Source organism: Ruegeria sp. CG11 (assembly GCF_056537245.1).
In genome coordinates, this window is record NZ_JBQFRE010000006.1 from 1 (window position 1) to 55,052 (window position 55,052).

Sequence of the window (55,052 nt, forward strand, 5' to 3'; positions counted from 1 at the left end):
AATGCCTGACCTTCCAGTGGTTCGGCGAGCTGTTTCAGGATCAGCGTATCCTGAACGGCATCAAGAACTCGCTGATCATCGGGGCCGGGACGGTTGTTCTGTCGGTGGCGATGGGTCTGGCGGGCGCTCTGATGCTGACGCAGATCTGGCCCAAGCTGCGGGCGACCTACTACACGGTCATTATCGCGCCGATCCTGATCCCGGGCGTGGTTCTGGGTATCTCGACGCTGGTGTTCTGGGACCGGATCAACCGGATGCTGGGACTGGGTGCGGACAGTTTTCTGTCCAACGGCATCTTCCTGACGGTGATCGGCCAATCCACCTTTATCGCCAGCTATTGCATGCTGGTGTTGGTGGCGCGGCTGCAGCGTTATGACGTAGCCCTAACCGAGGCCGCACTGGACCTCGGCGCGTCTCATGCGCAGGCGTTCCGGAAGATTCTGTTGCCCTTCATGCGTCCGGCGATTGCCTCGGCGGCGGTGCTGGCGTTCCTCGCTTCGTTCGAGAACTACAACACCACCACCTTCACCTTTGGTGAATACCCGACGCTGACCATCGAACTGGCGCAAAAGGTGCGCTACGGCATCACGCCGTCGATCTCGGCCTTGGCCTTCATCATCGTGGCGTTGACCGTGTTCTTTGCCCTGCTGAACGAGGCCAAGCTGAAACGGCAGGAGCTGGTTGCCGCCGCGCGCAAGAATGCCACGGTCGAGGAGTTGGCGGGCAAGATCAAACTGCCCAGCTTCTTCTCTGGCAATATGGCAGCGGTTCTTGTGGTTGTATTCGCAGTGGCCACCATCACCGTTATCGGCACCGCGACGGCTTACAACCCGGCGCAATGTATCGCCGACGTGCGTGAGCAAAAGCAATTGGAGGCCCAGCAGCGCATCGACGAACTGCGCAAGCAGCGCGAAGAACAGCGCAGACTGCGTGAAGAGGAACGCAAACAGCGCTTCGAAGGCGTGTTTGAGCCCGGTGATCTACAACCCGGATCAACCGAGGAGGAAGCAGAGCCAGACACCGGCACCAATAACTCTGGTTTTGGTAACGTGTTTGCACCGAATACCTTGGGTGGTGACAGCGATGAGGGCGAAGCGGAACCCGAAACGCCGCCTGCCGGCAATGGCGGCTTCGGTGGGGCTTTTGATCCCAACAGCCTGCAAAGCGATGACTAGGTGTCACGCCTGACAGAAACCCACGCGCCCGGAGAGTTATCCCTCTTCGGGCGCGTGTTTTTTCAGGATCAGCACGTCGCAGGCAGCAATCTCATGCCCGTTCCATGACACGGGAGCAGAGGTGTAGTTGATCAGGAAAACGTGCTGTTCGGTCTCGCGCTGCCGCAATCCTGCGGGCAGGGGATGTAGGGTCAGTCCGACCTTTTGCGCCGCCATTGAGATCACCCGATCCCAAAGGACCTCATCCGGGAAGCCGGACAGATACCAGACCCCGTTTTCACCCTTCAGGGCGGAAGTCCCGTCGGTGTAGGTCAGCAGGTCCGGGTCGCTACCGGACAGGCGATCGATCCAGTGCTGAGCCGCGCCGCCGCCAACGACCTCGCGGCGCACGTTCGGGGGCAGGGTTTCGACGAGGTCGACCTCGCAATCCAGTCCGGACAGGCCGGGGCGCGCTTTCGGAATCTGGAAGTCGCGTGTGATGGCACCGCTGCGGGGGCCATAAAGTGTCAAGTCACCCAAGTGCTGTTGTGCCTTTTCGTCCAAAGTGGCCAGCCCGGGGGCGAGGATCAGTTTGTACCCAGCCTTGGGCGTTTCGGGCGCCGAGAGGATATCCACCGATAACCCGGCCCGCCGCAAGGCCCGATAAGCCGAGAAGACCAGCCGGAAATAGTTGAACCCGGCCCCTTGCGGCTGTGTGGTCCACGCCCAGTCCGAGGCGTAGTCGAACAGGATGGCCGCGTCTGCCTGTGTCTGGGTGACTGCGCCCAGCTTTGCCAGATCATCGGCTGTCTGGCGGGCCTCGGCTAAGGCCGGGGCGGGGGCGTTGTTCGGGGTCAGTAGCCCTGCGTGCATTTGTTCCTGTCCGAACGGGGCCTGCCGCCAGCGGAAGTAACTGACCACCTCGGCCCCATGCGCCACCGCCTCAAGCGACCACAGGCGCACCATGCCGGGTAGGGGGGCGGGATTATAAGGCGCCCAGTTCACTGGACCGGGCTGTTGCTCCATCACCCACCAGCGGCCACGCCCAACAGCGCGGTAGAGGTCGTGGTGAAAGGCCTGCATGTCCGGGTCGCCCTGCTGCAGAAACGTGGTTTTGTGCGCCTCGTCAGCCTCAAGCCGGTCGGACAGGAACCCGATCGGGTAACTGTCCCATGTGGCGATATCCAGATCCTCACCGACCTTGAAATGGTCGAAATCCAGTATCCGCCCCATATAGTTGTGCAGCAGCGACGCATCGGTCAGCGGCCGCAACACATCCACTTGCGCTTTGTTGAACACCGCCACCTGATCCGAGCTGAAGCGGCGAAAGGCCAGAACGTGGGCGGGGTTTGGCTCTGTCACGGTCAGGCTGGGCAGGTCGATCTGATCAAAGCTGTCGTATTCCATTGCCCAGAACACATTGCCCCATGCCGCGTTCAGCACTTCAACCGAGCCATACTGATCCGCAAGCCACCGCCGAAACGCCTGCAAGGCCGGTTGGCTGTAACTGACGGTGGTCTCGTGGCAGCCATATTCGTTGTCGATCTGCCACGCGGCGATATGCGGGTTGCTTCCGTAACGGTCCCCCATGGTCCGCGCGATGCGGGTGCACTCCTCGATAAAGCCCTGATGGCTAAAGCAATAATGCCTGCGCGACCCGAATTTGCGCGGTTGCCCCTGAGCATCCACGGCCAGCATGTCAGGGTGTTTGTCCAACATCCAACGAGGAGGCGTCGCCGTGGGCGTACCCAGCACCACCTTGAGCCCCGCAGCCCCCAGCACATCAATCGCGCGATCCAGCCATTCGAACTGCAAATCGCCGGGGCTTGGCTCCATCCGGCTCCAGGCAAATTCGCCGATCCGCACCCATGTCAGGCCGGTTTCCACCATGCGGGCGGCGTCCTCGGCCCACATCTCTTCGGGCCAGTGTTCGGGATAGTAGCAAACGCCAAGTTCGGGCTTCATAGAAGGACTCTGTGTTCGGCCTGTCCCTTGCCCGCGCCGGAGGCGGCAAAGGTCATGCCATTGGTTGGGTGTTTGGCCAATGTCTCTGCATCCAGCCCTTCGCGGGCGGTGGTGCAGAACAGCGTGGTCAGATCATCGCCGCCAAAGGCGGGGCACGAGGTATGCGCCGCCTCAAACGTGACCGCCGTCAGGAACTGGCCCGCAGCGGTATAGGCCGCCACGCGGCTTGCGCCCCATTGGGCGATCCAGATATTGCCGTCAGCGTCAACCACCGCGCCGTCGGGATTCAGCCCATCGACGCGCAGATCGAGGAAGACCGTGCTTTCGCCCTCGGGCCAGCCGGTTTCCGGGTTCAACGACCAGCGCATGACTTGTTTTGTGACCGTATCCGCGTAATAGGCGCAGGACCCATCCGGGGCGAAACAGATCGCATTCGAGATCGTGACGTTTGGCACCAATTGCCGCAACTCGCCCTGCCAGTACCGATAAACCGCACCTGCGCCGGGTTCGGCATTTTTTCCCATCGTGCCAATCCAGAACCCGCCCCACGGGTCCGCGCGCCCGTCATTGGAACGGGTGATCGGGTTGTCCGCCTCAAGCGGGGAGATCAGTTCTTTCTGCCCGGACTTCAGGCTGAACCGCCATAGCCCGGTTTCAGAGGCGATCAACAGCGTGTCCCTGTCGACCCAGCCCGCGGCCGAGACATGTTCGTCGAACTGCCAACTTTGCTGTTCGCCGTTTTCCCGTGTCATCAGGCGTTTGCCGAGGATATCGAACCAGAAAAGCTGTTGCCGCTCGGGGTGCCAAAGCGGCCCCTCGCCCAGCTCGCAGGGGCGGTCGTCGTAGACGATGCTCATCCGGCGGCCTTATCATAGGCGGCCACGATCCGCGCGGCGAGGTCCGCGATCTCAGAGATGGCCATGCCGGGCTTGAACAGTGCCGATCCTATGCCGAACCCATCGGCGCTGGCCTTGATCCACTGGTCGAAATTCTCGGGCCCGGCGCCGCCGACGGCATAGATCAGCGTGCCCTTGGGCAGCACTGCGCGCAAGGCGGACAGCCCCGCCGGACCGGCCAGAGCTCCGGGAAAGAGTTTCAGGCCAGAGGCTCCGGCCTTGAGGGCCGCAAATGCCTCGGTCGGGGTGAAAATGCCGGGCCAACTTTCCAGACCCAGTTGATGGGTGTGCGAGATAACCTGCGCGTCGCAGTTCGGCGACACGATCAGCCTGCCGCCGACCTTGGCCACCGCGTCCACTTGATCCGTCGTCAGAACGGTGCCTGCTCCGATCAGGGCGCGGTCGCCGAATTCCGCGGCCATAATACTGATCGACTCCAGCGGATCGGGTGAGTTCAATGGCACTTCGATCTTGTCGATCCCGGCGTCGATCAGGGCCTGCCCGGTGGCAGCTGCATCAGATGGGCGCAGACCGCGCAGAATGGCGATAATGGGACGGCTCATGCGGTTTGCCTCGTCAGGTTTCGGGCCTGCAGCAGGCCAGCCAGTGTGCATTGCGTGCTGTTGGCGGTTTCGACAAACGCGCCCTGTTGTTGCAGGGCCTTGGCGTAGATGTCTGAGAGTCCCTCAGCCCCGATGATCGCCAGTTGCTGCCCCAGCCAATAGGGGCGGGTCGCGGCCAATTCTGCACCGATCAGAAAGCCTGAAAGCTGCGCGCGGGTAACGCCGCCATCCTGACCCTGCAACAGATCGGCGGCGCGCAGGCCAAACAGTCGCGCGGCCAGTTGTTCGGGTTTGGACAACGTGTCCGCTGCAGCTTCGGCAAAGGCGGCATCGTCCCACCCCTGACCGACCGAGTGTTTCAGCACCGATTGACCGGCCAGCAGATCGAACATCTCTCCGGTCATGAAGGTGCGAAAGCTGACGACCTCTCCGGCGCTGACCTGCACCCATTTGGTGTGGGTTCCGGGCAAACAAATCACACCGTCCCAGTTCTGATGCGAGGCCAGAAACCCGGCGATCTGGGTTTCTTCGCCGCGCATGACATCGGGTGGCGCAACTTGTTTCAAACCCGGCACGACGAAGGCGCGAATGCGGGGGTCAGTGCCGGGAACACGAATCGGGGCAACCGGCGTCGGCTCACAGGGAACGGCGGAATAGGGGGCTTCGACCCAGCCCTGCCGAGCGCCGACCATTCCACAGGCGATCACGTCCAGCGGGGCATCGTTTAGCCAGCCTTCGATCAGTTCAAACAGCGCGGGTTCGAAACCGCTTTTGTCCACCCGCGCCATGCCTTTGTCCGACTGCGCCTGGTCCAGCACCGCATCACCCTGCATCGCCCAGGCCCGCAGATGCGAGGTTCCCCAATCGACAGCAATCCATTCTGTATTCATGGCTTTACCCCGTTACGACAACGCCGCCATCGACGGCCATACATTGCCCGGTCATCGCGCGGCTGGCGTCTGAGGCCAGAAACAAGGTCGGCGCAATCATGTCTTCAGGCGTCAGGTGTTCTTTCAGGCATTGGCGATCCATATGCGCGGCCAGATCCTCGGGCGTGGCCCACATATCCAATTGTTTCTGCGTCAGAACCCAGCCCGGAGCCAGCGCATTGACCCGGATGTTCTGCGGCCCCAACTCGCGCGCCAAGGACCGCGTCATGCCCGTGATCCCGGCATTTGAGGTGGTGTAGATCGGATAGCCCGCATTGCCCATCATGTAGCTGATCGAGCTGAAGTTGATGATCGCGCCCCCGTTTGTCATTTGCCGAGCGGCCTCCTGGCAGGCGAAGTAATAGGCCTTGAGGTTCACCTCGATCATCCAATCCCAGAACTCGGTGGTGGTTTCTTCCAGCGAGTGGCGTTTGTCGTTGGCCGCGTTGTTGACCAGCACATTCAACGGCCCATGCGCCTCGGCGGCTTTTTGCATGGTGGCGTGCAACAACTCGGTATCGGTCATGTCGCCCTGCATGAACAGGGGCGCACGCCCGTGTTTGTCGCGCATTTCTTCGACGAAACCGCTGGCGTCAGAACGGCCAATGAACGCGACATTGGCACCTTGCGCCATGAAACCATCCGTCAAGGCAGCGCCTACACCGGACCCACCGCCGGTGATATAGACCGAGGCTCCGTTGAGATCGTGGAAAGTGGCTGGTTGATCCATCAGTGGCTCTCTCTGGTCACAAGACGGGTGTCCTTGCCGACAAGAAAATCAAGGTCGGCGCCCTGATCGGCTTGCAGCACGTGGTCGATATAGAGTTTCGCGTAACCGCGCGTGTAGTGCGGGTCGTCCGGTTGCCACGCGGCGCGGCGAGCGTCCAGTTCCTTTTCATTCACCAGCAGCTCCAGCTCACCCTTGCTGGCCGACACGCGAATACGGTCTCCGGTTTTGACCAGTGCCAGCGTGCCGCCTGCCTGCGCTTCGGGGCTGACATGGAGGATGACGGTGCCATAGGCGGTGCCGGACATACGCGCGTCCGAGATACGGATCATGTCGCGGACGCCTTCCTTCACCAGCTTGGCCGGGATCGGCATGTTGCCGACCTCGGGCATCCCCGGATAGCCCTTGGGGCCGCAGCCCTTGAGCACAAGAATGGTCTCGGGCGTGACCGGCAGGTCGTCGCGGTCGATATTGGCTTTCAGGTCTTCGATATTTTCGAAAACGTAAGCCTCTGCCTCGGTTTCCAACAATTCATCCGTTGCCGCCGAGGGTTTAACGATGGCGCCGTTCGGGGCCAGATTGCCTTTCAGAACCCGCAGGCCCGCAGCAGGTTTTACCGGATCGTTGAAGGGGCGGATGACGTCGGTGTTGAAACACTCGGCCCCTTCGTAATGGGCCGAGATGTCCTTGTTCAGAACGGTCTTGGCGGGGCGCAGGAAAGATTTGAGTTCATTCAGAACGACCGGCACGCCGCCTGCATAGCAGAAATCTTCCATCAGGTATTTGCCCGAAGGCATACAATTCACCAACAATGGAATTTCCGAGCCGATTTCAAAATCCTTGAGCGTCAGGTCCACGCCCACGCGACCCGCCAGCGCCAGAAGGTGAACCACCGCATTGGTTGACCCACCCACGGCGGCGTTGGTCAGGATGGCATTTTCGAACGCCTCTTTGGTCAGGATATCCGACGGTTTCAGGTCTTCGTCCACCATCTCGACAATCCGCTTGCCGGTCAGATGCGCCAGCGCCATGCGGCGGGCGTCAACAGCGGGCAGGGCGGCGTTTGTAGGCAGGCTCATGCCCATCGCCTCGACCAGCGAGGCCATTGTGCTGGCCGTGCCCATCGTCATGCAGACACCTGCGCTGCGGGACATGCCGGATTCGGCGTTCATGAAGTCCTGCAGGGTCATCTCCCCGGCGCGGACGGCCTCTGAGAATTTCCACACATCCGTGCCCGAACCGATATCCTGCCCGCGATATTTCCCATTCAGCATCGGGCCGGAGCTGACAACGATGGACGGCAGATCGACCGAGGCTGCGCCCATCAACTGACCCGGCGTGGTCTTGTCACACCCACCCAGCAGAACGACGCCATCGATGCCATAGGCGCGGATCGACTCTTCGACATCCATGGCCAGCAGGTTGCGGAACAGCATGGCGGTGGGCTTCATCTGGGTCTCGCCCAGTGACATGACCGGGAACTCGACCGGGAAGCCTCCGGCCTCCCACACCCCGCGTTTCACGCCCTCGGCCAGATCGCGCAGACCCGAATTGCAGGGGGTGAGTTCCGACCAAGTGTTGCAGATGCCAATAATGGGGCGTCCGTCAAAGGCGTGATCGGGAAAACCCTGGTTCTTCATCCACGAGCGGTGAATAAACCCGTCCTTGTCGAGCTTTCCATACCAATGCTGTGAACGGCGTTTCTTGGTCATTCGCGGAGCCCTTTCAAGCGGCTTTGGCGGGCTGGCACCAGTCAGGCAGCCAGTCTGAATGTGCGGTAAGAAGGTCTGTCACCAGATTACGGATCTGGCGCAGGTCCAACTCGGCGGCGGTGTGCGGGTCCATCATGGCGGCGTGATAGATGTATTCCGGGTTTTGGTCGACCAGCGCGCGGACGGTCAATTCCTGCACGTTGATCTGTGTCCGCATCAGGGCAATCAGCTGCGGTGGGATATCGGTGACGACTGAGGGTTGCACGCCATTGCTGTCCACCAGGCACGGCGTTTCCACCGCCGCACCCAAGGGCAGCTGCGGGATTTGACCAGTGTTCGGCAGGTTACCATAGGCCACATAGGGCGTGTCGGTGACGATGGCGTTCATCAGGTCGGCAGCAAACTCGTGGCTGCGGGTCACCTCGATATCGCGGCCGTCGGTCAGGGTTTTGGCCTGTTCCTTCCAACTGGCGACCTGTTCGATGCAACGAGTGGGGTATTCGTCCAGCGGGATCGAAAATTGCTCGATCAGGTCTTCGCGTCCGTCCTTGATGAACCACGGCACATATTCGGCCAGATGTTCCGAGCTTTCGGTGCAAAAATAGCCCAAGTGATCCATCACCTCATATCGCACTTTATTGGGGCAGCGCGGCATCAACAGCGGAGCTTTGGGGAATTGGCCGCTGGCATAGCCTTGCCGCAGCACGGGGTAGAGGTCGCGCCCCTGGTGTTCCAGTTTCAGGAAGAAGGCGACGTGATTGACACCGGCAACCTTGTAACGGATGTCGCCCTTGGGCAGGTCAAGGTCATGCGCCAATTCCTCGACCGTGTTCTGGACCGAGTGGCAAAGGCCAACATGTTTTAGTGCAGGGAACTGTTCGGCCAGGGCCCAGGTGTTGATCGCCATCGGGTTGACGTATTGCAGCAGCGTCGCATTCGGGCACAATTGCATCATGTCCCGCGCCACGTCCCACAGAACCGGAACCGTGCGCAGACCGCGCATGATGCCTCCGACACCCAACGTATCGGCGATGGTCTGGCGTAGGCCGTATTGTTTGGGGATTTCGAAATCGGTGATCGTACAAGGATCGTACCCGCCGACCTGAAAGGCGGTGATCACGAAATCGGCCCCGTCCAGCGCCGCGCGGCGGTCGGTATGGGTGGTGACGGTTGCTCCGGTTCCAACCGAACGGATCATGGCACGGGCCACAGCCTCGCTTTCGGCCAGACGCTCGGGGTCAATATCCATCAACGCGAAATGGCTGTCAGCCAGAGCGGGGGTCAGCAGCGCGTCGCCCACGATGTTCTGCATGAAGATCGTGGAGCCCGCTCCGATAAAGGTGATCTTTGTCATTGAGGCAAACCTCTGGTTTGACGTTATTTTACGGCACCGAGGGTCAGGCCCGCGATGAAGTGTTTCTGCATGAGGAAGAACATGGCCACCGGCGGCAGAGCAGCGACGATGGAGCCGGCGCTCATCAACTGATAGGCGGCGCGGAACTGAGCGTTGAAGCTGGTGATCCCTGCGGTGACAGGTTGGCTTTCAGCGCCTTGGGTCAGGACCACGGCCCAGAAATAGTCGTTCCAGATGAAGGTGAAGATCAACACGCTGAGCGCGGCGATGGCTGGCTTCATCAGCGGCAGGACCACGTACCAGAAAATGCGCCATTCGCTGATGCCTTCGACGCGGGCGGCCTCGATCAGTTCAAAGGGCAGCGCGCGGATGAAGTTACGCATGAACAGCGTGCAGAACCCGGTCTGGAAGGCGATGTGGAACAGGACCAGGCCGGTTTTGGTGTTGTAGAGGCCCAGTTGCAGGGTCAGATCGCGCACCGGAACCATCAGGATCTGGAAGGGCACGAAATTACCTGCCACGAACATGAAGAAGATCCAGAGGTTCGATTTGAATTTATAGATGCCGAGTGCAAAGCCGGTCATGCAGCTGAGCGCCACGGCGCCGATCACCGTGGGAATGGTGATCAGAAATGAATTCAGCAGATACCGCGGCATGTCAGAGTTGAAAAACACCTGCCCGTAGTTGAACGCGCCTTCAAAGCTGGACGGCATACCCCAGTAGTTTGCATTGGTGAAATCCGCCGCCGGTTTGACCGAAAACAGGGCGACCGCCAGGAGGGGTCCGAGCCACAGCAGCAAGGCAAGCGGCAACATGGCCTGATAGCTGATTTGCGCCGCGCGGGATTGTTTTTCGATGGGTTTGGGAAACATCTCAGTGCCCCTTTTCTTCGCGATACATCGACCACAGGAAATAGGCGATGAAGCAGAGCATGATCAGGAACAGGACCACCGCGATGGCGGCACCGTATCCCATGCGGAAGCCGTATTCGGACAGTGCGACCTCGAACATATAATAGGCCAGCACGCGGGATGAGCCGAACGGCCCGCCCTGGGTCATGATCGAGATCAGGTCAAAGCTGCGCAGCGCGCCGATGATGGTCACAACAAAGGCGATGAAGGTCGCGGGGCGCAGTTGCGGCAGGATGATGTGCCACAGCATCCGCAGGCCCTTGGCGCCGTCCAGGCGTCCAGCCTCAATCTGTTCGGGGTCCACGGCGTTCAGGCCGGTCAGGTACAGGATCATGCAATAGGCTGTCTGCGGCCAGAGACCGGCGAAGATGATGCCGTAGGTCACAAAGCGTTCGTCGCCCAAGACATTCAGCGGGCCCATGCCGAAGAGGCTGAGGAATTCGTTTAGCAGGCCAAAGGTCGGATCATAGAACCAGGTGAACACGAGGCCGACGACAACCTGAGAAATCACGAAGGGGAAGAAGAACAGCGACTTGTACAGGCGGATGCCCCAGACCGTTTGGTTCAGGAACAGAGCGATGAACAAGCCCGCAGGGATCGCGGCCAGATAAAGGATCAGCCAGATCAGGTTGTTTTTGAGCGAAGTGTAAAACGCATCCCGGTCCACCCATTCCCAATAGAGGTCTTCGTAGTTTCTGAACCCGACATATTCGGCAGCCCCTAGCCCGTCCCATTCGTACAGAGACAGATTGAAGGATTGGAATACCGGGATGATCACATAGACCATGAAGAACAGCAGGCCGGGGGCCAGAAATAGCCAGGGCGCGATGCGCTGTTGGTTTCTGTGGAACCAGCTTTCCTGTTCGGGGGCTTCAACGGCTGACATGCGGATACTCGAGGGTTTTGGTCAAAGGAGTAAGACGGGTTAGCACCCGCCTTACGCAGGATGAGGTGCAGGCCGGGCTTGGGCCCGGCCTGACCGGTTTAGTTGTCGTAGATACGCTGACGGGCGCGTTCCAGTTTGGACAGGATGCGGTCGGCGTTGTCCGGCTTGACCATGAACTCCTGGAAGCCTTCCATCGACACTTTGGCCATTTCCGCAGGCGCATCGCGGTCCCAGAATTGGGCGACGCCGCCGGGGCTGTTAGACGACAACATGGTGAAGCCCTGTTGTAGGAACTTGTCGTCATCCACTGCAGACTGTGCGTTCACAGGCAGCTGGCCGAGGTTTGCGCCATTGTTGATCTCGGTCTGTTCATCCGGTGAAACGGCAAAGCGCAGGAACTCTCGTGCGGCTTCTTTGTTCGAGGCGTTGGCCGGGATGTGGAATGTGTCGGTCGGGGCATCTTCGGCCAGTTCGACATCGGGGTTGATGGCGACGAACTGGTAGAAATCCAATTGATCGTCGGTCAGGCCAGCCTCGCGCAAGGGTGCAACAGCAAAGTTGCCCATCAGATAGGCCGCGGCTTCACCATTGACCATAAAGGGCAGGGCCTCCTGCCAGCTATAGGTCTGGTGGTTGTCGATGAACGCACCCATGTCGATCAGCTGTTTCCAGTTGGCAAAGGTCTGCTTGACCCGGTCATCCTCCCAGCTGATTTCACCATTGGCGAGTTGGTTGTGGAAATCAAACCCGTTGGTGCGCATGTTCAGGTAGTCGAACCAGCCACCGGCGGTCCACAGGAACTTGGTGCCGATGGTATAGCAGGCACGGTCCGAATCGACGATCTTCTGGCAGTTGGCCAGCTCTTCTTCCCAAGTGGTCGGCTCGGTCAGGCCCAGCTCATCAAAGATGTCTTTGCGGTAGTAAACACCCCACTGGTAGTAGGTATAGGGCACGCCCCACTGCTTGCCGTCGATGGTCATCGCGCCTTTGGTCGAGGCCAGGTTGTCGGCAATCTCAGGCTCGGCCCACAGGTCCGAGACGTCTTCGAACAGTCCGGCTTCGACATAGGGCTTCATCCGGTTGGCCGCATACCATGTGGCAACATCCGGCGTGTCGGCTGTCAGGAAGTTGCGGATCTGCGTCTTGTAGGCCTCGCGGTCGATCACGGTGGTTTCGATCTCCAGCCCCGGGTGCTTGGCCGCGAACCGCTCGATCATCGCTTCCATCGTCGCGCGCGGCGCCGGGTTCGATGTGTCGAGAAAGATTCTCAGCTCGCCGGTCAGCTCGGCCGCAACAGGTGCGGCAAGTGCCACACTGGCCGCCAGCGCCGCTGCTGTGCGCTTGAACATGGAATGCATGGTTTCCTCCCTTAGCTTCCATTTTTGCTTTTTAAGTTCCAAATAATGAAACCGTGTTTTACATATTGAAAACTACACATCGACTCGGTTAGTCTTGTCAAGACCCTCGTTGCAATGGCGATGGGTTAAAGGGAGGAGAACAGGCGCCCGTGGCTGGTGACGGAACAATAGGAAAAGCATGTGACGTGCTGGATCAGGTGGCGGCTTTTGCCCGCCCGGTCCGATTCGCCGAATTGCTGGAAAGCAGCGATTTCCCCAAGGCGACGCTGTATCGGTTTCTGCAGACGCTGACCAATCAGGGGATGCTGTCATATGACCCCGATCGGCAGACATACGCACCGGGATTGCGATTGGTGCGGCTTGCACATGCGGCATGGACGCAAAGCTCGCTGGCGCCGATTGCGCGTCCGTTTCTGGACGAGCTCAGCCGGGAAACCGGGGAAACGGTGCATCTGGCGCAGCTCGATTCCAGCCAGGTGCTGTATGTCGATAAGCGCAACGCCGCTCAGCCCGTCGAGATGTACTCGCAGGCCGGCAAGGTTGGTCCCGCCTATTGCACCGGTGTAGGCAAGGCGATGATGGCCTATCTGGACGAGGCGGCGTTGGATCGCGCGGTATCGCAGCAAAGCTATCACCGGTTTACCGACAAGACGCTGACCTCCGAGGCGGCGCTGCGGGCTGACCTCGACCTGATCCGCAGCCGGGGTTACGCCATCGACGATGAAGAGCACGAACCCGGCATCATCTGCATTGCCTGTCCGATCCTGACCTCGGGCGGGCGGATGCTGGGGGCGATTTCCGTGACCGGATCGACCGAGCGGATGAATTTCGAACAATTGGAAACCTGGGTTCCCCGAGTTCGCCGCGTGGCCGAACAGATCGGAGCCGAAGCACAGGCTTGGCGGTTCCCTGAGACCCGCCCAAGCGCCGAAACAGACAGGATGCAAGCGACATGACGGGTGTGACTTTGAATCAGGCGATCAAGCGGTATGGCGAGACGCAGGTAATTCACGGCATTGATCTGGAAATCGAGGATGGAGAGTTCTGCGTCTTTGTCGGCCCCTCGGGCTGCGGCAAGTCTACCTTGCTGCGGATGATTGCCGGGCTTGAAGAGACCACCGAAGGGCAGATTCATATCGGCGCGCGTGACGTGACTCATATGGACCCGGCCAAGCGTGGCGTGGCGATGGTCTTCCAGACCTATGCGCTGTACCCTCATATGAGCGTGGCTGAAAACATGGGCTTTGGTCTGCGCATGAACGGGGTCGCCAAGTCCGAGATCGACCAGAAGGTGCAGCAGGCGTCGAATATCCTGAAGCTGGATCAGTATCTCAAGCGCAAACCCAAGGCGCTGTCCGGGGGCCAGCGTCAGCGTGTGGCTATCGGGCGCGCGATTGTTCGGGGGCCTGAGGTGTTTCTGTTCGACGAACCTCTGTCCAACCTTGATGCCGAACTGCGGGTCGAGATGCGGGTTGAGATCGCGCGGCTGCACAATGAGATCGGCGCCACGATGATCTACGTGACCCACGATCAGGTCGAGGCGATGACGATGGCCGACAAGATTGTGGTGCTGCGCGATGGTCGGATCGAACAGGTCGGCGCGCCGATGGATCTGTATCGCGATCCGGACAACCGGTTCGTGGCGGGGTTCATTGGCTCTCCGGCGATGAATTTCCTTGAATGCGACTATGCGGACGGCAAGGTCTCGCACCCGGCGCTTGGCGCACCGCTGGAGGTGCCGGCCAATGTGCCTGCAGGGCAGAGCAAGGTCACGCTGGGTATCCGCCCAGAGCATATCGAGATCGACCGCGCGGGCGACACCTGCACTGTTGATCTGACCGAGGCGCTAGGCGGGGTGAGCTATTCATATCTTCTGACGCCGAGTGGCGACAAGCTGATCGTCGAAGAGCGAGATGACCAGCGCAGTAAACAAGGCGACCGAATCGGCCTTGTCGTTCGCTCGGAACGGACAATGTTGTTCGATCCGGAGACCGGCCAGCGGTTCCGGTAACCCTCACACAGCACCCCAAACCAAACGCGCCGATCCTGCGACCCGGCGCGTTTTTTCTTGGCTTCAATTTTTCTGGATTTTGTATCCAATATCCGTTATGGCGATTTGAAAGGGCCCATTCCGCCCGTCCTGACCCTGCATTTTCAAAGGATAGATCCGATGTCGACCAATGTTTTCACCGGCACCATGCCTGCGCTCATGACCCCCTGTAAGGCGGATCGCACACCTGATTTCGATGCGTTGGTGCGCAAGGGAAAGCAGATGATCGATGCGGGCATGTCGGCTGTTGTCTATTGCGGATCGATGGGCGACTGGCCGCTGTTGACGGATGAGCAGCGCATGGAGGGTGTTGAACGCTTGGTCGCAGCGGGACTGCCCGTTGTGGTTGGCACCGGGGCCATCAACACCAAATCCGCTGTCGCCCACGCAGCACATGCGCAGAAGGTCGGCGCGGTCGGCCTTATGGTAATCCCGCGCGTCCTGTCGCGCGGCACGTCCCCGGCTGCGCAAAAGAACCACTTCAAGGCGATCCTGTCCGCCGCGCCGGATGTTCCTGCGATCATCTACAACAGCCCGTATTATGGTTTTGCCACGCGCGCCGATCTGTTCTTTGCCCTGCGGGCCGAGCATTCCAACCTGATCGGCTTCAAGGAATTCGGCGGCAAGGATGACCTGCGCTATGCGGCCGAAAACATCACCAGTCAGGACGATCAGGTGACCCTGATGGTGGGCGTGGACACTGAGGTTTACCACGGCTTCGTCAATTGCGGTGCGACCGGATCGATCACCGGAATCGGCACCGCCCTGCCGCGCGAGGCCCTGTTGCTGGCCACATTGTCGCAAAAGGCAGCGCAAGGCCATGCCGAGGCGCGTCAGCGGGCGCAAGAGCTGACCGAGGCGATCCAAGTGCTTTCCAGCTTTGACGAAGGCCCCGATCTGGTGCTGTATTACAAGCATCTTCTGGTGCTGAACGGCGAACAGGAATACCGTCTGCACTTCAATGAAACCGATGAGCTGACCGACGCGCAGCGCAACTATTGCGAACAGCAATACGACCTGTTCCGCACATGGTTCGCCGATTGGTCAAAACAGGGTGGAGTGATCGCTGAATGCATGTGATCGACAGCCATACCGGGGGTGAGCCAACGCGGGTCATCCTCGGCGGCGCACCGGATCTGGGCTCTGGCCCGCTGGCCGAGCGCGCCCGCAGGTTGGCGTCCGAGCATGAAGGGTTTTACCGGTCGATCATGCTGGAACCGCGCGGTCAGCCCGCCATGGTTGGCGCGCTATTGGTCGAACCGGTCGACCCGTCCTGCGTGACCGGCGTGATCTATTTCGACGTGGACGCGGTGCTGGGCATGTGCGGTCACGGCACCATTGGTCTGACGGTCACACTGGCGCATCTGGGGCGGATCCGTGCCGGCCGTCACAAGATCGAAACCCCCGCTGGGATCGTGACGGTTGAGCTGCACGATGCCAACACCGTCACCGTCACGAATATCGAAAGCCGCAGGGTCCACAACGATGTGACATTGGATGTGCCGGGCTATGGCGCGGTGACGGGAGATGTTGCCTATGGCGGCAATTGGTTCTTCATCGTCGATCCCAGCCCGATCCCGGTTGAGACCGGCAATATCAGTCAGTTGACTGAAATGACGGTCGCAATCCGTAAGGCCGCGATCGCGCAGGGGATTGGCGGCGAGCAGGGCGAGCCAATCGACCACGTGATCTTTCAGGATGCCTCCCCCGATCCTAAGGTCCACAGCCGCAACTTCGTGCTGTGCCCGGACGATAACTACGACCGTTCGCCCTGTGGCACCGGCAGTTCAGCGCGTCTGGCCTGCTTGGCTGTGGACGGGGCGCTGGCCCCGGGAGAGGAAATCGTCCAGCACAGCGTCATCGGCAGCGCCTATCGGCTGTCCTATCAACCGGGGCCGAACGGAGGGGTCATCCCCTCGATCACCGGGCAGGCGCATATCATTGCCGAGACGACGCTGATATTTGACACGACCGATCCATTCAAAGAGGGCATAGAGCTATGACCAAGCAGGTCGTTGTGATTGGCGCCGGTATCATCGGTATCACAACGGCGCTGGAATTGCAGCGCCGGGGCCATTCTGTTCTGGTGCAGGATCGCGAAGGCGTCGCCGCACAGGCTTCGGCCGGAAATGCGGGTGCCTTTGCCTTTTCCGAGGTTGAACCGTTGGCAACCCCCGGCATCATGAAAAAGGCTCCGAAATGGCTGCTGGACCCGCTGGGGCCGCTGTCCATTCCGCCCGCCTATGCTTTGAAGATTGCGCCTTGGATGTATCGGTTCTGGCGCGCCAGTCGTCCGCGACGTTACACGGATCTCCTGCACGCCCAAGCCAGCTTGATGGACTTGTCCAGCGCAGCTCTGACCCGGCTGATCGCATCGGTGGATGGCGAGGCGATGATGCAACGCGATGGGCAGATGCAGCTATATGAAAGCGAGGCCGAGTACCGCGCCAGCCTGCCCACGTGGGAGTTGCGCCGTCAGCATGGGATTGAATTCGAGCTTCTGGAAAGCCGCGAAGCGATTGCCGAACGACAACCCGGACTCAGCCCTCGGTTCACCCATGCCGGGTTTACGCCGAACTGGATCAACACTCTCGATCCCAAGAAGTGGGTCGAGCATCTGGCGCAGGCTTTCCGGGACCGTGGTGGCCGGATCGAACATCAGGAGATACGTGCGCTGACGCCCACCGACAGCGGCGTAAGGGTCACCCTGACAGAAAGTGAGGTTGAGGCGGACAAGGTCGTGCTGTGCGCAGGGGCGTGGTCGCATCACCTCGCGCGGACACTCGGTGATCAAATCCCGTTGGAGACCGAGCGCGGCTATAACACGACCCTCCCCGAGGGCGCGTTTGACCTGCGGATGCATCTGACGTTCTCGCGCCACGGTTTTGTGGCCAGCCGGATCAATGGCGGCGTCCGGATCGGTGGCGCGGTGGAACTGGGTGGCTTGGACCTCCCCCCGAATTTCAAACGGGCCGATACTTTGCTGCAAAAAGCGACGCAGTTTCTGCCCGGTCTGAACACCGAGGGCGGCACGCAATGGATGGGGTTCCGCCCGTCGCTGCCCGACAGCCTGCCGGTGATCGGAACTTCGTCGCACGCAAGGGACGTGATCTATGCGTTCGGCCACGGCCATCTGGGCCTGACCCAATCGGCAGGAACGGCTGAACTGGTCGGCGCTTTGATTGACGAGCAGTCTGCCCAGATTTCACTGACGCCATTTTCGGCCTCCCGTTTTTAAGGACAGAACATGCGCAGCAGCAAGACTATTCATGTGATCTCGGCCCATGCCGAAGGGGAAGTGGGTGATGTGATCGTTGGCGGTGTTCAGCCGCCGCCCGGCGCGACTATTTGGGAACAGCGTGCCTTCATCGCGCAGGACCAGACCCTGCGAAACTTTGTGCTGAACGAACCTCGCGGCGGTGTTTTCCGGCACGTCAACCTGCTGGTGCCGCCGAAACATCCCGAGGCCGACGCCGCCTTTATCATCATGGAGCCGGAAGATACGCCGCCCATGTCCGGCTCGAACTCGATTTGCGTGTCCACCGTTCTGCTGGATGGCGGGATCATCCCAATGCAGGAGCCCGAGACCCTCATGACGCTTGAAGCCCCGGGCGGGTTGGTGAAGGTCCGGGCCGAATGCCGAAACGGCAAGGCCGAGCGCATTTTCGTGCAAAACCTGCCCAGTTTTGCCGACAAGATTTCCGTTCCGCTGGAGGTCCCGGGCATCGGCACCCTGACCGTGGATACGGCCTATGGCGGGGACAGCTTCGTTGTGGTCGATGCTGCGGCGCTGGGGTTTGAAATCGTCGAAAACGAAGCCCGCGACATCGCGCGTATGGGTGTGGCCATCACCAACGCGGCCAATGATCAGCTTGGCTTTGCCCACCCCGAGAACCCGGATTGGGATCACATCTCCTTCTGTGCCTTTTGCGGGCCGCTTGAGCAGACGGAAACCGGCCTGACCGGCAAATCCGCAGTCGCCATTCAGCCGGGCAAAGTTGACCGGTCCCCCACCGGTACGGCGGTCTCGGCGCGGATGGCCCTGATGGCCGCAAAGGGTCAAATGACGGTCGGTCAAACGTTCGAGGCGGTCTCGATCATCGGATCGCGCTTTACCGGACGGATTGTCGAGCAAGCCCAAGTCGGCGACCGCCCAGCCATTGTCCCCGAAATCAGCGGCCGAGGCTGGATCACCGGCACGCACCAACATATGCTGGACCCGGATGACCCCTGGCCCGGCGGGTATCGGTTGAGCGACACGTGGGGTGTTTGATACAGGCCAGCCCGCTTGAAGTGGTGAACGGGCCTCTCTACTTATAGATGAGTAGAGTTTCTCAAAAGAGCTTCAGTGAAGATCCGCTTTGCGGCCTTGATCATGGCTGTCGCGGGCGTGATTTGGTCTCTCGACTCCAAACCTGACTACACCGAAATTTCTGCGATTTGCATGGTTAACAGGGGCAGTATGGACCACGTGGTTGCCACCTGCTCAACTCTGATGGAGCTTGAGACACTGCCCCCACGCAACAATGCAGACTTCTGAGCGCACGCGGCTGGGCCTACCACAGGGGCAAACACTACGGTGCGGCCATTGCAAATTACAAAGGGGCGTCAGAGTTTCACTCCGAAGATACGACCCCGATGCCACGGCGGGCTTTGGCACTGGACGCGATCGGGGATGTCTCAGCGGCGGAGGCTGATTTTGCTCGGGTTTTGCAAATCGATCCAGATAGCACGGATGCGTTGGATGGTAAGGCCGCTTTAGAAGCGCGCCATGGGAACACGCAGGCTGCTATTAGGCTGTGGGAGCGGGTCTTGTAGATCAACGCAAGCCGCAAAGAAGCGGGCATGTCACTGGTGAACGCGCATTTCTTACTGAACGGAATTGACGCTTCGAAACAGTTTCTGGCTCAGGCCGAGAAACGCTGGCCAAATCAGACCTGGGTTCCTATGTGGCAGCTGCTTCTTCACCTGAATACAACAGGTGATCTCGAAGGCGGCCTTGCGGCAACAAATAGAGCCGCGCAGCTGGAGCAGAACGCAGTCACAAAACTGTACCTGCCGGCTTTGGTTCGCCTAAAGATAGATGATGAGAAGAAGGGCGTGGAATTCGTTGAAGAATTCTCTCAATGGTCCGAACAACGGACCCACGCACGGAAGGGGGTTGTCAAAAGATGGTCTCAAAGAGTGGATGAATGGTTGGCCTTCGCGGGAATCGGGATTGGATAACTCGATCTCGGGTGTATGCGGATCTTGGAAGAACTGATCTCGCGAAGCTCGATATTGACATGTTTCTGCAAAATGCTGGACGCCGTGATCGGTCGTTTTTCTTATGCCTCATTCGAGAAGCTGGTGTTCCGGTACCACCAGAGGCCGAGGCCGGTTCTGCCGATCATTTGAATGAAACGATTGCAGACTACGTCCAGCAACTTGCGGCTTCCACCGGCTTTGCGGATCTTGGGCCGCAGTAGAGAATTTAGGCGCTGTGGCCCTTGCAACGCTGCCAAAAGTGAAATGGCTTACTGCAGATTAGAGTGACCGTGTCAATTTGCGCCTCCTCTAAAGGATTGATCCGAAACCCAACCTGTTTTATGGGAGGCCCTGTCAAATCAGAGTCACCCTTGGGGCGGTAGGATTCTCGCGCCCCATCCGCAGCCACGAATACGTGGCACACTCTTGGATCGCACGCCCCGAAAGGCTTAAAAAAGGTAAAAGAATATGGCAGAAAAATCGAACTTCGATATATTGTATACCATTGTAGACGAAGCGCCCGAGCTGGCCAGCGCGTCGTTCCTGCCCATCATTCGCAAGTTCGCCGGTGCTGCAGGTGTCAGCGTTGGCACCAAGGATATTTCGCTGGCGGGCCGTATTCTGGCAACCTTTCCGGAAAACCTGACCGATGCACAGCGCATCACCGACGATCTGGCCGCGCTGGGTGAGTTGGTGAAAACGCCTGAGGCCAACGTGATCAAACTGCCGAACATCTCGGCCTCGGTCCCGCAGTTGGTTGCTGCGATCGAAGAGCTGCAGGCGCAGGGCTACGATATCCCGAACTATCCCGAAGAGCCTGCAAACGACGCCGAAAAAGCGATCCGCGCGCGTTACGACGCCATCAAAGGCTCGGCCGTGAACCCGGTTCTGCGCGAAGGCAACAGTGACCGCCGCGCGGCAAAGGCTGTTAAAAACTACGCTCAGAACAACCCGCATTCGATGGGCGAGTGGTCCGCAGACAGCAAAACCAAAGTCTCGTCGATGTCGGATAACGATTTCTACGCAAACGAAAAATCGGCCACCATCACTGCAGCGCAGGCCGGTGATGCAAAGATCGAGTTCGTCGGCAAAGATGGCAGCGTGACCGTTCTGAAAGACGGTTGGACGCTGGACGAAGGCACCGTGGCGGACGCGACCTTCATGTCGGTCAAAGCCCTGTCTGCGTTCCTGGCGGACGCCATCGAAGACACCAAGAAAGACGGCACCATGTTCTCGCTTCACATGAAAGCGACCATGATGAAAGTGTCCGACCCGATCATCTTTGGCTATGCGGTCAAAGCCTGGCTGGCCCCGGTGTTCGAGAAATTCGGTGCCGAACTGGACGCGCTGGGTGTGAACCCGAACTCGGGTCTGGGTGACCTGCTGGATCGCGTCAAGGACAATGCCGAGATCGTGGCCGCCATCGACGCGCTGAAAGGCGACCGTCCGTCGATGTACATGGTCGACAGCGACAAGGGCATCACCAACCTGCACGTGCCGTCGGACGTGATCATCGACGCCTCGATGCCTGCCGTGATCCGCGCAGGTGGCAAGGGCTGGGATGAGACCGGGGCCAAGGGCGACACCAACTGTGTGATCCCCGACCGCTGCTATGCGCCGGTCTATGACGAAGCGATCAACTTCTTCAAAGCCAATGGCGCGCTGAACCCGGCCACTGCCGGTGCCGTCGCCAACGTTGGCCTGATGGCGCAGAAGGCCGAGGAATATGGCTCGCACCCGACCACGTTCCAGGCCCCTGCAGATGGCACCATCCGCATCGTTCTGGCCAATGGCGAAACGCTGCATGAGCACGCGGTCGAAAAGGGCGACATCTGGCGGTCGTGCACCGTCAAGAAAGCGCCGATCGAGAACTGGATTCAGCTGGCCATGGACCGTCAGCGCCTGACCGGGTCCGAGGCGATCTTCTGGCTGGACGCAAACCGCGCCCACGATGCCGAACTGATCAAATACGTCAAACCGGCGCTCGAAGCTGCTGGCGTGGCCGACAAGTTCCAGATCATGGCGCCGCGTGAGGCGACCCGCCAATCGCTAGAGACCATCACGGCAGGTAAGGACAGCATTGCCATCACCGGCAACGTGCTGCGGGATTACCTGACCGACCTGTTCCCGATCCTGGAACTGGGCACTTCGGCCAAGATGCTGTCAATCGTCAAGCTGATGAATGGTGGCGGTCTGTTCGAAACCGGTGCCGGCGGTTCGGCCCCGAAACACGTGCAGCAGCTGGTCGAAGAAAACCACCTGCGGTGGGACTCGATGGGTGAGTTCTGTGCGCTGGGTGAATCGCTGAACTTCCTAGCCGACAGCAAGGGTAACGCCAAAGCAGGCGTTCTGGGTGCCGCGGCCGAGGCTGCAACGCAGGGCATTCTGGACAACAACAAGTCGCCCAGCCGTAAAGTTGGCCAGCCCGACAATCGTGACAGCCACTACTGGTTTGCACGCTACTGGGCCGAGGCTTTGGCCGCGCAATCCGACGATGCGGAGCTGGCGGCTGAATTTGCCCCCATTGCCAAGGAACTGGCCGACAAGGAAGTACAGATCCTGGGTGAACTGGCGGCCGCACAAGGCGCGCCCGCCGATCTGGGCGGGTACTATCACACCGATCCCGCCAAGACTGCAGCAGTCATGCGCCCCAGTGCGACTCTGAACGCGATCATCGGCTGATTGTGTAGGGCCACGCCTTTGGGCGTGGCTTTTACGTTTCAAATCAGAGTGTTGAAAAGAAAAAGGGGCTGACCCCCAAAGTCAGCCCCTTTTTGAGTGAGTGGGGAGGCAAAGTCTCTCCGGTTAGTTGTCTGCAGAATATCACTTCCAGCGCGGCTGGGTATTGGGGGTTTCCCTTAGGCGCTTTGGCCGGGGCGCTGAACCGGAAGGCCCCGGACAAAAAAGGGGCCGGTCCTGAGACCAGCCCCTTGGTGGTTAGTTGAACCGTGGGATCAGTTCGACGCTGCCATCAGTTTTTCATTGTGCTCACGCAGAGTGTCCGAAACGATGGCGTACCATTCGCCGGATTCCCGCATCTCGTTCAGGCCTTTGTTCAGCATCGCCAGATATTGTTTTCCGAACGGGTTGCTGCGGTGGCTGATGAAACGCAGTGAGGACAGCGAAGTCACAAACGGGTTTTCCACCAGATCGTTCGAGGTCAAGCCCATTTCCACCATGGTGTCCGAGAACAGCTGAACCTCGAAGGTTGCAACGTCGGCGGTGCCGGTCAGAACAGCGTCAAGGCACTCACGCGCAGTGATTGGCTGCATCAGGGTCATGGTGTCGCCGTTGTGTAGACCTTCTTGTTCAAGGTCGTGGATGAACCATCCATCCATACGGCAGATTGTTGCGCCTTCCAACTGAGTGAACGTGGTGGCGTTTGCGTAGTCGCTTTCTGGCAGGGTGTAGAAACCGACAACGATGTCATAGACTGGGACGGATGCGTCAAATTGGGTGCAACGCACTTCGGTTTCCCATGACCACTCATAGGTGCGGTTGGTGCAGTCTGGCATGTTCCACGCCATCGACACGTCAAATGCACCCAGCGGCAGCAGTGTTTCAAGGTGCGAGTTCCAGTCGTCAACGAAGCTGACCGAATAATCCCGCGCGTTGCCGCCACGCTGCAGCGCGGTAGTGCCCAGACGGGTGATCGCGCCACCACCGTTCAATGATTCATCGGCAAACGGTGCCCAGCCGTTACCGGTTACCAGCTTGATGGGCGGCTGATAAACGCTTGACCGCTTGACGCTGGCTGCTCGTGCTTCTTCGGCTGCGATGATTTCCTGTGCGGACTGACCGTTCGGCAGGCTGCCGTCTTCACAGGGCAGGGCCAGTACAAGACCGGGTGCCAGGTCGTTCGGGTTGGTGATGACGTTGCGGTTTGCGTTGAAGATCGGCTGATAGTTCGACGTGCCATAGGCTGCAATGGCGATTGTGGCCATCGTGTCGCCGTCTTCGACGGTATAGTTCGAACAGGCTTCCTGCGCTGCGGCTGCGCCTGCGGTGAGTGTGAGGACGGCCGTAGCCGTCATCACCTTGATGTTTAGTTTTTCTTTCAGCATTTTTTCTTCCTCCCGTGGGTTGGAATGTTGAAAATGAAACCTTAGCCAGAAGCAGCTAACAGTCGTTCGTTGTGCTCGTTCAGCGTGTCTGAGATGATGGCGTACCATTCACCGGATTCTCGCATTTCGTGCAGCCCCTTGTTCAGCATCGCCAGATACTGTTTCCCCATCGGATTGGACCGGTGGGTAATGAAGCGGAGCGCAGAGAGGGTCGAGACATAGGGGTTTTCGACCAGGTCTTTCTCGTTCAACCCCATCTCGGCCATGGCGTCGGCGAACAGCTGCACTTCGAAGGTCGCGACGTCCGCTGTCCCGGTCATGACCGCATCCAGGCATTCCCGCGCGGTGACGGGCTGAATCAGGTCAATGGTTTTTCCGGGGTGCAGCCCCTCTTGTTCGAGGTCGTGAATGAACCAGCCATCCATGCGGCAGACAGTTGCGTCCTTCAGGTCCTCAAAGCTTGTCGCGGCGGCAAAGTTGCTTTGCGGCAGCGTGTAGAAGCCCAGAACGATGTCATAGACCGGAGCCGAAGCATGGAACTGTGTGCAGCGGATTTCAGTTTCCCACGACCAATCATACGTGCGGTTGGTGCAGTCCGGCATGTTCCAGGCCATCGATACGTCAAACGCAGCCAAAGGCAGCAGCGTTTCGATATGCGAGTTCCAGTCGTCCACGAAGCTGATCGAATAGTCATGAGAGTTGCCGGCCCGGTGCAGAGCCGTGGTGCCCAAGCGGGTGATAAACCCCCCACCATTCAGAGTTTCATCTGCGAAGGGTGCCCATCCGTTACCCGTTACCAGCTTGATCGGCGCCTTGAACGCGCTGCTGTGATTGGAATTGGCGTAGCGTTCCTGCTCTGCCGCGATGATTTCGCGGGCACTTTGACCGTTCGGCAGGCTGCCATCTTCACACGGCAGGACCAGAGACAACCCCGGCGACAGATCATTCGGGTTGCTGATCGCATTCCGGTTGGCGTTGAAGATCGGCTGATAGTTCGATGTGCCGTAGGCAGCAATGGCGATGGTGGCCATGGTGTCACCATCTTGCACGGTATAGTTCGTACACGCTTGCTGGGCGGCAGCGGCTCCGGCGCTTAGTGCGATGACTGCAGCAGAGGTCATCACGACGTTTTGGAGCGGTAGTTGGGGCATTAGGTAGTTTCTCCAGGTAGTATTTGAGAGGGCTATTTGTTGTTTCAGCCGTTTTCCATCTGATGGCGCAGGGCGGTCGAGACGATGTCTCGCCATTCTCCGGATTGCTGCATGATCGCCAGACCCTGGTTCAGCGTCTCAAGGATCGCCTCTCCATCCGGATTATCTTTGTGGGTCATGACGTTAAGCGACTTGATCGCCGCCAGGTTGGGGTTTTCGATGATGCGGTGCTCGTATCCCAGCCGTGCGATTGCCTCGACCGCCAGATGGGCTTCGATCGCAACGATATCGGCCGTGCCTTCCATGACCGCGTGAAAGCAGGCATCCGGCGAAACGGGGCGCATCAGAGTGATCGCTGGCTCGTAAAGGCCCACCGCGTCCATGTGCGACAACGACCAGCCCTCGGGACGGCAGATCGTGGTGCCTGCAAAATCGGCATAGGTCAGGGTCTGTTCATAGCCCGAACCTTCACGGGCAAAGAATGTGTCCACGACCTCGTAGAACGGGTTCGAGAAGTTGTAGGTTTCACAACGCGCGCGGTCCTTGTCGGACAGTGTTGCGGCCTCTTCGCAATTCGGTCGCGACCAGGGGAATGTGGCGTCAAAGGCCAGAGTCGGCATCAACAGGTCCAGATGCGAGGACCAATCGTTGACGAACTGGATCTTGTAGCTTTGCTCGGGCGCGGCACGCAGCATCGCGGTTTCCACCAGATTGGTGTAAAGGCCGCGATTGGGCAGAGCCTCGTCGGTGAAAGGCGCATAGTCGCCACCGGTGATCAGCAGCAGCTGTCTGTCCCGAATTTCCGGACGCTCACCTTCATCCGCGTTGCGGATCAGGGCGGCCCCCTCGGCACGGGCGGCTTCGATCTCTTTTTTGGCCTCGGCCTTGGCTGCGATCACGGCTTCTTCGCTGGCCTTTTTGGCTTCGGCTTCAGCCTCAGCAACGCGGGCTTCGGCGTCGGCGATTGCCTTGGCGGCCCGCTTTTCGGCGGCCTTTACCAGTTCCGCCGCCATTTCAGCGGCCATCGCTTCGGCTTCGGTCTGCGGTGCAGCCGGGGCCCGCCCGATATCCTCAAGGCAGGGCAGGGTCAGGACGTCGCCCACCCGGATGATATTCGGGTTGTTGCCGATCACGTCGCGGTTGGCATCAAAGATGATGCGGAAGTCCTCGGTCGAATACACTTCGATCGTCAACTCGCGCAGGCTGTCGCCGCGTTGGATTTCGTAGGTCGAGCACGCTTCTTGCGCCGAGGCGGTGCCGGCCGCGGCAGCTAGTGCCAGGCTGGAGATGAACAGATGAGGTTTCATGGGTCCTGTAGCTTTGCCTTGGTTAGTTTTTTGTAAGTTTCACGACGCCGATCGAGGCATTGTCCTGATCGGGATCGCCCTTGGTGCGGAGGGCCTGCCAAAGCGCGTCGGCGATGTCCTGTGCCCAGGCGTTCGAATTGCTTTGGACGATGGACTGAATTTCGGCGTTGCTGAGATATTGCAACCCGTCGCTGCCCAGGATCAGCACGTCCGAAGCGGTCAGCTCCAGCGGCGTTTCGGGGCAATCGACCTTGGGGATTGCAGCCCCCATTATGACCGAGGTCAGCTGGTTGCGGTCGGGATGCGCCTGTGCTTCGGCCTCGGTCAGTTTGCCTTCGCTCACCTGCGCGTCGATCGCCGGAGCCATCGAGTGATCTTCGTTGATCTGGCGCAGAACCCCGTCGCGGAACAGGTACAAGGGGCTGTCACCGATCGAGATCCAGAAGGCGCGGTGACCAAGCAACAGCAGCCCCAGCAGGGTCGACCCCATGTTGAATTTGTCGCCTTTGTCCTCGCAGTGGAATGCGATCGAAGCGTTGGCTTGCATTGCCGCCAGTGGCAGGGCGTCTACCACTGCCGATTCTGACAAGGGCGTATTCTCAAGCTCGGCGTCCAGCGACTCGCGCCAGGCTGAGACCACCAACTCCGATGCAACCTCGCCCGCCGCGTGGCCGCCCATACCATCTGCAACTACGACGTAGCCTGCATCCGCTGCATCGAACATGCGTGCGGCAATCGCGTCTTCCTGCGTCTCGCGCTGACCCTGATCCAGGATCAGCGCAATATCATATGCCGGTTGCGCCAGCATCTATCAGGCATCCCGCCAGTCAAAGCCGTCATCGCAGAAGGCGGCAAAGCGGATCGAGGTTTCGCTGATGCGGATCAGGTCGCCGCTCGACAGCGCGACGGTGCTGAGAACCGGCTTGCCGTTCAGGCGGACCAGATTGGCCTTGCCGCCATGACCCAGATAGCATTTGCGATCTTCGGGATCATAGGCAATCACCGCATGGTTGCTGCGCGAAATACCGGTGTCGCCAAAGTCCAGTTGAATGGCCTGATCATCGTTGCGGCCAATCTGCATCAGGCCTTCGGTCAGCGTGATGCATGCACCCCGGCCCGGGCCAGAGGTGACAACCAGCCAGCCAACCGGGAAGGTCTCTTGCGCGGCTTCAGTCTTGGCCACCGGTTCCGAAGTTTCCATCAGGTCCTGAACATGGGTGTCTGCACGTTCGAACCCCAGGAAGGTGGTCTTGACGCGGCCACGACGATCATCCGCCGCAGGCGCCGCGACCGGTTGTTGCGGTTCCGGCTGAACTTCTGGTGCGGGCTCGACCTGCGCCACAGGTTCGGGCTGTACCACAGGTTCGGGTTGAGTCAGTTCAACGGCTTCGACGACCACCTCGACAACCGGCTCTTCCTGAGTGGGCTGTTCCTCGGTAACGTCTTCCTCGGTGGCGACGTGCAGGGTCACGACCGGCTCTTCCGGTTCGGGTTGAGCTTCGGGCGCCTCGAAAATATTGTCCTCGGCTTCCGCGACGACCGCGGCCACGATGACCTCGTCTTCTGCGTCGTCGGTAGCTTCTTCCGAAAACTCGGGCATCTCTTCTTCGGGGATCAGGTCATCACTGTCCTCGTAGCTTTCCGAAGACATGTTGCCACCGCCCAATGCAGCGCGAAGCGCATTGAAATCTGCAATCGGCTGAGGCGCTTCAGCCTCAGGCGCGGTGGTTTCTTCCACCTTGGTTTCGGCTTCGGGTTCCTTGGCTTTTCCGGCACCTTCAAGCAGCCGACTAAGAGGGCTTTTGTATTTGAACATGATGTCGATACCTTTGCTTTCTTTCACAGAACCTGCGTCCTGCGGGCTGCTACTCGCCTCTGCGCGCATCGGCACAACGGCACTTTTGATCCGGAAACCAAACCAAATTTTATCTGCCGCGACGGGCGGGTCCCCGTCAGGGTGGCGGATTTCCGGGCGCCACCCTCAGCTTTCACAACGCGGCAGATCACTCCTGCGCCAACTGCATCACGGCGTCCGTCTGGGCACCATCGCGCAACACAGTCAGGCGCGCCTGCGACTGTTTTTCCGCGACCAATCCGTCCAGCATGGCATCCAGGCTTACCTGCCCGTCGATAGCCAACCCGGTCTGCGCTTCCGAGACCAGAACATCGCCCCGTTGCAAATCACCGGCTGCATCCGCAGGCACAGTGGTGACAACAGTTGTCCAGTTCTGACCATCCTCGTTGCGAACGGTAAAGCCATAGCCGTTTTCCAGCCCGATGGCGCGGAAGGCAGGCAAGGCCAGCAACCCGTTCACAGCAAGGGTTTTGCCCAGCGGACGGTAACGGGCCGTCACGCGGATATAGCCATCGGGATCAATTGACAGATCGTCCAGCACCTGCGCGGCGAAGCTTGTGTTTTCGCGGATGGGCTCTCCGTTCAGGGTATAAATCGCATCGCCGCGTTTGACCCAACTACCGATCACCGACATGTCCTGTGCCGGATCAACACCGGTCACGGCGATAATGCTTCCGGTCGATGCGCGACGTCTGGACGTCTGGAACGGAATTTCGACATCCCAATGCGAGAAGGCAACCTGTGTTTCTGCCGGGGGTGCTGAAACGGCCGGGGCAGGTTCAGTTGTAACGGTCTCTGCCGACTGGACCTCTTCTGGTTCAGCCGATTGTGCCGGTGTCTGCTCGACAGGTGCCTGCGTTGGTTCTGCCGCAACCGGGGCCGGCTCAACCTGTTCCGACGCGGTTTCTGTGGTGGCGACCAGCTCGACAGGTTCTTGCGTTACTGCCACCTGTTCTTCTGTTTCCTGAGCTGCAGGAGCAGATGCAACCGCGACGTCCTGTGCCGGTTCGGATTTGTCACCGGACATCAGGAAATACCCGCCCGCTGCCAGACCAACCGCGACGACAGCTGCACCGGCAATCAGTTTGCCACTGCCGCCCGATCCGCTTTTGACAACGGTATCAACCGCGACGGCGGCTTCTTCTTTGGGTGTGAACTTGGCGAGTTCATTTTCGTCTTTGTCTTCATTGCCCAGGGCAAGATCGGCATTTCCGGCCAGCAGGGCAGTGACCACAGCTTCGGCATTTTCGCTTTCGGCTTTGATCCGGGCCTTTTCGGCCTCTTCATCCTTGCGGTCCATGCCCACGATGACCGAGACCGGGCGGTAGTCGAACGTATCAAACATGACGTCCGGGCCGCGGAACATGCGCAGCCAGTCCAGCGCGGTTTGCAAACGGTCGGTGACGTGCACCTCCATCGCCTTGTCGATCGCTTCAAGGAACCCTTCGGGATAGCCTTTGAACCGTCCAGCCAGCGGGGTGTAGGGGTCTTCCTGACTGTTGTTGAAGGCGTTCAGGCGGGTCTGGCCGTCAATCGGGCGCTCGCCGCTGATGGCGTGGTACAACGTTGCGGCCAGAACATAGAGGTCGCTGCTGGGGCCTTGATCGGCTCCGCGCACATAGAATTCATGGGGCGAGTATCCGTCCTTGATCACCCGCAGGGTCAACAACGCAGCGGATTGGTTTGCGGCCTGTTCGCGCGCGGCGCCGAAGTCGATCAGAACCGGCTCACCGTTTTCATTGATCAGGATGTTGTCGGGCGAGATGTCCCGGTGCAACATGCCGCTTTGGTGGATGAACGACACCGCCGACAGCATCTTCTCGGTGACCTGAACGATGAAATCCGGGCCGGTTTTGTTGTCGGCATTCTCGACATAATCCAGAAGATCACAGCCCTTGATGAAGTCCATCGCGATATAGGCTGTGTCGTTGTCTTCGAACACCTGATGGACGTCGACGATATTGGGATGGACCAGACGCGCGTGGTTGCGCGCCTCTTGAATGAACAAGTCGATGATCGCGCGCAGATCGTCCTTGTGGTCAGGATCGGTTGCTTCAACCAAGTCACCGTTGCGGTGGCACAGCGCACCCGGGAAGCACTCTTTGATTACCACCTCGCGGTCCAGACTGTTGCGGGCCAGATAGGTGATCCCAAAGCCGCCATTGCTGAGGTAACGCAGGATTTCATACTGCCCGTGCAACAGCTTTGCGCCGGGTTGAAGTCCTTCGATTTTCGGTTCGTCGTGCGATGCACCGACCGCCTGGTTGTGGCTCATTTCATTCCGCCCGTTACTGATCGTTTTGCGGTTTACTTAACTGGGCTAAATCGCCCGCGAACTCACAACCAAACACAACCGCAGGACACTTGAGACGGTTAGACGTTTCAAATTTGACTTTATTGGGGCCGCCTCATGGCTTCACTATGGATCGTTTTTTAGGAAACACTACATATTGTTGCTGACAGCTTATCGGCATCTAAATATTGAAAACCATCTTGCACAAAATACAGACGGACCGACTCTTTGTCTCCGCTTGGTCAACGGAGTCGATACGCTCGAGACCCGATTCCACGGGTCTCGAATCGCTGCGTCATGGCGCAATCTTAACGAGAAATTGTTAGGTTCCGGTTTTCGGCTGTACCGAATCCACTCGGCTACCCGCCCAGGCCAGGTTGTCACTGAGTTGCGCGAGGATGCTGATCGCGTCCTTCAGGGGGGCGTCACCGCTTTCGAATTGCAGCAACAACAACAGGTCCGTGGCCTTTTCGAACTCGCCCGGTATCCAATCAGCCTTGGGGTCGATTTCTCCGCCTTGCTCAAGGCGCTCGGCGAAATCCTCGACGATTTCCTGACACGAGTGCAAGAAGGCGGAAGGCTCCATATTGGACGATTCGCGCAGATCCGCGTAGATACTGGCAATTGCGGCCAACCAGTCCTCGAGGATCGGATTTTCCAGAGGGGGCAGCGCAGATTCCAATGCGGCATGTACGGAAACGGCATCAGGTTGTTGCGTCTCGGTCTCGGGGCCGGTCAGTGTCTCCAGAAAGGGCAGAAAGTCCTGTTTCAGATCGGCGCGCGCGGCCTCGAGATCGGCCAGACGACGGTCGGATGCGATCTGCAGTACCTGTTCGGCCAGATTCTGACCGCCGCAGTTTTCCCAGAGGGCGAAATCAGGTTCGGGCTCTTGCGCCATAGCGCGCACGGCCACCGGAGTCCCGATCGGCACGACCGAGCGGAACAGATCGCCCTTTTCCTTGTTGAGCCGTGACACAACACGGTCCAGCGCATCGCGGACCGGCGGCAGATCGGCATGGGTGACCGCCAACAGGCTGTTGGCGCGCAATTCCTGCGGGACTTGTGACCAGAGATGTCGTTCAGTTTCGCGCCATGCGTTGGTGCCATTTGTGCACCAGATGGCGCAATCCACAAACTTCAGCAGATCGAGTGTCTCTTTATACGTATCGTCCAACGCCCCGGTTCCGGGCAGGTCGAACAGTGAGATTTCCTGCAAAGCAGGGGTGTTCAGCCCGACCGAGATAAAATCGGGCGCATCTTCGGCTGCCTTTTCCAGTGCGATTCCGGAATAGGTCTTGGGCTCCTTGTCCCACCAGCCGACGGTGGTTTCCGGTGTGTCGGAATAGGCGACGATCACCAATGGCAGTTTCAGGTGCTGTGGTCCGGTGGGCAGAATGTCTGCCCCGGCCAGCATGTTGGCGAGGCTGGATTTGCCAGCCCCGAATTCCCCGGCGAAACCGATATTTACCGCGTTGGACAGCCGCCCGGCATGGGCAAGTGCGCGTTCGCGCATCTCGTCCAGCGCCGTGTCGGTCGGCAGGTTTTCGGTCGCGGTCAGAAAGCGTTCAAGTTGTTTTACTTCCTGTTCGGTTCCGGGAAATTCGATCATTCCGCAGCCTCTGCTAATCTCTTGTCGATGTCATCCGCGCCAAAGACAGCGCCCAGTTCTTCGGCAATGTGCTGGGCGTGGTCAAAGGCAGCTTGCGCCTGCGCCCGCTCATTGGTTTCGCCACTTCCGGCGCGATGTTCTAGATGCCCGGCCAGTAAGGCCAGATAGTGATCCAGAACCGTATTTAGTCGTTCCAACAAATCGCTGCGCGCGGTGTCCACCAGATCATCACCGATCATCTCGAATTCCTGCACGATCATGCGTTCAGCCCGGGCCACAACACTCTTGCGCGAAATCAGGCGCGAAAGCCAGTTGACCCGCAGTTCGACCGTAATGCCACGGGTCAGCGCGGTGGTGTCGGGGCGGAACCACCGCACGGCACTGGTGTTCATCCGGTTGTCCGTCGGGTCCTGCCAGCCGGGCAGGGCGCGCAGAGCTGCATTGCTTTGCATGTCGATGGTATACAACTCGCTCAGCATCCGTTGGCGCACAACCTGCGTGGCCCCCTGCACAAGCTCGCGCATACGGTCCCGCAGTGGAGTGAAGTTCAGCTCGGTGTCACCACCCTTGGTCAGCAGCGGAGAATCCCCGTTCGGCCCCCGCACCACGACCGATACCGCCTCGGCCACGGTGTCATCCATGACGCCGCGCAGATTGGCCAGAACGTCATCCATGTCATGGACGATACCGGTCGTTTTTTCGGCAACAAGCGTTCGCAGTTCTGTCAGGGTCTTGTTGTTCTCGTCCCCGTTTTCGGCGGTGGGGGTTGTTTCGTCCTCGATAGCGCGCAGATGCGCTCGGCTGCGCTCGACCTCGCCTTGCGCGAAAGTGTTGAGATGCTGCCACGCCATCCGCAGCTGTTCGTTGCGCGGGCCCTCGGTCAGGGCACCGGTGACATGGCGGCGCAGGTCTGGCAGGCCCGAGGCGATCATCGCGGCAAAGCGCAGCACGCCTTCGCGGCTGATCGGGCCGGGGCCCTGTTTGATCTCTTCCACACCGTCCAGATATTGCTTCATCTGCGCCGGATGCGCCCGCAGCCAGGCCAGAACCTCGTCGTGGTTGATGCCGGTCTCGTCACCGGTCAGAGCGTAGTGCGCCCATTGCGCGCTGCCCATCAATACGTCTATGTCCGAGTTTCCAAGGGCTTTTTCCAGACCCTCCATGACATCGGTCCGGACTTTGCCAGCATCTTCGGCACCGCCGCCCAGTTCGTCGACGCGGTTGATGAAGACCACGATTTGGCCCAGCTCAAGGGCCTGCATCAGGCGGAACAGTTTCAGGTCGGCCCGCGACAGGGCCTGATGCGCCGACAGGACCACCACAAAGAAATCGGATTCCTTGAGGTACTGGCGCGAGATTTCTTCGCGGATCAGCAGCGGGTCGTTGACGCCCGGCGTGTCAGTTACCGTCAACGGAAACGGGAAATGGCCGATGTCGAAATAGACCTCGGCCTTGCGGGTGATGTCGCTGTAGAGACCTCGATCCGAGCCCGGATCGTGCTCGCCTGTTTCGGTGGGATCATCCCCGGCGCAGACATAGCGCGCCAGATCGTCCGAGGTCAGTTTTTCAAGGTCGTGATGTTGCCCCAGCAGGTGCTTATAGCTTTCGCCCAGCCGCAGTTTGGCGCGGGTCTTCATCGCCTCGACCTGCTCTTCGATCATCTCGCGCTTATAGCTGTCCTCGTCGTCGGGGAACATGTTGCGCAGCTCTTCGCCCTCGGCGATCAGAGCCTGCCACTGGCGGTTGTCGAAGAAATGGAACTCGGCCCCCGAGGTCCGCCCCGAGGGGTGGCCGAAATGCATATCGGTGATCACCGTTGTCCACGGGTTCACGTCCGATGGCAGGTATTCGGCCTGACCGGTGAAGCCGTTGATCAAACGGGATTTGCCCGCCTTGATCTGCCCGACAAAGGCGATCGAAGGTTTCAGATTTGCTAGATCGCTGACAATGCGAGAGATGAACTGGCGGGTCTCATCATTCGAGGCGCCGTTCATATCTTCGGCAATACGGATTAACTCGCGACGATTAATTTCACTCATAAACCTTACCCTGGTAACTTGTAATCACGGATTGAATTCATCGAAAAATTGAACGAAAGGGGCGCGATCATCCGTCCGGCCTCTTCAAAGAGCCCCACAGGTTGATGACGGCACCCAGTTTGCGCGCCTCATGGACAGAGATTGCAAAACCTTCACCATCGTTCATGATGGCTAGCCCGGCACCTCTGCCGCCCGAGGGGCGCATTACAATCAGTTGCGGGTGATCCATCACAGAGGCTGTGTCGCCATCCCAACCGGCAAGGTCGCGGGCGAAACGGGTCAGCAGATCGGAATCGGGGTGCAGAGCTTCGCCCTCGCCACATGCCCCATCCATCTGCAGCGATACCCCGTCACTGCCTTGGGTCAGAATCCGACCCTGGGCAAATCGTTCCGAACCCTCATAGAACCGTTGGGCCAAAGAGTCGGCGGGGTCTTCCACCGCTGCTTCCTCAGCGGGTGAGGTGTCTTCGGGTTCAGGCTCATCCGGGACGATGGAAATCACCGGGTCCGCGGGTAGCTCGATTTTCTTGCAGGCGCTTTCGATCTCGCTGAAGGTGATGCCCACATCGTCAGCCTCAAGCGCGGTGTCGGGCTGCAGCGAGATCAGTTCCAACGGAGCAGGGGCCGCCGCAATGTCGGTCACCAGCTGTGCCAGCTTGCCGGCCAGTTCCTCGCGGGATTCGGTTTCGAAATCCGGGGCGATGCCGGACTGAACCCGGAACACATCCGTGATCCGAGAGCTGTTGACCTCAATCGCAAGGCAGTCGCCATTGGCGGCGGTGAACTCCAGCCGACGCGGCAGAATAGTGCCGCGAATTGTGCGCAGCACCTTTTCGCGCCGAATCCGGGCCGTTTCCCCCGGAACAGTGACCGCCGGGTTCAGGCGTGCCACAGACGAACGCCCGATATCGTCGAGCATCTCGAGAATGTCCGTATCCATCATGCCGTAACCCCCCTCTGGTCCGGTCTAGACTGCGGCCGCGACGGGCCCCAGGCTGAGATGCGATTTCGTCAGCGCCAACCCAACATTGGCGCTGCTGCGACAGATGTAGCAGACCACATGGTCGGGATATTCCCGGGTCCGCAGAAAGATATTGAGCCGGTCATTCGAAAATACCGCGATTTCGCCGAACCCCGGATTGTCGGCCTCTTCGGCGCCGGCCGCGCGCAGCAAGACCTCAAAGGCCTTGACTCCATCACCCTGAAACAGGTTCGCAACGGCAAGCGCAAGGCTGTCCAGAACGTCCGCGCTGTCTGAATCCAAAGTGTTGGTCCCAAGCAACATCCCTGTTTCCATATCGACATACCCGGCTGCAATACAGTCGGGTATGGTCTCCATAGCAGTGTTCAGTGCGGCGTCGATCGTCATCGTTTGCTACCTGAGATTTTGGTTACAACACACGGAATTCAGCCCCGCCGTTTTCTGCCGCGTTCGGAACGGGGTCAACCGGGTTCTTGGCGTGGCGTGCGAAATGCTCGGCAGCGATCTGGTCGAATTCCTCGAGGAACGCCCGGAACACCTTTTTCATGCTCTCGACATCATCCGGCAAATCCTCATCCGCGGTAACGTCGCGCCACATGGAAGCTGCGCTCAGCGGTGTGGTTGTCGGAACATTCAGCACCACCTCCAGGTCCTCATCCCTGTCGTCCGACGGGGCGGACTCGTTCATTGAGGTGCCGTTCGGCAGAGGAACAACCTGCATGTTCACGAGGCCGCTGGATTCGGGTTCCGGTTCGTATTCGTCCTCGGAACCATTCGACTGCTCGGCCAGCAAGGCGGCAATCGACGATACCGAGACATCGGCGGGTTGTTCTTCGGGTTCTGCGACCGGCGTCTGATCCTGTTCGTTAGTATCCGCCAGTTTGCCTTCCAGGGATGCCATGAACGGCTCCGAGTCTGCCGAGGTGTGTTCTTCCGGGATCTCGGCCGGTTCGTCCATGAGGCTGAGAACATCGTCGTCGTCATCGAGATCTTCATCAGACAGCAGATCGAACGAGTCTTCGTCTGTGAACGCATCCGACACTTCGGCAAGGTTCAGGCTGTGGCTTTCCGTGTCCCGGAAAAAGGCGCGCAGATTGTCGCCTTCGGTTTCCGGTTGCGGTTCAGACACCGGGGTTTCATCCTCCATCTGGGCCCGCAGACGCTCGGCCTCTGCCGCGTCGATGCGTTCTTCGCGGTTGGTTTCTTCGGTGCGGCGCTCAACACGAGCCGGACGGACGGGGAAGCTGGTCACAACCTCATCGTCCTTGGCGGCCTCTGATACCGGGTTCACCAGTTTCAGCGGAGCTGGTTCGTCCACCTGCTCCACCTTTCGTTTCGGACGGATCGGCTGCACGGGTGTGCCCCCTGCCAAGCCGCTGTCGATCTGATAGCGCGTCAGCATGTCGGCGCGGTCGTCCATGATCTGTTCAGTGATCTGCAGGAAGCTATCGACCATCTTGCCGCCGCCACTGCGGGCCCACTGTTCGGCATCGCCGCTTTTGTCCCGGGCAATGATTGCATCACGGGCCGAGAACAGAATCGATCGGTTGAACAGGTGGCCCGCTTCGCGGTTGACCCGGCGCAGCACCTTTTGGCGGTCTTTCGGACCCAGCACATCGGCGCGGGTTACCAGCAGTAAAGAGTTATGCTGCAACCGTTCCGGCAGAGACACCCACGTCGCCCGTTCGGTTTCGCGCCAAGCCTGAGTCGCATGGGTGCACCACAAAACGCCGTTGGCCTGTCCCACCGCACGGCGCCAGACGTCGTTGGAAATCTTTGGGTCAGAGATGCCGGGGGTGTCGATCAGGTCCACCGCTTCCAGAATATCGGCTTCAAGGAAGATGCGTACAAATTGGGCGTCGTTGACACCGACAGATTCCAGCTGATCCAGAGTGATGTTCTCGCGTGTTCCATCGTGACGTTGCACATAGGCCGATTTCTTGCCCCAGCTGAACCAGACAGGTGGCAGCTGTGTGGCGGTGACCTGTGTCGGCAGCGCCTGCGAGCGCAACAGGAAGTTCATCAGCGTCGATTTCCCGGCGCTGAATTCCCCCATCAGCGCAAAGATCGGTTTGCGCCGGGACCACTGCTCGATGCGTTCCCAAGCCTTAGGAGAGACGAAGCGGGTTTGTGTATCTTTTGCCATGTCGCTACTTATGCTGCCTCGTTACTAAGATCTTTCAGGATGTCACCCAGGATATCGTCGCGCGATTTCTTAGGGGTCATGCCCGCCATCAGGGCCGCCTGGTTCGGATCCTGCTCGGCCGAGGCCGAAATGTTCAGCAGGGTCTCTTTCTGCTCGCGCAGGAAGTCGGACAAGCCGGCCCGCACATTTTCCAGAACGGCCGCGATCTGGTTTTCCTCAAGGTCTTTGGTGATCGAGTTCGCCTCGGACGCGATCAGGCGCGTATAGTCAGCGGCGTAGGCTTCGAACCCTTTGCGGCGTTGCCACCAGCGGCGCCACCATGTGCTTTGCAAGTCCAGCGCGATGGTGCGGCCGATACCCAATGGCGGCGGCACGCGGGGCACGATGGGCGCCTCGATGCTGAACTCACCCAGATGGTTGCCCAGCAGCTTTTGATACAGCGCCTCGACATCCGCCGCTGCGGCACTGTAAAGCGCCCCGGCGTCTTTGCGCATGGCGCGGGAAAAACTGAAATAAGCGGCCTTTTGCAGGGTGCGCAGGCCAGCCGGGTCATATTGCCAGGTGCCTTGCTCGCCATTCTGTTCCAGATGCGAAATCAAGGAATCCGTGGCGCGTTTGACAAAGTTCTCTTCAGCCGACTTCAGGCGCTCCAGTACCTTGTCGCGCAATGAGGTCGTCAACTCAGTGGCCTTTTTCTCGTATTCCGCAGCAACCTTGGCGATGGCTTCCTCGGGTGCGATGCCGTCCAGATCGCGAACAACCCCTTGCCCTTCGGACAGGTTTTTTGCCACGGCGGTGGCACGAATTTGACTGGCGATGTTGCGCGCCCGGTGGCGCACACGATCCAACAGACGGTTGCCCGCACCTTCGGCGATGCGCTCGTTCATGGCCAGCAAAAGGTCCGGCAGGCCGGACAGCGCCCAGATTTTGTCAAGCGAGGGGGCCTGATCTCCAAATCCTGCAGCCAGATAGAAGGTGTTGAGAGCTTCGCGCGATTCCTCCGACAGGATATCCGGGTTTCCGGTCAGGGCAGCCTCGGCCCAGATCGCGCTGCCGAACACAACGCTGGTGTTGGTGTCGATACTGTTCTGCTTCAGCGTTTCCTGAATCCGATCGCGGATCTCGGGTACCTGATTGACTGGGTCGGAAAGTTCGTCGATCCGGTTCACGAACAGGATGATCTGGCGGTTTTCGAACTGCGCGATGATCCGCATCAGCGCCATGTCCATCGTAGTCAGTGCCTGGCTGGCGGCCAGCACCACAACGCAAACCTCGGACCCACGCAGGCTGCGCAGGGTGATCTGCTCGCGCACCATGAAGGTATCGTTGACGCCGGGCGTGTCGCAGAGCTTCAGCGAGATCGGATATTGCGGAATGTCCATGAACAATTCCGCCGATTTGGTGACATCGGCAAAACGCCCGGTCTTCGGGTTGATGTCCGGGTCGTCTTCGTCACCCAGGCAGACATAGCGCTGGATCAGTTCGTCGTCGAAATAGTCATATTGGTGGCTTTGCCCCAGAATCAGGTCGAAATGCTGGCCAAGGCGCGCTTCGGACTTGGCCTTCATCTCACCGATTTGGCGGCGGATGTCTTCCATCTCGTCATCGGCTCCGGCTCGGTTGGCCAGTTCGCCCAGACGGCCACCGCCAACCATTAGGTTGTCCCACTCTTCTTGTTCAAAGAAGGTGAATTTGGCCTTCTTGTCGCCTTCGGTACGGGTGTTGATATTCAGCGTGGTCACCACCGAGGTCCACGGGTTCACATCCGAGGGCAACAGGGCAGGGCGTCCGGCCAGAATGTTCACGATCGAGGATTTGCCAGCCTTGACCTGCCCGACCAACGTCACACTGGCCGTGAAATTCTCCATCCGAGTCTTGAGCGTCGCAAGCCGCGCCGAAGATCGCGCGTCCGCCACCTCTGTCAGCTGATCGATCTGCGTCGTCAGCGCCGTCATCGCCGAGGTCATCGGCGTCAGCGCTTCGTTTCCCACGGACAGAAGGTGATCGTTACGGGCCATTGTTAGCCTCCGGTTCCTGTGGCGGCAATGCGGGGTTGATCCTGACCTTCAGGAGAGCTGGTCAGGATGTCGATCCGGGCGATCAGGTTCAGAGCGTTGCCCAGAATCGCAGCTTCGTCTCCCGGTGTGATTTCTTCGTAGGCGCTGGAATCGGCAAGCACTTCGATCGCGCTGAACTGTTCACTGTTTTCCAGCAGGGCCAGACGGCGCCCGGTTGGAAAACCCTGGGATTTGGTCTTTGGCAGCGGCATACGAGAATTGGCGAGCAGGTAGTGCCCCCCCGAATGCGTGCGCAACGAAACGCCAAAGCCTGTATTCGGGTGGTCCCGATTCAAAGACTTCAGTTCACCAAGGAAGCTTTCACGTGCAAGACCAACGGCGTCTTGCTCAGCAGCGGCAGAGTTCATCATGTTGGTCACGGCTAAGACCCTTGTGTTCGAGTTGAGCAAAAAACTCTTACGGCGCCCGAGGGCGGAAAAGACTCATTAATTCCCGCTCTCCATCAATTACTGGCAAGGCGGTGTTATTTTGACGCGAATAAGATTTTTTGGCGGTTGAAATGTGGCGCAAATATGGTCGCGACCCTGTGCATGGTTTCAACCCATGGGCGTACAGTCGGATTCTAAGATCACTGTGGCTTTGGGCGCACGCTTTCAGGATACCCTGTTTTGCTCAACTCTCTGGCTGTAGGGGTCTGTATTTTTTGGATTTTAATTGTCAGCCGCTGAGAGCGTTCTGATTCTTATGAACCAACCGGCCAATGCACTGATCGCCGCGTCTTGGGATGATTCTATTGAAGCCTCACCTTACTCAACGTAAGCGCGTTAAACATGTGTCTGACTATTTCGCTAATGTGTGTATTTAAAAGCAGTGGATTTGCCTGCGATCCAAATTAAATTGCGACATACCAATTGGCGCCAAAGGGCAGACAGGTGTCGGTCCAAAAAAAGGGCAACGACCCCGGCCGCTGTTCTGGCGCCTGACGCGACACCGTGGTTGCTGCGAGATTGCCAGGTTCGATCGCTGCCGGTTGGTGCTCAATAATATTGCGAACAGGTGAATTTCCCTCTCGCACTCGACCACAGGCTTTGTTATTGAGCACGTCAATCCGGCACTCAGGGCCGGTACTGCGGGTGTGGCGAAATTGGTAGACGCACCAGATTTAGGTTCTGGCGCCGCAAGGCGTGGGGGTTCAAGTCCCTCCACCCGCACCATTCACTCATTGAAAACATTCAATAAATTCCTTTAAAGCCGTTTTTGGCCCCCACTTTGGCCCCCACCTTCTCACGCGCTTGAGGGCTGAAACAGAGCGTCGATTTCCTCCACGGAATACACTGGTCTCGCGCCTTCATAGGCGAAGTGGGGCTTGATGAGATTCGCCTTGACCATCCCGTAGAACTTGTTGCGACCGAAGGGCCAGCGGGCCGACTTTATGGCCTGCGTTCCGGTCACGAACTTCACTTCTTCGGTGATGATGGGAGTTTGATCCTGTGTCATATTCCCTCCTGTGTCTCGTGCGTCATGTGTTGGGGGTCTTTGCGGTCTTGCCAATCCACTCGGGTAAGCTGCGGCCGGTCATTCGGTCACCCCGACAATTCCGCGGCAGTAATCGAGAACGGCGTTCTTCGACGCCTTGAACTCTTCCTTGCCCATGTCCTTGAGGCTTTGGCTATGCGGGGTGATGCACTCGACCGTGTCACCTAGGGCGCGTGTGATGGCGAAGCCATGCGCCATGCGGGCCATGTAACCGACGCGCGCAGCTGATCGAATTGCGTCCTCGGGAGAGCCGTAACAGTCGATAGACACGTTGCAATACCCGGTCTTGATCAGTCCGAACTTGCGGAAAGTGTCAGCAGATTTCGCCCAAGGCGCGGACTCGAACTTCTCGGGGATGTTCTTCCAGAGATTGTTGATCTCGGCCATGTAGCCGCGCAGCGCGCTTTTCTCGCGCATGTCTTCACGTAGCGCCTGCTCCAACGCATCGACGTAGTATTGGGGGAACCACCAGCCCCCATCAAATTCCGTCGGCAGAGGACGTGTATTGAGCAGGCCGACAGACATCAGTTCGCCCCCGTGACCGTGGCGTCGATAACAGCGCTGCGCAGGGACTCGTATGAAAACCCGGATTCTTCTGCGACTTCCCGAAGGATGGCTTTGTGATCGGCTCCTTGCGGGGTCTGCATGGCAGCAGCCTCGCGCTGCATGTAGTCCTCAACGGCCTTCTCGATTGGGCCGCTCATGCCAGAGCCTCCCGGCGCTCGTCCGCGGCTTCTTGGATTTCGTCATAGAAGGGTGTGCCCTTCATTGGCTCGATCTGTTCGCCGTAGAGTTCGAGAACGCCCTCGATCTCTCCCTGGTCGATGGCGTTGGCGAGTTCGCCTTTAACCAGACCAACCAGCTTGGCCGACATTTCGTCGTCGCTGGGGCCGTTCGGTTTGGGTTCGGGCTGCTCGGCCTCTCCTTTCTTTGCCGGTTCTTCCTTCTTGGCGGCTGGTTTTTTGGTTTCCGCCTTCGGGGCCTCGTCCTGTTTGGCTTCCGGCTTCTGCTCGGGCTCACTGCCCTCGTTCGTTTCGGGTTGATCTGCCTCGGTAGCTTCACCTTCGATCGTCACCCCATCATCAGGGTTCATGGCAAAGGCCGCGAAGTCAGCGTGTGCGCCGGCGTCGTTGTCGACCTGCACCGCATCCATGAACTCGACGGACAGCGGCAGGTACTTGGCCAGCGCGCGGATGGCCGTTTTCTTGGCCATGGCGTCTTCATGGGTAGTCCACGGGTTACGTTCCGTGCTTTTGAATTTGACGGCGCTTTGCCAGTTCTGCGACCCGTTGCGAGTCTTCATTACAACTGCCCACGGCAGGACAACGTAGGCGTGGCCACCATCAGTGAACTTGGCGATGGCGTAGGCGTGCAGCTTCTCGCCTTCCTGCGGGCCGGGCCGGTGACGCAGGCGTGCGTCGGTGCCTTCTTCCCAATCCCATAGATCATCGTCGCTGTAATGGACGTTGGCCGAAATGGACGTGATGTGACCGGACCGGCGCGCAAGGTCGATCAGGCCCTTGTAGCCAACGATGACCTGAACTTCGGTGATCTTCTTTTTGTTGTTCTTGAACGGCACAAGATAGGCATGGCCAAGGACGGTATTTGGCTCCAGACCGAGCGCCGCGCATTGCATGAGCGCACCCAGAAACGACATGGGCTCGCACTCTTGCAGTTTCGGCGTGGTGCGGATCGCGTTGGCGACGACGCGCATCATGCGCTCGGGCTTCATATGATTTGCGGCAACAGCGGCCAACTGACCACGGGCGGCATCGTTCTTGAGAAGTTGCTGAACGCTTTGAACCTGGCGCAATGGCGCCTTGGCAACGGGTGTGCCCATTACAATTTCCTTTCAGTGGTAATCTCGAAACCTGGAATGGTGATGTCGGCGCCCTTGGACGCGCGAATGTCAGCGTCAGCCAACCGTTGCAGGAGCGCGGACATTTCAGGATGTTCCCGGTAGTGCAGCATGGCCGAATTGATGCTGGTGATCTTGGCCTTGCGAACAGTGCGCATCGCTGTGCGGCGCCCGCCGCCGGTGGCCGATCCCACTTTGGCGGTTCCCGTCTTCTCAGCTTCCTGCGCGCGCTGTTGGGCTTCTTCCTCGGCGGCCTTGGCCTGCTCCATTCCCATGATGTCATTGCGGCTCTCTGCGGCGGCCTGAGCCTTGCGGGCGGCTTCTTCGGCCGCGCGGGCCCTGCGCTGCTCTTCGGCCCGGCGCTCGGCTTCCAGCCGCTCTTGCTCCTGCATGTAAGCCTGCAGGGGCTTCTTGACCCACGCGACGGCGGTTTCGATAACTGCGGTCAGTTTCTTGAAATCGGCATCGATCGAGCGGCCCGCGTCCAGATGGGGCTTCTTTTCCTTCGTCCGTTGGGTGTCGATTTCCTTGGACAGCTTGCGCGCGCCGGTCAGGAAGTCATTCGCCTTTTCGGCTGTTTCCTGATCCTCGATCGCGCCGCTCTCTTTCCATTCAGCGGCTGCGTCCGAGAAGTCGCGGACCTTAGTTTCAAAGCCAGCGTAAATCTCGGGATCGTAAACCGGGGGCTTGTTGTCACCGATACCGGCGGGGGTGTTGGACAGATCATTCATGGTCTGCGACCTCCGGAATGAACTTCCCAAGGATTTCCTTGCAGGTGAACGGCGGCTCGTCATCGGTGACGGAGTCCACAATGACCGTCTTCTCACCTTGCGGTGTCAGTACATTCACCTTGTCACCGGGTTCGACCGGCTCACCGTTGTTCGCGTAGGTGTAGGTTCGGCTGTGCGCCTCATTGAATTTCACGGCAACAAATTGGGTCATGGTCGAACTGCCTTTTCGCTAAGGTTGAAATGAACGTGGGTCGCAGCCATGGACGGCATACGCTCACGTAGGTCGCAAAGCTCTTCGAACTGCTCTTTGCTGATGGGATTGCCGTTGCACCGGTTCCAGACGTTGACCGGATCGCGGGCCTCGCCATCGAGCAGCGCGTGATAGATCTCGTCCTCGGCCAGTTCGCCGGTTTCGAGATCAATGACGCGGGTCATCCAGATTTTCGCTGGCACCCACGGGCCGCCCTTGACCATCCGTGTCCTGAACCAGCCACACTCGACCTCTGTTTCAAACGTCGGCGGTCGTTGACCTGCCAAGGCTGCCTTGTGCCAGGCATAGACTTCGGCATATGTCGAAGGGCGTCTCATTGGCCGACCCCGGCGGCTTGGATTGTGGACACGTAAGAGCCACCGGGGCCGTACTCGCGATCGTCAGACGGGACGAGCGAGATCAGGTAAAGGGTTGTGAGGATTACGAAGAAAAATCCGAAATCAGCGGTCATAGCGAACCCCCGGTCATCCAGAGAAAGAAAGCCGAATACATCGTGTCCGCGACAAACAGCGTGAACAGGCAAACGAGGGCGGCCAAGAGCATCAGCCAGACCGGGGGAAGCGCACCGAGGCTGTCCTCGTATTCGTCCTGTTCGATCTGCTCCGCGTTCATGCGCTCAAAAGCCTGCGGAATGGATGGGAGGCCTTTCACCTCCTGGGGCCGGGAGAATGCCTCTGACGCGCACTGGTTACCGTTCACACAGGTTCTCGCGTCGAATACGTCCCGGCAGGCCAGACCATCGGGGGAGTGAGTGGCGGCCTTAGCGGTGAGACCCGCCGGGTTCTGCGCCTGCTCAACTGGCGGCGCGGGGGTATGGGAATTGCGGGAGAGGGTCATTTGCCCGCCCTCGCATTCAGCTTGCCCTTGCCCAGAAACAGCATGGTCAGGACAACGCCGCTGTATCCGGACAGGAAAAGAAGGGCGCGCAGGATGATCTCGACGTAGGTCATGGCGATCACTCCGCTGCCATCGGGTAGGGCGTGCGCCAGCGGGCAACCTGCGCGTCAGTGTAGAGGTCGCGCGCCATGCGGATGTTCTGGGCCTCCTCGAACCGGAAGGCAGTCACAAAGGCTTCCTCGCCACTGCTCTCAATCGCGTTCGCTTGTTCCAGCGCGCCCTCAGGATCGTTGGTCAGGGTGAGGACCTTCCAGAACTCGGGTTTGCGGAAGTGGCGCTCAAAAACCAGATAGCCAGGCTTCTCCGAAACCGGGCACAAACTGGTAATGTCGTTCACTGTCAGCATTTCCGTCTCCTTCCATGTCACAGGGAGAATGTAGTACATAAAAAATGTACTTACAAGGAGAAAGGTACAAAAAAAATGTACTACTGAAGTTCTGCAGGATCAGAATCAGGCAACTTAAGATGTCTCTGGGGAAATTCAGATTGGCAATTTGCCCGATTTTTCCTTGGAAATGTCAGACAGAGTTTCCTGGGGGATACATTGGCAAGGAAAGCTTGCAATGCGATCCGGACGCCAATCTCGTTGTCCTTAGAACTTACGGCTCTCAGTTACAGGTGCGTCGACGTCGAATAATCCGATGTGCGAATGACAGTCCGTTTTGAATCCGTAAGGGCAGGGCGCAGTAACCCCATAGCGTCCAGCGCCGGGTCGTTTTGGGCCACACAGCTGCCGTTAGCTGCATCCGCGAAGAACTTGTTGCATCCGCAAAGCGGTCCGTCGAATGGGCGGTTATGGACGTTCTCTGCATGTGCGAGGGCAAGGCGCCAGGTTCGTGAAACCGGCCATTCGCCTTGAATAAGCGTTGGTAGAAAATCGTGGGTGGCGCCAAGACTAGAAAAACTTTGGGGCTGGGTACTTTGCTGTTCATTCAGAGCTTTCGCCTGTCCAAAAAATTTGGAAATACTTGAGGCAAGATAATTTGCGGGCGACTGGCTCCTCGAGAGAATGTCGTTCCTCATAAAGGGAGTTCTTCTGTGACTAACCCACTGAACGCTGATGCAAGCTCAGTTGGAGCATTGTTTTCCAACACAACGTTCGAGATTCCTCAGTACCAACGTGAATACTCGTGGCAAGACGACGAAGTTTCTGATTTTTGGCAAGATTTGAGCAACAGTCTTGATGTCGACTCCTACTTTTTGGGTCTCGTTATCCTGACAAATGAAGAACAACGAAAGCATGTGGTCGACGGGCAGCAGCGAATTGTTACACTAACGTTGTTGGCAACTGCTCTGTACTTTGAAGCGGTTCAGCGCGGGCGTTCTGCGCTCGCTGATAGGATTCAAGCTGAATTTCTTAAGTCGATTGATTATGAAACGGACGAAATCTCGTCTAGGGTTCATTTATCTGACCCCCAAGATAATGAAATGCTGCAGTTTATTATCAAGAACGGCGAACCGCCTGGCAACTTGATTGACGGTGACAGCGTATCATTTCGTATTGCCAACTCGTTCAGGTATCTTCGAGCGAAGCTCTCTGCTGACCTCGCTCCCGACCCCTTCAAAAGGCTTGGCAAGTGGGCAGATTTTTTGACAAACCGGGTCTACTTTGCTGTTTTTATTCATCCAGATGCAGCCACTGCCTATCAGGTTTTTGAGGTAATAAACACGAGGGGCAAGGATCTCACGACTGCTGATCTCCTGAAAAATTATGTCTTGAACCAAACCGCCCAAGGCAAGCGCGCCGAACGGTATGAGCGCTGGCGCACTATGTCAAAAAAGTTCTCACCCGAGGGTTCGTCGAATACATTCGTGCAATTTATTCGACATGTAGTAACGGTCGAAAATGGTCATATTCTGCCCAAAGATCTATTCAACTTTCTGGCTCAAAGGCAGGTAATGCAGGGGAAAACGCCTCCAACCCCTGACCAACTAATGGAACTACTTCAATCGCAGCTTCCTCTGTATTTGCAAATGGTTGACCCATCATCCGCCGGTCCCGCAAGCGATGAAAACCTGAAGGTCTTTGGCGCGCTAAACGCATTGAACGTCATTGCCGTAAGACCAATCTTGCTTGCCACGTGCCCGTTAGAGAATAATCAAGAGGGGCTGGAAAACACTCTGAAGCTAGTTGTCAGACGTATCGTTGTTGGGAACTTGGGTACTGGTAACGTAGAACGAAGACTGGCTGAAGTAGCTAAGAAAATCCATGCAAGCCAAGACTGGACTCCATTGCTGGAAGACCTGAAAGATCTCAATCCCTCTAAGGATGAATTCATAGATAAGTTACGTCAGCGTTCGCTGAACAAGAACACACTGTCATTTTTGCGTCGGTCGCTCATTCAGAAAAGTATTACCCCAGAACCAGATGGGACTCTTCATCACATTTGGCCCAGAAATAATGCAGATGGATGGCACGGAATTTCCAACGAAGAGGGAGCTTTCTGGGCGGCAACTATAGGGAATACTTTCCTATCCCAGCTTAAGCGTCGCCCGCCGCAAGCCACTGAGAATTGGCAAGGTTTCAAGCAGAGCATGTTTGACCAAGCTTGCGCGGGTGAATGGTGCGACCGGTTAGGGAAAATTGATGATTGGACGCCAATCAATGTTGAACAGATTGGAAGAGATTTGGCAAAGACTGCAGCAGATATTTGGTATTGAGACAAGTGCTGGTTCAATGATTGAAGTGGAAAATGCTCTCCTGGAAAGTCTCAAGTCAAAGCTGGATCGAGAAGCTCCTATTGACGCACTGGCGGCGCTGATCGATGCAATCGACGGTGGTAATCAAAGTGACACATTCCAGAATGCGGCAATCGGGATCGATTCAAGCGCTTTTTTGAGAATAGCTCACCACCCCAAGGGTGAAGACTTGATAGATTATTTTGGCGCAACCCATAGCGGCCCGCTCATACTGCCCGGACAAACTGTACAAGAGTTCTGGAACAACGAGCTAAGCGCAGTCGACACCGTTGCTAAAACCCTATCTGGTAGTTTTGATCGCTTCAAAAAGGATTTGGCCAAACTCGATAGTGACTTTGGCGACCTGAGAAACTCGCTGGAGAATGCTTTAGATGCGTTTCGCGATGACCATGGAGCCGTTTACAGTGAAGCTACAGTAAGAAAGACGCTGAGCCTTCTAAATACGCTCCAGTCGAAAGCTCGTGTTCCGTTCGCCCCAAGAACGTATTTCCGTCCTTTAGCTGAACAACGGCAAATGACGAAGACGCCACCTGGATTCAAAGACCCGGGAGATGGAGACTTCTTTGTTTGGGTCGATTTCCTTTTGGGTCTCAAACACGCTCAAAGTGCTGGGGAAGCATTCGACAAGGCAATTCTTTTGACAAATGATACGAAGGCTGACTGGGGTCGTCCGGGCGCAACACATCCTATTCTCGTCGCGGAAGCACATTCGATAGTCGGAGTTCCATTTGAGACTTGGACCCTCAAGAAATTCGCGGAGAAAGTACTGTCAGTGTAATGATGGGAGAGTATTTTCCCAATGATCATAGGGAAAGTTCGCGCTACCAACGTCAGGCTTCGCAATAATGGTGCGTGTGCGGCCAATGTCCGCAATGCTGGCTGCTACTGCCGTATCGACGCCGTCTGGTGGGTGTCGACTATAGCCGAAACATCTTGCCGCGACTGCAAGCGCGTAGTGCCGTGACAATGGCAGTTAAGGGCTCTTTGAAAGAGCGAAAAAATGCTCGCAAGAATAACTTTCCTTGGAACTTCGGTTGTCAGGTAGAGTGACGCTGTACGAAGCGGAGGTCGAGATGGACCCGAAGCAAGACATCCAGAAATTACTGGACAACATCAGCCCGGAGGCCAAGGCGTGGTCCGACGGTATGTATATGTCAGCGCTGATCACCGGAGCCGTAGGGCTGGAAGGTGATGAACTGCGCGGATACATCCAGATCCTAGTGCAGCTATCCTATGACGAAGGGGCAGGGGCCGGATAAAGAAAACCCCGCCGGAGCGGGGAAAGACAGCGCTATTGCCAGAATTGCGGTCCTTGAGTAGGATTCAACTTGTAGGGTCGCTTGGTAACCGCTGCCTTGAACTTCAGCAGATAGGCGGGCTGCAGGACGGTCAGACATCGGATTTTGGCCTATTGCGTGCAGTCAAAACGGCCCCGACCCTACGCCCTAATCCCTAAACTCATAACCAAAATGGCTGAATATGGCCTTTTGATCCTTGTTCAAGCCAATGCTATCTATCCTGTGCGGCTGCAACACTAGACCGGCATCCGCAGCCTTTTTATTTGCGCCCTTTGTCACCCTCGGCTCTAAATTCTTTGCGGGTTCGAGAGACCATTTTCGCCCGCCTGTCTCAACCGCTTGATAGAAGGCGCTCGCTGCAATGTCGGCTAGTTGCAATCCAGCCTCTAGGTAGTGCGGGACATAATCCACCAACCGAAACGACAGCGTTCGAAAGTCAATTTGGCGCCTAGTCAAATACAAGCCGCCTGCCATGTCCTGCCTCCGCAGAAGTTCCCAATATGCCTTTGTTTGACCGTAGGAATGCCCGCCACGCAGGCTGAAAACAACTTTGATTTTCCCAGGCGCTCGGCCTTCTTTTAGAGATCGTTGGGAGCAATATGTTGTAACCCTTTCCATCAATATCCGGACAACCCAATTATAGAAGAACTGTTTGCCGCCAGCCGTCTCGGCTCTGGGGTTCTTGTAGCCTCGCATATTCTTCTTGTTCGAACACACGGTGAAGATCCGAATTGGCAACACTGCAAGTAGTTCGGCCGCCCGCTTTTGTTTCGTGGGGGTTAGGTTCCGGTAATGCAGGGTTCTTGCCTGAAGCGCGTTAATGTCAGTGCGGATGTCACCAAGCCAGTTGGGGCATTCATCCTCATAATTCGAGCGCATAAGAACTGCAGAAATGACGAGCCACTCGCTGGCGCCATTCTCATCAATGGGCTTTACCTTGGACAGGCCGTCGTCGCCTGCTTCGTCAATATAAAGCACGTAATCATAATCTAACTCGTCATCCATTTTGCTATTGATTATCCGGAGCTCGGATTCGTCAACCAATTGAAATTTGGCCGGGTATTTAAACTCATTCCCCAAGGCAGACGCTTACAAATTCGTTAACATATTCCATGATATGCACGCGTTAGTAGGTTTAACCGGGTCGGTGGGGGTATGACGGTCTGGCAAAGTTGGGCAAAGCAGAATCGAACCTGCGAAGCCTTTTGGTGGAAGAATCGGCCGCTGGCAAAGAAAAACCCCGCCGGGGCGGGGCAACTTTGTTGGGTGGCATCTTCTCTATGGTGTAGGTGGTCCAGAAGGAAACAGTCGAGACACAATAAGCAGAGCGCCGCCAACCAGTGCAACTATTGTTGCGATGCCGGGATAGCCAGGAAGACGCCTAATTTCACCTTCAACCCGAGCTATGCGCTCACGCACATCTTTCATATCCGCTTTAATCTCGGACATGTCGTCTTCTAGGCGTTTCACACGAGCTTCCATGCCATCAAATGTGCCACCTCCGCCGCCTGTTTTCAAGGAATCGAGCTGTTCTTGGAGCCGTTGTCGATCTGGATGGTCAGATACGTTACTCATCAAGCCCTCCAAACTCATCAATCTCTTTTTCTAGTTCTCGCATCCTCTCATCAAATTCGTCGTAAATTTGATAAGCCTCTTTCGTGTTCCCTGAGTGCAAGGAAAGAGACATTCTCATTGTCGAGTAGAGCAGGCCTGCTGTCCTGTTAATTAGCTGGACGGTTTTCAACCGATCAAGTTTGGCCTGGCGCTCCAGGCGGTCAACCTTGCGCCTCAGTTCCTTTAGTTCTTCATCCAATGTTAGCCTCCAATTTTGGTCACCCCACCACAGCCATGGAGATTCGGCAACCGAGGCGATGGAAATGGCGGATTGTCCAATAATGTCCTGATTTATATGGTAAAATAATACGATTATCGTAATGGTTTATGATTTTTCACGGAATACTGTGAAGCAAACCTGTTTTTCCTTGACCAGCTAAAGCCAGAAGCCCAGCCTTCTAGAAACTGAGAAATTCCTTAGAGGAAACAAAGCCCAAAATGCCGAGGCAAAACAACATCTGGTGCGCCAGGTGGCGGGGTGATCATGTCCGTCAGCCCAAAGCACCACATATCGCGACTGGATGTTCCTTCATTGTTTCAGTGCGGGTTGGGTGCAAAGTGAGAGTCGAAAAGCTCGGATCTATCCTTGAGCGCCTGTCACAATCCCTTTCCCGCCACAGCGGGTTTTTGCTGCCGGATTTTCAAGGATAGGGGGATTGTATGGAGAAGTTCGCCAATTTTCGAAGCGCTATCATATTCGCTGTAGGAGCAAAGCTTGCGAAGCTGGGAGTCGATCTTAACTGGGTTTTTGATCCGCTTCACTGTCTAAGGAAGCAAGCTCCGGGAAAAGTCGATCCTGCACGTCTTGGGGCAGTTGAACAAACTCGCCAACAATCAGAAAATTGAAGTCTATCCGGTGCTCTCGATGCAAGAACAGCATCATATCACGACTAGGGAACGATCTTGCCTTCTCAGCATTACTGATGGCAGCTTTTCCTTTCCCAACCGCTTCACCAAATTTTTCCAGACTGAGTCCTGCAACTTGTCTGGCTGCACGCAGACGTAGTCCTGCTGCCTCCATTGAGGAGTCTCGAGTTCTGGCAAGGCGCTCTTTTTCTTCAAAAGTCATTCCTAATTTCTACTTTTGGTACATAAAATGTGAACGTATCCGTTTTGTTTTTCTTGTAGGTACATAATTTATGTACTAAACTCTGCGTCATGATGACGGTTGAACAAGTTTGTGACGTGATAGGGCGGAAGCAACTCGCTGACGCACTCAATGTAAGCAAGTCGGCAATCACCAATTCAATTGCCGCCGGAAAATTTTCGCCCCGGTGGTTTCGAGTTGTTTCTGATCTCTGTGTTGAGAATGGCATCGACTGCCCGGATGATCTGTTTGGCTTCATTCAGCCGGACAACGTGAAAGCGGAGGCCGCCGACCAATGACGACGGCCCCCGCTCAAATTCTTTCGTACTCAAATCACTCTTCAACATGCCCTGAGAATGGCATGACGGCAGGAGCAGTCCTATGAGCAATGACCTTGTCGTTTCGCAAGAAGCTGCGCAACGATCCCTGAAATCAGCCCTGAATTTGTTTGTCGGGCAGGGGAAACGGTACTCCTGTCAGGAGTTGGCTGATGCCAGCGGTGTCTGCAAACGCACCATCGAAAGTTACAAGGCGGGCGATGCAATGCCCTCGCTTGAGCGATACCAATCGCTTTGCTCTGTGCTTGGTCAGGCGTTCTTCGCCGCGACGATCAAGCACATGCCATTCGAGGTTCGGTCCACGGAACCAAGCGACATCACGGCCCCTCAGCTTCTTACGGAGCTGCTGTCTGCCAGCGGCTCAATGGCTGAGTTCCTGGAGGATGGCCGGATAGACCATCAGGAGAAAGCTCAACTGAAACCCATTCTGGCCGACCTCCGCGCGCGAATTACCGCGATGGAAGTCAGTTTGACAGGGAACACGTGACATGACCCTACCAGTTACATGCCTTTCTGAGGGGGGCAATGGCTTCTTCGAGACCTGCCGTATTGAACTCAACAGTCGTCTTAGACTCGCTGTAAGGTGTAAACCGCATCAGAACTCTTTCAGATCCAATCAATTTCTTGATGAAGGGGATCGAACTTCCGCCGCGCCACAGCCCGAGCGCTCTATTGTCTGTACTGGCATCGAAGTTCCGGTCACCTGCCGGTTGATCGTCGATGCGGTAATCAATAACTCCGTAACCGCCGTGTCCGGATGCCAAGTGGCAATTGGTGATCAGAAAAATGGAAGTGGTGTTTTCCATGCATCTGACCATCAAAGTTGCCTTTTCCGGAGTCCCATACCTTCCGCACTGCGCAGGTTCTTTGGATTCAACCGACAGAAAAACATCTGTGGTGTCCTCAAAGTCGGATTTGTCCTTGCGAACCAGCCATTCGCTTCCCTTTGGTGCAACGATTTCAGTTTTCGGCGTGCGGCCAGATATTTTGTCATAGCACGCCAGGCGGTCCAGATCGTTGTCGATGCTTGCGCATTCCTCAAGCGCAAACGCTGTAGATCCGCAAAACAACATAAAAACTGCGGCTCCGGCCAAGAGCTTATTCATAAATCAATCCTTCGCTTCTTCTTGGGGCGAGCTGAAATCCGAACTCGTTTCACCAGACATACAATCAGGAGAATTGTGGCCGTTCAATGGCTCAGTTTGAGATTGTTCCGATGCATTTAGACCACCCAATGACCACCATTCACCAAGGAACCCCGATCACAACCAGAGCGTAACCAGACCCGCCGCATGTGCGGGCACACGCCAAGAGGTACGGAAATGACACAGGCAAGACCCTCAGCCGCTTTGCGGCCGATCACCGTACGAATCCAACCTCTGTGCCGCCAAGGTGTGCTCAACTCTTGGTGGGGGTGCTGATGGCCGTCTTCACCGAGTTCAACCAGATACCGCCGCTGCGCTACGGTCTGATCGTTGCGGATCCGCCATGGACCTTCAAGAACTGGTCGAAGGCCGGGGAAAAGAAAAACGCGATCTCCCAATACGACTGCTGGACGCTCGACGGCATCAAAGCCCTACAGGTCGACAAGCTTGCTGCGCCGGACTGCGTTTTATGGCTTTGGGCGACAAACCCGATGTTGCCGCAGGCCATCGATGTGCTGGGCGCTTGGGGCTTCGATTTCAAAACCGCCGGCCACTGGTCGAAGAAGACCACCGGGGGCAAGCAAGCTTTTGGCACAGGCTACATTCTCCGTTGCTCTGGTGAACCCTTCCTGATCGGAACCATTGGCAAGCCCAAAACGTCCCGGTCTGTGCGATCCGTCATTGAAGGAGTCGTGCGCGAACATTCACGCAAGCCCGAGGAAGCGTTTCAGGCGGCCGAGACGCTATGCGAAGCCGTTCCACGGCTGGAACTGTTCAGCAGGCAGGAACGGCCCGGATGGGACCAGTTCGGCAACGAGGTCGGCAAGTTTGACGAGGTGGCGGCATGACCACACCCACCGTCACCATGTGCCCCTGCGGAACCAAGTACCGCCACACGATCAAGAAATGGTCCGGCATTTTCCCGATATCCGAACTGGACGGCTGGATCGCCTTCTACCGGAAACTCGCGAAGAAAAGACCACGGAACTACAGCGCAGACCTCAAGGCTCTGACGCTGTTCAAGGCCCTCGAGGTGAGCAAATGAAGATCACTGATTTCCCCAAATATGGATACGTCTACATCCTCAGTAACACCTCAATGCCGGGGTTGGTGAAGATCGGACGTACGTCTCGCAGCACAGCGCGTCGGAAAAACGAGCTGTACCAGACAGGGGTTCCCGCACCCTTCACCATCGAGATGGAGGTCTTGAGCCCGGATTGCACAGCGCTGGAAGCGGATATCCATAAGGAACTTGCGGAACACCGGGTTTCTGATCAGCGGGAATTCTTCAAGCTAAATGTGTTTGACGCCAAGCAGATGGTTTCAGATCGCTTGCGAGACCAGTTGCAAGAGTTGATCGGCTTGTTCTCCCAGCGTTTTTCTCTGACCGAAAAACGCTGCTTCATCGACCCTGCGACGGTTTACGTAACAGCAGATCGCTGCGGTCTCGATACACGCGATATGGAAGCCGTATACGAGCACCTTTCCAAAGAAGAACTGGAGAGCGCAGCAGATCGCTACGCTGAGGTGAACCCATCATTCAGAGTGCGGCTTAATCTTGCGAAATCATCCTCCACTGGAGGGACCGTGAAATGAGCAATGAGGTTATGACGCTCTGCCAGAAGCGGATTTTTGGGTCTGCGACAAAAAAGGCCGTGATCATGTACATGGCGGATCGTGCTTCTGACGATGGTTCTGGGGTTTGGACGAGCAAAGCCAGGATCGCTCGAGAAACAGAACTCAGTAAGCGATCCGTTCAGAACTCAATCAAGGAATTTGAGGCTCAGGGCATCATTTCTGAGGTCGGCCACAAGAAGTGTGACAACGGCTTCACGAACGTCTATCAGATCAATTTGGCGGCCGTGAAAAGGCTCGACTTGGCCGCTGATGAAACCTCCAAAACCACACGTGCAGGAGATTCACCCGTGCAAGGGGTGCACCCCACACGTGCAGGAGATTCACCCCATGGGGTGCAGGAGATTCACCCCACACGTGCATCTGGTGCACCCAAACCATCCTTGAACCACCCATCAACCCTCCATGAACCCACCATTGCGCGCGAGGATTTGCTTTCTGGGATCGACGATCAGGAAACAGTCGTTCGCATGCCGTCCAAGAGGGAGCAAGAGACGGCACTGGAGCAGGAATTCGAGGAAGTCTGGATTCACTACCCTCGGAAAACCGGGAAGGACGCTGCCCTGAAAGCGTGGCTCAAGGCACGAAAGAAGGCGACACGGGAGCAAATACTTCCCGCGTTGGGCGCCTTCATCCGAACCATTAAGGGAACGGACACGCAGTACATTGTTCATTTTTCCCGATGGCTAAACGAGGGCCGCTGGAAAGATGACCAAACCCACGCCC

Annotated in this window: 57 protein-coding genes and 1 tRNA gene (1 of these 58 running past the window's edge); 20 read left to right on the forward strand and 38 right to left on the reverse strand. The window is 57.8% G+C overall.

Translation table 11 applies throughout. The features are described 5' to 3' along the window. On the forward strand, positions 1 to 1,175 hold a 1,175-nt coding region (locus ACR0KW_RS14460), incomplete at its 5' end, for an ABC transporter permease (RefSeq protein ID WP_480805609.1). Between the two features lie 36 nt (positions 1,176 to 1,211). Here ACR0KW_RS14460 and ACR0KW_RS14465 read toward each other — a convergent pair. The 10 genes from ACR0KW_RS14465 to ACR0KW_RS14510 all read right to left on the reverse strand — a co-directional run bounded on the left by ACR0KW_RS14465 (position 1,212) and on the right by ACR0KW_RS14510 (position 12,455). Further along, entirely contained in the window at positions 1,212 to 3,119 is a 1,908-nt protein-coding gene (locus ACR0KW_RS14465) for a beta-galactosidase (RefSeq protein WP_480805610.1), read from the reverse strand. After that, complete coding sequence (locus ACR0KW_RS14470) at positions 3,116 to 3,976, reverse strand: SMP-30/gluconolactonase/LRE family protein (RefSeq protein ID WP_480805611.1); 861 nt, start codon at positions 3,974 to 3,976, stop codon at positions 3,116 to 3,118. Before ACR0KW_RS14470 ends, ACR0KW_RS14465 begins: the two co-directional genes overlap by 4 nt. After that, the gene (locus ACR0KW_RS14475) at positions 3,973 to 4,578 is read right to left on the reverse strand and encodes a 2-dehydro-3-deoxy-6-phosphogalactonate aldolase (protein ID WP_480805612.1); all 606 of its coding nucleotides are present in this window, start codon (positions 4,576 to 4,578) and stop codon (positions 3,973 to 3,975) included. Before ACR0KW_RS14475 ends, ACR0KW_RS14470 begins: the two co-directional genes overlap by 4 nt. Further along, the gene (locus tag ACR0KW_RS14480; RefSeq protein ID WP_480805613.1) at positions 4,575 to 5,468 is read right to left on the reverse strand and encodes a 2-dehydro-3-deoxygalactonokinase; all 894 of its coding nucleotides are present in this window, start codon (positions 5,466 to 5,468) and stop codon (positions 4,575 to 4,577) included. The genes ACR0KW_RS14475 and ACR0KW_RS14480 overlap by 4 nt, the downstream gene beginning before the upstream one ends. A 4-nt stretch (positions 5,469 to 5,472) precedes the next feature. Beyond that, the gene (locus tag ACR0KW_RS14485) at positions 5,473 to 6,237 is read right to left on the reverse strand and encodes an SDR family NAD(P)-dependent oxidoreductase (protein WP_480805614.1); all 765 of its coding nucleotides are present in this window, start codon (positions 6,235 to 6,237) and stop codon (positions 5,473 to 5,475) included. Continuing rightward, positions 6,237 to 7,946: an IlvD/Edd family dehydratase gene (locus ACR0KW_RS14490; protein ID WP_480805615.1), complete on the reverse strand. Its 1,710-nt coding sequence runs from the start codon at positions 7,944 to 7,946 to the stop codon at positions 6,237 to 6,239. Before ACR0KW_RS14490 ends, ACR0KW_RS14485 begins: the two co-directional genes overlap by 1 nt. 13 nt (positions 7,947 to 7,959) lie before the next feature. Next, positions 7,960 to 9,300, reverse strand: coding sequence for an alpha-galactosidase (gene melA / locus ACR0KW_RS14495; RefSeq protein WP_480805616.1), 1,341 nt, complete (start codon positions 9,298 to 9,300; stop codon positions 7,960 to 7,962). A gap of 23 nt (positions 9,301 to 9,323) precedes the next feature. Continuing rightward, positions 9,324 to 10,172, reverse strand: coding sequence for a carbohydrate ABC transporter permease (locus ACR0KW_RS14500; protein WP_170326544.1), 849 nt, complete (start codon positions 10,170 to 10,172; stop codon positions 9,324 to 9,326). Between the two features lies 1 nt (position 10,173). Then, entirely contained in the window at positions 10,174 to 11,097 is a 924-nt protein-coding gene (locus ACR0KW_RS14505; RefSeq protein ID WP_480805617.1) for a carbohydrate ABC transporter permease, read from the reverse strand. 98 nt (positions 11,098 to 11,195) lie between these two features. Further along, positions 11,196 to 12,455: an ABC transporter substrate-binding protein gene (locus tag ACR0KW_RS14510; RefSeq protein WP_480805618.1), complete on the reverse strand. Its 1,260-nt coding sequence runs from the start codon at positions 12,453 to 12,455 to the stop codon at positions 11,196 to 11,198. 149 nt (positions 12,456 to 12,604) lie between these two features. Here ACR0KW_RS14510 and ACR0KW_RS14515 point away from each other — a divergent pair, with 149 nt between their 5' ends. The 9 genes from ACR0KW_RS14515 (at position 12,605) to ACR0KW_RS14555 (ending at position 22,434) form a co-directional block, all read left to right on the forward strand. Next, positions 12,605 to 13,411 carry an IclR family transcriptional regulator gene (locus ACR0KW_RS14515; RefSeq protein WP_480805619.1) on the forward strand — a complete coding sequence of 269 codons (807 nt, stop codon included), beginning with the start codon at positions 12,605 to 12,607 and terminating at the stop codon, positions 13,409 to 13,411. Further along, positions 13,408 to 14,466: an ABC transporter ATP-binding protein gene (locus ACR0KW_RS14520; protein ID WP_480805620.1), complete on the forward strand. Its 1,059-nt coding sequence runs from the start codon at positions 13,408 to 13,410 to the stop codon at positions 14,464 to 14,466. Before ACR0KW_RS14515 ends, ACR0KW_RS14520 begins: the two co-directional genes overlap by 4 nt. 159 nt (positions 14,467 to 14,625) lie before the next feature. After that, a complete protein-coding gene (locus ACR0KW_RS14525; RefSeq protein ID WP_170326539.1) occupies positions 14,626 to 15,585 on the forward strand; it encodes a dihydrodipicolinate synthase family protein in 960 nt (319 codons plus the stop codon). Then, a complete protein-coding gene (locus ACR0KW_RS14530; RefSeq protein WP_480805621.1) occupies positions 15,576 to 16,508 on the forward strand; it encodes a 4-hydroxyproline epimerase in 933 nt (310 codons plus the stop codon). Before ACR0KW_RS14525 ends, ACR0KW_RS14530 begins: the two co-directional genes overlap by 10 nt. Continuing rightward, entirely contained in the window at positions 16,505 to 17,743 is a 1,239-nt protein-coding gene (locus tag ACR0KW_RS14535; RefSeq protein WP_480805622.1) for an NAD(P)/FAD-dependent oxidoreductase, read from the forward strand. The genes ACR0KW_RS14530 and ACR0KW_RS14535 overlap by 4 nt, the downstream gene beginning before the upstream one ends. Before the next feature lie 9 nt (positions 17,744 to 17,752). Beyond that, a complete protein-coding gene (locus tag ACR0KW_RS14540) occupies positions 17,753 to 18,778 on the forward strand; it encodes a trans-3-hydroxy-L-proline dehydratase (protein WP_480805623.1) in 1,026 nt (341 codons plus the stop codon). Positions 18,779 to 19,350: 572 nt separating this feature from the next. Continuing rightward, positions 19,351 to 19,731, forward strand: a complete 381-nt coding sequence (locus tag ACR0KW_RS14545; protein ID WP_480805624.1) for a hypothetical protein — start codon at positions 19,351 to 19,353, stop codon at positions 19,729 to 19,731. 11 nt (positions 19,732 to 19,742) lie between these two features. Next, positions 19,743 to 19,973: a hypothetical protein gene (locus ACR0KW_RS14550; RefSeq protein ID WP_480805625.1), complete on the forward strand. Its 231-nt coding sequence runs from the start codon at positions 19,743 to 19,745 to the stop codon at positions 19,971 to 19,973. Positions 19,974 to 20,220: 247 nt separating this feature from the next. After that, positions 20,221 to 22,434: an NADP-dependent isocitrate dehydrogenase gene (locus ACR0KW_RS14555; protein WP_480805626.1), complete on the forward strand. Its 2,214-nt coding sequence runs from the start codon at positions 20,221 to 20,223 to the stop codon at positions 22,432 to 22,434. Positions 22,435 to 22,706: 272 nt separating this feature from the next. On the opposite strand, the gene ACR0KW_RS14560 is transcribed toward ACR0KW_RS14555, so the two are convergent. The 13 genes from ACR0KW_RS14560 to ACR0KW_RS14620 form a co-directional block, all read right to left on the reverse strand. Further along, positions 22,707 to 23,816, reverse strand: coding sequence for a peptidoglycan-binding protein LysM (locus tag ACR0KW_RS14560; protein ID WP_480805627.1), 1,110 nt, complete (start codon positions 23,814 to 23,816; stop codon positions 22,707 to 22,709). Between the two features lie 41 nt (positions 23,817 to 23,857). Further along, positions 23,858 to 24,967, reverse strand: a complete 1,110-nt coding sequence (locus ACR0KW_RS14565) for a peptidoglycan-binding protein LysM (RefSeq protein WP_480805628.1) — start codon at positions 24,965 to 24,967, stop codon at positions 23,858 to 23,860. Positions 24,968 to 25,011: 44 nt separating this feature from the next. After that, positions 25,012 to 26,274 (reverse strand): type 2 periplasmic-binding domain-containing protein, encoded by a 1,263-nt coding sequence (locus ACR0KW_RS14570; RefSeq protein WP_480805629.1) that lies wholly within the window; start codon positions 26,272 to 26,274, stop codon positions 25,012 to 25,014. Positions 26,275 to 26,296: 22 nt separating this feature from the next. After that, the gene (locus ACR0KW_RS14575; RefSeq protein WP_480805630.1) at positions 26,297 to 27,082 is read right to left on the reverse strand and encodes a PP2C family protein-serine/threonine phosphatase; all 786 of its coding nucleotides are present in this window, start codon (positions 27,080 to 27,082) and stop codon (positions 26,297 to 26,299) included. A gap of 3 nt (positions 27,083 to 27,085) precedes the next feature. Further along, positions 27,086 to 28,117 (reverse strand): FHA domain-containing protein, encoded by a 1,032-nt coding sequence (locus ACR0KW_RS14580; protein ID WP_480805631.1) that lies wholly within the window; start codon positions 28,115 to 28,117, stop codon positions 27,086 to 27,088. Between the two features lie 160 nt (positions 28,118 to 28,277). Next, a complete protein-coding gene (locus tag ACR0KW_RS14585; protein ID WP_480805632.1) occupies positions 28,278 to 30,404 on the reverse strand; it encodes a protein kinase domain-containing protein in 2,127 nt (708 codons plus the stop codon). Positions 30,405 to 30,744: 340 nt separating this feature from the next. Next, a complete protein-coding gene (locus ACR0KW_RS14590) occupies positions 30,745 to 32,031 on the reverse strand; it encodes a dynamin family protein (RefSeq protein ID WP_480805633.1) in 1,287 nt (428 codons plus the stop codon). Further along, positions 32,028 to 34,070: a dynamin family protein gene (locus ACR0KW_RS14595; protein ID WP_480805634.1), complete on the reverse strand. Its 2,043-nt coding sequence runs from the start codon at positions 34,068 to 34,070 to the stop codon at positions 32,028 to 32,030. The genes ACR0KW_RS14590 and ACR0KW_RS14595 overlap by 4 nt, the downstream gene beginning before the upstream one ends. 67 nt (positions 34,071 to 34,137) lie before the next feature. After that, positions 34,138 to 35,013, reverse strand: coding sequence for a hypothetical protein (locus tag ACR0KW_RS14600; protein WP_480805635.1), 876 nt, complete (start codon positions 35,011 to 35,013; stop codon positions 34,138 to 34,140). Positions 35,014 to 35,037: 24 nt separating this feature from the next. Next, entirely contained in the window at positions 35,038 to 35,439 is a 402-nt protein-coding gene (locus ACR0KW_RS14605) for a hypothetical protein (RefSeq protein ID WP_480805636.1), read from the reverse strand. A 22-nt stretch (positions 35,440 to 35,461) separates the two neighbouring features. Continuing rightward, positions 35,462 to 37,198 (reverse strand): dynamin family protein, encoded by a 1,737-nt coding sequence (locus ACR0KW_RS14610; RefSeq protein ID WP_480805637.1) that lies wholly within the window; start codon positions 37,196 to 37,198, stop codon positions 35,462 to 35,464. A gap of 8 nt (positions 37,199 to 37,206) precedes the next feature. After that, positions 37,207 to 39,216 carry a dynamin family protein gene (locus tag ACR0KW_RS14615; protein WP_480805638.1) on the reverse strand — a complete coding sequence of 670 codons (2,010 nt, stop codon included), beginning with the start codon at positions 39,214 to 39,216 and terminating at the stop codon, positions 37,207 to 37,209. Between the two features lie 2 nt (positions 39,217 to 39,218). Beyond that, on the reverse strand, positions 39,219 to 39,626 hold the full coding sequence (locus tag ACR0KW_RS14620; protein ID WP_174826803.1) for a hypothetical protein: 408 nt from the start codon (positions 39,624 to 39,626) through the stop codon (positions 39,219 to 39,221). 719 nt (positions 39,627 to 40,345) lie between these two features. On the opposite strand from ACR0KW_RS14620, the gene ACR0KW_RS14625 reads away from it, so the two are divergent. Continuing rightward, a tRNA-Leu gene (locus ACR0KW_RS14625) sits at positions 40,346 to 40,430 on the forward strand. A 70-nt stretch (positions 40,431 to 40,500) separates the two neighbouring features. Here the strand turns inward: ACR0KW_RS14625 and ACR0KW_RS14630 are convergent. From ACR0KW_RS14630 to ACR0KW_RS14675, 10 genes are all read right to left on the reverse strand, one after another. Next, on the reverse strand, positions 40,501 to 40,713 hold the full coding sequence (locus ACR0KW_RS14630; protein ID WP_480805639.1) for a hypothetical protein: 213 nt from the start codon (positions 40,711 to 40,713) through the stop codon (positions 40,501 to 40,503). Between the two features lie 78 nt (positions 40,714 to 40,791). After that, complete coding sequence (locus ACR0KW_RS14635) at positions 40,792 to 41,277, reverse strand: hypothetical protein (protein ID WP_480805640.1); 486 nt, start codon at positions 41,275 to 41,277, stop codon at positions 40,792 to 40,794. Further along, complete coding sequence (locus ACR0KW_RS14640; protein WP_480805641.1) at positions 41,277 to 41,456, reverse strand: hypothetical protein; 180 nt, start codon at positions 41,454 to 41,456, stop codon at positions 41,277 to 41,279. The genes ACR0KW_RS14635 and ACR0KW_RS14640 overlap by 1 nt, the downstream gene beginning before the upstream one ends. Further along, positions 41,453 to 42,592 (reverse strand): recombinase RecT, encoded by a 1,140-nt coding sequence (locus ACR0KW_RS14645; protein ID WP_480805642.1) that lies wholly within the window; start codon positions 42,590 to 42,592, stop codon positions 41,453 to 41,455. Before ACR0KW_RS14645 ends, ACR0KW_RS14640 begins: the two co-directional genes overlap by 4 nt. Beyond that, positions 42,592 to 43,341 (reverse strand): hypothetical protein, encoded by a 750-nt coding sequence (locus ACR0KW_RS14650; RefSeq protein ID WP_480805643.1) that lies wholly within the window; start codon positions 43,339 to 43,341, stop codon positions 42,592 to 42,594. The genes ACR0KW_RS14645 and ACR0KW_RS14650 overlap by 1 nt, the downstream gene beginning before the upstream one ends. Further along, positions 43,334 to 43,552 carry a hypothetical protein gene (locus ACR0KW_RS14655; protein ID WP_480805644.1) on the reverse strand — a complete coding sequence of 73 codons (219 nt, stop codon included), beginning with the start codon at positions 43,550 to 43,552 and terminating at the stop codon, positions 43,334 to 43,336. Before ACR0KW_RS14655 ends, ACR0KW_RS14650 begins: the two co-directional genes overlap by 8 nt. Continuing rightward, positions 43,549 to 43,929, reverse strand: coding sequence for a hypothetical protein (locus ACR0KW_RS14660; RefSeq protein ID WP_480805645.1), 381 nt, complete (start codon positions 43,927 to 43,929; stop codon positions 43,549 to 43,551). The genes ACR0KW_RS14655 and ACR0KW_RS14660 overlap by 4 nt, the downstream gene beginning before the upstream one ends. After that, the gene (locus ACR0KW_RS14665) at positions 43,926 to 44,063 is read right to left on the reverse strand and encodes a hypothetical protein (protein WP_480805646.1); all 138 of its coding nucleotides are present in this window, start codon (positions 44,061 to 44,063) and stop codon (positions 43,926 to 43,928) included. The genes ACR0KW_RS14660 and ACR0KW_RS14665 overlap by 4 nt, the downstream gene beginning before the upstream one ends. Then, the gene (locus tag ACR0KW_RS14670) at positions 44,060 to 44,449 is read right to left on the reverse strand and encodes a hypothetical protein (protein WP_480805647.1); all 390 of its coding nucleotides are present in this window, start codon (positions 44,447 to 44,449) and stop codon (positions 44,060 to 44,062) included. The genes ACR0KW_RS14665 and ACR0KW_RS14670 overlap by 4 nt, the downstream gene beginning before the upstream one ends. 118 nt (positions 44,450 to 44,567) lie before the next feature. Next, a complete protein-coding gene (locus tag ACR0KW_RS14675) occupies positions 44,568 to 44,855 on the reverse strand; it encodes a hypothetical protein (RefSeq protein WP_480805648.1) in 288 nt (95 codons plus the stop codon). Between the two features lie 692 nt (positions 44,856 to 45,547). Between ACR0KW_RS14675 and ACR0KW_RS14680 the strand changes: the two genes are divergently transcribed. The 3 genes from ACR0KW_RS14680 (at position 45,548) to ACR0KW_RS14690 (ending at position 48,468) form a co-directional block, all read left to right on the forward strand. Beyond that, positions 45,548 to 47,170 (forward strand): DUF262 domain-containing protein, encoded by a 1,623-nt coding sequence (locus tag ACR0KW_RS14680; protein WP_480805649.1) that lies wholly within the window; start codon positions 45,548 to 45,550, stop codon positions 47,168 to 47,170. Next, positions 47,115 to 47,987, forward strand: coding sequence for a PIN-like domain-containing protein (locus ACR0KW_RS14685; RefSeq protein ID WP_480805650.1), 873 nt, complete (start codon positions 47,115 to 47,117; stop codon positions 47,985 to 47,987). The genes ACR0KW_RS14680 and ACR0KW_RS14685 overlap by 56 nt, the downstream gene beginning before the upstream one ends. A gap of 295 nt (positions 47,988 to 48,282) precedes the next feature. Then, positions 48,283 to 48,468 (forward strand): hypothetical protein, encoded by a 186-nt coding sequence (locus ACR0KW_RS14690; protein WP_480805651.1) that lies wholly within the window; start codon positions 48,283 to 48,285, stop codon positions 48,466 to 48,468. Positions 48,469 to 48,654: 186 nt separating this feature from the next. Here the strand turns inward: ACR0KW_RS14690 and ACR0KW_RS14695 are convergent, their stop codons facing one another. From ACR0KW_RS14695 to ACR0KW_RS14710, 4 genes are all read right to left on the reverse strand, one after another. Further along, positions 48,655 to 49,512: a DUF3800 domain-containing protein gene (locus ACR0KW_RS14695; RefSeq protein WP_480805652.1), complete on the reverse strand. Its 858-nt coding sequence runs from the start codon at positions 49,510 to 49,512 to the stop codon at positions 48,655 to 48,657. A 273-nt stretch (positions 49,513 to 49,785) separates the two neighbouring features. Continuing rightward, complete coding sequence (locus ACR0KW_RS14700; protein ID WP_480805653.1) at positions 49,786 to 50,082, reverse strand: hypothetical protein; 297 nt, start codon at positions 50,080 to 50,082, stop codon at positions 49,786 to 49,788. Then, positions 50,075 to 50,320: a hypothetical protein gene (locus ACR0KW_RS14705; protein WP_480805654.1), complete on the reverse strand. Its 246-nt coding sequence runs from the start codon at positions 50,318 to 50,320 to the stop codon at positions 50,075 to 50,077. Before ACR0KW_RS14705 ends, ACR0KW_RS14700 begins: the two co-directional genes overlap by 8 nt. A 537-nt stretch (positions 50,321 to 50,857) precedes the next feature. After that, complete coding sequence (locus tag ACR0KW_RS14710) at positions 50,858 to 51,190, reverse strand: helix-turn-helix domain-containing protein (RefSeq protein ID WP_480805655.1); 333 nt, start codon at positions 51,188 to 51,190, stop codon at positions 50,858 to 50,860. An 89-nt stretch (positions 51,191 to 51,279) separates the two neighbouring features. Here ACR0KW_RS14710 and ACR0KW_RS14715 point away from each other — a divergent pair, with 89 nt between their 5' ends. Both ACR0KW_RS14715 and ACR0KW_RS14720 read left to right on the forward strand, forming a co-directional pair. Beyond that, positions 51,280 to 51,507 (forward strand): hypothetical protein, encoded by a 228-nt coding sequence (locus ACR0KW_RS14715; protein ID WP_480805656.1) that lies wholly within the window; start codon positions 51,280 to 51,282, stop codon positions 51,505 to 51,507. An 82-nt stretch (positions 51,508 to 51,589) separates the two neighbouring features. Beyond that, positions 51,590 to 52,033: a hypothetical protein gene (locus ACR0KW_RS14720; protein ID WP_480805657.1), complete on the forward strand. Its 444-nt coding sequence runs from the start codon at positions 51,590 to 51,592 to the stop codon at positions 52,031 to 52,033. Positions 52,034 to 52,040: 7 nt separating this feature from the next. Here ACR0KW_RS14720 and ACR0KW_RS14725 read toward each other — a convergent pair whose 3' ends face one another. Next, on the reverse strand, positions 52,041 to 52,652 hold the full coding sequence (locus ACR0KW_RS14725) for a type VI secretion system-associated protein TagO (RefSeq protein ID WP_480805658.1): 612 nt from the start codon (positions 52,650 to 52,652) through the stop codon (positions 52,041 to 52,043). Positions 52,653 to 52,966: 314 nt separating this feature from the next. On the opposite strand from ACR0KW_RS14725, the gene ACR0KW_RS14730 reads away from it, so the two are divergent. The 4 genes in view from ACR0KW_RS14730 to ACR0KW_RS14745 are tightly spaced (each overlapping or abutting the next) and all read left to right on the forward strand, a layout consistent with a single transcriptional unit that may run on beyond the window. Continuing rightward, positions 52,967 to 53,539, forward strand: coding sequence for an MT-A70 family methyltransferase (locus ACR0KW_RS14730; protein ID WP_480805659.1), 573 nt, complete (start codon positions 52,967 to 52,969; stop codon positions 53,537 to 53,539). Beyond that, positions 53,536 to 53,736 (forward strand): hypothetical protein, encoded by a 201-nt coding sequence (locus ACR0KW_RS14735; protein ID WP_480805660.1) that lies wholly within the window; start codon positions 53,536 to 53,538, stop codon positions 53,734 to 53,736. The genes ACR0KW_RS14730 and ACR0KW_RS14735 overlap by 4 nt, the downstream gene beginning before the upstream one ends. Further along, entirely contained in the window at positions 53,733 to 54,287 is a 555-nt protein-coding gene (locus ACR0KW_RS14740; protein ID WP_480805661.1) for a GIY-YIG nuclease family protein, read from the forward strand. The genes ACR0KW_RS14735 and ACR0KW_RS14740 overlap by 4 nt, the downstream gene beginning before the upstream one ends. Next, positions 54,284 to 55,052: the 5' portion of a helix-turn-helix domain-containing protein gene (locus ACR0KW_RS14745; protein WP_480805662.1), read on the forward strand. Its footprint extends 146 nt past the window's final position; 769 of the gene's 915 nt are visible here — the first part of the coding sequence; its start codon is at positions 54,284 to 54,286; its stop codon lies off the right edge, out of view. Before ACR0KW_RS14740 ends, ACR0KW_RS14745 begins: the two co-directional genes overlap by 4 nt.

Excerpts from the sequence above, each read along its gene's own strand:
- ACR0KW_RS14630 (WP_480805639.1), bottom strand. The coding sequence starts at position 40,713 with ATGACACAGGATCAAACTCCCATCATCACCGAAGAAGTGAAGTTCGTG.
- ACR0KW_RS14565 (WP_480805628.1), bottom strand. The coding sequence starts at position 24,967 with ATGCCCCAACTACCGCTCCAAAACGTCGTGATGACCTCTGCTGCAGTC.
- ACR0KW_RS14585 (WP_480805632.1), bottom strand. The coding sequence starts at position 30,404 with ATGAGCCACAACCAGGCGGTCGGTGCATCGCACGACGAACCGAAAATC.
- ACR0KW_RS14555 (WP_480805626.1), top strand. The coding sequence starts at position 20,221 with ATGGCAGAAAAATCGAACTTCGATATATTGTATACCATTGTAGACGAA.
- ACR0KW_RS14540 (WP_480805623.1), top strand. The coding sequence starts at position 17,753 with ATGCGCAGCAGCAAGACTATTCATGTGATCTCGGCCCATGCCGAAGGG.
- ACR0KW_RS14490 (WP_480805615.1), bottom strand. The coding sequence starts at position 7,946 with ATGACCAAGAAACGCCGTTCACAGCATTGGTATGGAAAGCTCGACAAG.
- ACR0KW_RS14735 (WP_480805660.1), top strand. The coding sequence starts at position 53,536 with ATGACCACACCCACCGTCACCATGTGCCCCTGCGGAACCAAGTACCGC.
- ACR0KW_RS14695 (WP_480805652.1), bottom strand. The coding sequence starts at position 49,512 with ATGGATGACGAGTTAGATTATGATTACGTGCTTTATATTGACGAAGCA.
- ACR0KW_RS14740 (WP_480805661.1), top strand. The coding sequence starts at position 53,733 with ATGAAGATCACTGATTTCCCCAAATATGGATACGTCTACATCCTCAGT.
- ACR0KW_RS14500 (WP_170326544.1), bottom strand. The coding sequence starts at position 10,172 with ATGTTTCCCAAACCCATCGAAAAACAATCCCGCGCGGCGCAAATCAGC.
- ACR0KW_RS14670 (WP_480805647.1), bottom strand. The coding sequence starts at position 44,449 with ATGACCCTCTCCCGCAATTCCCATACCCCCGCGCCGCCAGTTGAGCAG.
- ACR0KW_RS14525 (WP_170326539.1), top strand. The coding sequence starts at position 14,626 with ATGTCGACCAATGTTTTCACCGGCACCATGCCTGCGCTCATGACCCCC.
- ACR0KW_RS14465 (WP_480805610.1), bottom strand. The coding sequence starts at position 3,119 with ATGAAGCCCGAACTTGGCGTTTGCTACTATCCCGAACACTGGCCCGAA.
- ACR0KW_RS14530 (WP_480805621.1), top strand. The coding sequence starts at position 15,576 with ATGCATGTGATCGACAGCCATACCGGGGGTGAGCCAACGCGGGTCATC.
- ACR0KW_RS14710 (WP_480805655.1), bottom strand. The coding sequence starts at position 51,190 with ATGACTTTTGAAGAAAAAGAGCGCCTTGCCAGAACTCGAGACTCCTCA.
- ACR0KW_RS14650 (WP_480805643.1), bottom strand. The coding sequence starts at position 43,341 with ATGAATGATCTGTCCAACACCCCCGCCGGTATCGGTGACAACAAGCCC.
- ACR0KW_RS14725 (WP_480805658.1), bottom strand. The coding sequence starts at position 52,652 with ATGAATAAGCTCTTGGCCGGAGCCGCAGTTTTTATGTTGTTTTGCGGA.
- ACR0KW_RS14730 (WP_480805659.1), top strand. The coding sequence starts at position 52,967 with ATGGCCGTCTTCACCGAGTTCAACCAGATACCGCCGCTGCGCTACGGT.
- ACR0KW_RS14535 (WP_480805622.1), top strand. The coding sequence starts at position 16,505 with ATGACCAAGCAGGTCGTTGTGATTGGCGCCGGTATCATCGGTATCACA.
- ACR0KW_RS14575 (WP_480805630.1), bottom strand. The coding sequence starts at position 27,082 with ATGCTGGCGCAACCGGCATATGATATTGCGCTGATCCTGGATCAGGGT.
- ACR0KW_RS14485 (WP_480805614.1), bottom strand. The coding sequence starts at position 6,237 with ATGGATCAACCAGCCACTTTCCACGATCTCAACGGAGCCTCGGTCTAT.
- ACR0KW_RS14690 (WP_480805651.1), top strand. The coding sequence starts at position 48,283 with ATGGACCCGAAGCAAGACATCCAGAAATTACTGGACAACATCAGCCCG.
- ACR0KW_RS14505 (WP_480805617.1), bottom strand. The coding sequence starts at position 11,097 with ATGTCAGCCGTTGAAGCCCCCGAACAGGAAAGCTGGTTCCACAGAAAC.
- ACR0KW_RS14600 (WP_480805635.1), bottom strand. The coding sequence starts at position 35,013 with ATGATGGATACGGACATTCTCGAGATGCTCGACGATATCGGGCGTTCG.
- ACR0KW_RS14610 (WP_480805637.1), bottom strand. The coding sequence starts at position 37,198 with ATGGCAAAAGATACACAAACCCGCTTCGTCTCTCCTAAGGCTTGGGAA.
- ACR0KW_RS14560 (WP_480805627.1), bottom strand. The coding sequence starts at position 23,816 with ATGCTGAAAGAAAAACTAAACATCAAGGTGATGACGGCTACGGCCGTC.
- ACR0KW_RS14675 (WP_480805648.1), bottom strand. The coding sequence starts at position 44,855 with ATGCTGACAGTGAACGACATTACCAGTTTGTGCCCGGTTTCGGAGAAG.
- ACR0KW_RS14590 (WP_480805633.1), bottom strand. The coding sequence starts at position 32,031 with ATGATCGAATTTCCCGGAACCGAACAGGAAGTAAAACAACTTGAACGC.
- ACR0KW_RS14520 (WP_480805620.1), top strand. The coding sequence starts at position 13,408 with ATGACGGGTGTGACTTTGAATCAGGCGATCAAGCGGTATGGCGAGACG.
- ACR0KW_RS14605 (WP_480805636.1), bottom strand. The coding sequence starts at position 35,439 with ATGACGATCGACGCCGCACTGAACACTGCTATGGAGACCATACCCGAC.
- ACR0KW_RS14640 (WP_480805641.1), bottom strand. The coding sequence starts at position 41,456 with ATGAGCGGCCCAATCGAGAAGGCCGTTGAGGACTACATGCAGCGCGAG.
- ACR0KW_RS14620 (WP_174826803.1), bottom strand. The coding sequence starts at position 39,626 with ATGATGAACTCTGCCGCTGCTGAGCAAGACGCCGTTGGTCTTGCACGT.
- ACR0KW_RS14660 (WP_480805645.1), bottom strand. The coding sequence starts at position 43,929 with ATGAGACGCCCTTCGACATATGCCGAAGTCTATGCCTGGCACAAGGCA.
- ACR0KW_RS14595 (WP_480805634.1), bottom strand. The coding sequence starts at position 34,070 with ATGAGTGAAATTAATCGTCGCGAGTTAATCCGTATTGCCGAAGATATG.
- ACR0KW_RS14715 (WP_480805656.1), top strand. The coding sequence starts at position 51,280 with ATGATGACGGTTGAACAAGTTTGTGACGTGATAGGGCGGAAGCAACTC.
- ACR0KW_RS14700 (WP_480805653.1), bottom strand. The coding sequence starts at position 50,082 with ATGAGTAACGTATCTGACCATCCAGATCGACAACGGCTCCAAGAACAG.
- ACR0KW_RS14665 (WP_480805646.1), bottom strand. The coding sequence starts at position 44,063 with ATGACCGCTGATTTCGGATTTTTCTTCGTAATCCTCACAACCCTTTAC.
- ACR0KW_RS14475 (WP_480805612.1), bottom strand. The coding sequence starts at position 4,578 with ATGAGCCGTCCCATTATCGCCATTCTGCGCGGTCTGCGCCCATCTGAT.
- ACR0KW_RS14720 (WP_480805657.1), top strand. The coding sequence starts at position 51,590 with ATGAGCAATGACCTTGTCGTTTCGCAAGAAGCTGCGCAACGATCCCTG.
- ACR0KW_RS14570 (WP_480805629.1), bottom strand. The coding sequence starts at position 26,274 with ATGAAACCTCATCTGTTCATCTCCAGCCTGGCACTAGCTGCCGCGGCC.
- ACR0KW_RS14645 (WP_480805642.1), bottom strand. The coding sequence starts at position 42,592 with ATGGGCACACCCGTTGCCAAGGCGCCATTGCGCCAGGTTCAAAGCGTT.
- ACR0KW_RS14510 (WP_480805618.1), bottom strand. The coding sequence starts at position 12,455 with ATGCATTCCATGTTCAAGCGCACAGCAGCGGCGCTGGCGGCCAGTGTG.
- ACR0KW_RS14685 (WP_480805650.1), top strand. The coding sequence starts at position 47,115 with ATGTTGAACAGATTGGAAGAGATTTGGCAAAGACTGCAGCAGATATTT.
- ACR0KW_RS14545 (WP_480805624.1), top strand. The coding sequence starts at position 19,351 with ATGTCACTGGTGAACGCGCATTTCTTACTGAACGGAATTGACGCTTCG.
- ACR0KW_RS14470 (WP_480805611.1), bottom strand. The coding sequence starts at position 3,976 with ATGAGCATCGTCTACGACGACCGCCCCTGCGAGCTGGGCGAGGGGCCG.
- ACR0KW_RS14615 (WP_480805638.1), bottom strand. The coding sequence starts at position 39,216 with ATGGCCCGTAACGATCACCTTCTGTCCGTGGGAAACGAAGCGCTGACG.
- ACR0KW_RS14655 (WP_480805644.1), bottom strand. The coding sequence starts at position 43,552 with ATGACCCAATTTGTTGCCGTGAAATTCAATGAGGCGCACAGCCGAACC.
- ACR0KW_RS14480 (WP_480805613.1), bottom strand. The coding sequence starts at position 5,468 with ATGAATACAGAATGGATTGCTGTCGATTGGGGAACCTCGCATCTGCGG.
- ACR0KW_RS14635 (WP_480805640.1), bottom strand. The coding sequence starts at position 41,277 with ATGTCTGTCGGCCTGCTCAATACACGTCCTCTGCCGACGGAATTTGAT.
- melA (WP_480805616.1), bottom strand. The coding sequence starts at position 9,300 with ATGACAAAGATCACCTTTATCGGAGCGGGCTCCACGATCTTCATGCAG.